The 57,671-nt window shown below is 34.0% G+C and carries 48 protein-coding genes and 1 pseudogene (1 of these 49 running past the window's edge); 27 read left to right on the top strand and 22 right to left on the bottom strand.

The features are described 5' to 3' along the window. Positions 1-44: the beginning of an aminotransferase class V-fold PLP-dependent enzyme gene (locus ACJAZK_RS05105; protein ID WP_415222931.1), read on the bottom strand. Its footprint begins 1,171 nt before the window's first position; only the first 44 of its 1,215 coding nucleotides appear in the window; its start codon is at positions 42-44; its stop codon lies off the left edge, out of view. Between the two features lie 108 nt (positions 45-152). On the opposite strand from ACJAZK_RS05105, the gene ACJAZK_RS05100 reads away from it, so the two are divergent. The 3 genes from ACJAZK_RS05100 (at position 153) to ACJAZK_RS05090 (ending at position 2,752) form a co-directional block, all read left to right on the top strand. Further along, positions 153-491 carry a PadR family transcriptional regulator gene (locus ACJAZK_RS05100; RefSeq protein WP_415222930.1) on the top strand — a complete coding sequence of 113 codons (339 nt, stop codon included), beginning with the start codon at positions 153-155 and terminating at the stop codon, positions 489-491. Beyond that, a complete protein-coding gene (locus ACJAZK_RS05095; RefSeq protein WP_415222929.1) occupies positions 488-916 on the top strand; it encodes a hypothetical protein in 429 nt (142 codons plus the stop codon). Before ACJAZK_RS05100 ends, ACJAZK_RS05095 begins: the two co-directional genes overlap by 4 nt. 177 nt (positions 917-1,093) lie before the next feature. Further along, positions 1,094-2,752, top strand: a complete 1,659-nt coding sequence (locus tag ACJAZK_RS05090; protein ID WP_415222928.1) for a serine hydrolase domain-containing protein — start codon at positions 1,094-1,096, stop codon at positions 2,750-2,752. Here ACJAZK_RS05090 and sufD read toward each other — a convergent pair. The 5 genes from sufD to ACJAZK_RS05065 all read right to left on the bottom strand — a co-directional run bounded on the left by sufD (position 2,730) and on the right by ACJAZK_RS05065 (position 7,203). Next, on the bottom strand, positions 2,730-4,043 hold the full coding sequence (sufD, locus tag ACJAZK_RS05085) for a Fe-S cluster assembly protein SufD (RefSeq protein ID WP_415222927.1): 1,314 nt from the start codon (positions 4,041-4,043) through the stop codon (positions 2,730-2,732). The two genes, ACJAZK_RS05090 and sufD, sit on opposite strands and share 23 nt — an antisense overlap. Before the next feature lie 90 nt (positions 4,044-4,133). Next, positions 4,134-4,886, bottom strand: a complete 753-nt coding sequence (sufC, locus tag ACJAZK_RS05080) for a Fe-S cluster assembly ATPase SufC (protein ID WP_415222926.1) — start codon at positions 4,884-4,886, stop codon at positions 4,134-4,136. Between the two features lies 1 nt (position 4,887). Then, a complete protein-coding gene (locus ACJAZK_RS05075) occupies positions 4,888-5,319 on the bottom strand; it encodes a hypothetical protein (RefSeq protein WP_415222925.1) in 432 nt (143 codons plus the stop codon). Positions 5,320-5,403: 84 nt separating this feature from the next. Further along, positions 5,404-6,852, bottom strand: a complete 1,449-nt coding sequence (gene sufB / locus ACJAZK_RS05070; protein ID WP_415222924.1) for a Fe-S cluster assembly protein SufB — start codon at positions 6,850-6,852, stop codon at positions 5,404-5,406. A gap of 21 nt (positions 6,853-6,873) precedes the next feature. Further along, the gene (locus ACJAZK_RS05065; RefSeq protein WP_028871910.1) at positions 6,874-7,203 is read right to left on the bottom strand and encodes a HesB/IscA family protein; all 330 of its coding nucleotides are present in this window, start codon (positions 7,201-7,203) and stop codon (positions 6,874-6,876) included. Positions 7,204-7,763: 560 nt separating this feature from the next. Between ACJAZK_RS05065 and thiL the strand changes: the two genes are divergently transcribed. Continuing rightward, entirely contained in the window at positions 7,764-8,816 is a 1,053-nt protein-coding gene (gene thiL, locus ACJAZK_RS05060; RefSeq protein ID WP_415222923.1) for a thiamine-phosphate kinase, read from the top strand. A gap of 336 nt (positions 8,817-9,152) precedes the next feature. On the opposite strand, the gene ACJAZK_RS05055 is transcribed toward thiL, so the two are convergent. The 3 genes from ACJAZK_RS05055 to ACJAZK_RS05045 form a co-directional block, all read right to left on the bottom strand. Further along, positions 9,153-9,422 (bottom strand): hypothetical protein, encoded by a 270-nt coding sequence (locus ACJAZK_RS05055; RefSeq protein ID WP_415222922.1) that lies wholly within the window; start codon positions 9,420-9,422, stop codon positions 9,153-9,155. A 76-nt stretch (positions 9,423-9,498) separates the two neighbouring features. Beyond that, positions 9,499-9,765, bottom strand: coding sequence for a hypothetical protein (locus tag ACJAZK_RS05050; RefSeq protein ID WP_415222921.1), 267 nt, complete (start codon positions 9,763-9,765; stop codon positions 9,499-9,501). 52 nt (positions 9,766-9,817) lie between these two features. Then, a complete protein-coding gene (locus ACJAZK_RS05045) occupies positions 9,818-10,603 on the bottom strand; it encodes an alpha/beta fold hydrolase (protein WP_415222920.1) in 786 nt (261 codons plus the stop codon). An 80-nt stretch (positions 10,604-10,683) separates the two neighbouring features. Between ACJAZK_RS05045 and ACJAZK_RS05040 the strand changes: the two genes are divergently transcribed. After that, on the top strand, positions 10,684-12,234 hold the full coding sequence (locus tag ACJAZK_RS05040) for a serine hydrolase (protein ID WP_415222919.1): 1,551 nt from the start codon (positions 10,684-10,686) through the stop codon (positions 12,232-12,234). Further along, positions 12,235-13,542 (top strand): branched-chain amino acid transport system II carrier protein, encoded by a 1,308-nt coding sequence (brnQ, locus tag ACJAZK_RS05035; RefSeq protein ID WP_415222918.1) that lies wholly within the window; start codon positions 12,235-12,237, stop codon positions 13,540-13,542. Positions 13,543-13,600: 58 nt separating this feature from the next. Here the strand turns inward: brnQ and ACJAZK_RS05030 are convergent, their stop codons facing one another. Beyond that, complete coding sequence (locus tag ACJAZK_RS05030; protein WP_415222917.1) at positions 13,601-14,893, bottom strand: aminopeptidase P family protein; 1,293 nt, start codon at positions 14,891-14,893, stop codon at positions 13,601-13,603. Between the two features lie 114 nt (positions 14,894-15,007). On the opposite strand from ACJAZK_RS05030, the gene ACJAZK_RS05025 reads away from it, so the two are divergent. The 7 genes from ACJAZK_RS05025 to ACJAZK_RS04995 all read left to right on the top strand — a co-directional run bounded on the left by ACJAZK_RS05025 (position 15,008) and on the right by ACJAZK_RS04995 (position 26,660). Further along, on the top strand, positions 15,008-16,813 hold the full coding sequence (locus ACJAZK_RS05025) for a T9SS type A sorting domain-containing protein (RefSeq protein WP_415222916.1): 1,806 nt from the start codon (positions 15,008-15,010) through the stop codon (positions 16,811-16,813). A gap of 124 nt (positions 16,814-16,937) precedes the next feature. After that, positions 16,938-19,778, top strand: a complete 2,841-nt coding sequence (locus ACJAZK_RS05020) for a VPS10 domain-containing protein (RefSeq protein WP_415222915.1) — start codon at positions 16,938-16,940, stop codon at positions 19,776-19,778. A 239-nt stretch (positions 19,779-20,017) separates the two neighbouring features. Then, positions 20,018-21,253 carry a hypothetical protein gene (locus ACJAZK_RS05015; RefSeq protein WP_415222914.1) on the top strand — a complete coding sequence of 412 codons (1,236 nt, stop codon included), beginning with the start codon at positions 20,018-20,020 and terminating at the stop codon, positions 21,251-21,253. Between the two features lie 96 nt (positions 21,254-21,349). After that, positions 21,350-22,036 carry a succinate dehydrogenase cytochrome b subunit gene (locus ACJAZK_RS05010; RefSeq protein ID WP_415222913.1) on the top strand — a complete coding sequence of 229 codons (687 nt, stop codon included), beginning with the start codon at positions 21,350-21,352 and terminating at the stop codon, positions 22,034-22,036. 15 nt (positions 22,037-22,051) lie between these two features. Beyond that, positions 22,052-24,049 (top strand): fumarate reductase/succinate dehydrogenase flavoprotein subunit, encoded by a 1,998-nt coding sequence (locus ACJAZK_RS05005; RefSeq protein WP_415222912.1) that lies wholly within the window; start codon positions 22,052-22,054, stop codon positions 24,047-24,049. Positions 24,050-24,058: 9 nt separating this feature from the next. After that, positions 24,059-24,805 (top strand): succinate dehydrogenase/fumarate reductase iron-sulfur subunit, encoded by a 747-nt coding sequence (locus ACJAZK_RS05000; protein WP_415222911.1) that lies wholly within the window; start codon positions 24,059-24,061, stop codon positions 24,803-24,805. An 82-nt stretch (positions 24,806-24,887) separates the two neighbouring features. Continuing rightward, positions 24,888-26,660 (top strand): MutS-related protein, encoded by a 1,773-nt coding sequence (locus ACJAZK_RS04995; protein WP_415222910.1) that lies wholly within the window; start codon positions 24,888-24,890, stop codon positions 26,658-26,660. Between the two features lie 110 nt (positions 26,661-26,770). On the opposite strand, the gene rpmA is transcribed toward ACJAZK_RS04995, so the two are convergent. Continuing rightward, complete coding sequence (gene rpmA / locus ACJAZK_RS04990) at positions 26,771-27,031, bottom strand: 50S ribosomal protein L27 (RefSeq protein ID WP_415222909.1); 261 nt, start codon at positions 27,029-27,031, stop codon at positions 26,771-26,773. 26 nt (positions 27,032-27,057) lie between these two features. Next, the gene (gene rplU / locus ACJAZK_RS04985) at positions 27,058-27,582 is read right to left on the bottom strand and encodes a 50S ribosomal protein L21 (protein ID WP_415222908.1); all 525 of its coding nucleotides are present in this window, start codon (positions 27,580-27,582) and stop codon (positions 27,058-27,060) included. Between the two features lie 350 nt (positions 27,583-27,932). Between rplU and ACJAZK_RS04980 the strand changes: the two genes are divergently transcribed. Then, complete coding sequence (locus ACJAZK_RS04980) at positions 27,933-29,267, top strand: M16 family metallopeptidase (protein WP_415222907.1); 1,335 nt, start codon at positions 27,933-27,935, stop codon at positions 29,265-29,267. A 105-nt stretch (positions 29,268-29,372) separates the two neighbouring features. Next, positions 29,373-31,448, top strand: coding sequence for a M16 family metallopeptidase (locus ACJAZK_RS04975; RefSeq protein WP_415222906.1), 2,076 nt, complete (start codon positions 29,373-29,375; stop codon positions 31,446-31,448). Positions 31,449-31,485: 37 nt separating this feature from the next. Here the strand turns inward: ACJAZK_RS04975 and ACJAZK_RS04970 are convergent, their stop codons facing one another. Then, positions 31,486-32,382: a DMT family transporter gene (locus ACJAZK_RS04970; protein WP_415222905.1), complete on the bottom strand. Its 897-nt coding sequence runs from the start codon at positions 32,380-32,382 to the stop codon at positions 31,486-31,488. A gap of 93 nt (positions 32,383-32,475) precedes the next feature. Here ACJAZK_RS04970 and ACJAZK_RS04965 point away from each other — a divergent pair, with 93 nt between their 5' ends. Further along, positions 32,476-32,988, top strand: coding sequence for a heavy-metal-associated domain-containing protein (locus ACJAZK_RS04965; RefSeq protein WP_415222904.1), 513 nt, complete (start codon positions 32,476-32,478; stop codon positions 32,986-32,988). Between the two features lie 71 nt (positions 32,989-33,059). On the opposite strand, the gene ACJAZK_RS04960 is transcribed toward ACJAZK_RS04965, so the two are convergent. After that, a complete protein-coding gene (locus ACJAZK_RS04960) occupies positions 33,060-33,530 on the bottom strand; it encodes a CYTH domain-containing protein (RefSeq protein WP_415222903.1) in 471 nt (156 codons plus the stop codon). 31 nt (positions 33,531-33,561) lie between these two features. After that, a complete protein-coding gene (locus tag ACJAZK_RS04955) occupies positions 33,562-34,167 on the bottom strand; it encodes a DUF2238 domain-containing protein (protein WP_415222902.1) in 606 nt (201 codons plus the stop codon). A gap of 43 nt (positions 34,168-34,210) precedes the next feature. Here ACJAZK_RS04955 and dinB point away from each other — a divergent pair, with 43 nt between their 5' ends. Beyond that, the gene (dinB, locus tag ACJAZK_RS04950; RefSeq protein ID WP_415222901.1) at positions 34,211-35,320 is read left to right on the top strand and encodes a DNA polymerase IV; all 1,110 of its coding nucleotides are present in this window, start codon (positions 34,211-34,213) and stop codon (positions 35,318-35,320) included. Positions 35,321-35,330: 10 nt separating this feature from the next. Here dinB and ACJAZK_RS04945 read toward each other — a convergent pair whose 3' ends face one another. Beyond that, complete coding sequence (locus ACJAZK_RS04945; protein ID WP_415222900.1) at positions 35,331-36,806, bottom strand: helix-turn-helix domain-containing protein; 1,476 nt, start codon at positions 36,804-36,806, stop codon at positions 35,331-35,333. 119 nt (positions 36,807-36,925) lie between these two features. Between ACJAZK_RS04945 and aceB the strand changes: the two genes are divergently transcribed. Both aceB and ACJAZK_RS04935 read left to right on the top strand, forming a co-directional pair. Beyond that, the gene (aceB, locus tag ACJAZK_RS04940) at positions 36,926-38,524 is read left to right on the top strand and encodes a malate synthase A (RefSeq protein WP_415222899.1); all 1,599 of its coding nucleotides are present in this window, start codon (positions 36,926-36,928) and stop codon (positions 38,522-38,524) included. 84 nt (positions 38,525-38,608) lie between these two features. Further along, complete coding sequence (locus ACJAZK_RS04935) at positions 38,609-40,240, top strand: isocitrate lyase (protein ID WP_415222898.1); 1,632 nt, start codon at positions 38,609-38,611, stop codon at positions 40,238-40,240. A gap of 92 nt (positions 40,241-40,332) precedes the next feature. On the opposite strand, the gene pyk is transcribed toward ACJAZK_RS04935, so the two are convergent. From pyk to ACJAZK_RS04910, 5 genes are all read right to left on the bottom strand, one after another. Next, positions 40,333-41,775: a pyruvate kinase gene (gene pyk / locus ACJAZK_RS04930; RefSeq protein WP_415222897.1), complete on the bottom strand. Its 1,443-nt coding sequence runs from the start codon at positions 41,773-41,775 to the stop codon at positions 40,333-40,335. After that, entirely contained in the window at positions 41,775-42,257 is a 483-nt protein-coding gene (locus ACJAZK_RS04925; RefSeq protein WP_415222896.1) for an IPExxxVDY family protein, read from the bottom strand. Before ACJAZK_RS04925 ends, pyk begins: the two co-directional genes overlap by 1 nt. Before the next feature lie 132 nt (positions 42,258-42,389). Then, positions 42,390-43,133 carry a ribonuclease III gene (rnc, locus tag ACJAZK_RS04920; RefSeq protein WP_415222895.1) on the bottom strand — a complete coding sequence of 248 codons (744 nt, stop codon included), beginning with the start codon at positions 43,131-43,133 and terminating at the stop codon, positions 42,390-42,392. 7 nt (positions 43,134-43,140) lie between these two features. Continuing rightward, on the bottom strand, positions 43,141-44,391 hold the full coding sequence (gene fabF / locus ACJAZK_RS04915; RefSeq protein ID WP_415222894.1) for a beta-ketoacyl-ACP synthase II: 1,251 nt from the start codon (positions 44,389-44,391) through the stop codon (positions 43,141-43,143). A gap of 14 nt (positions 44,392-44,405) precedes the next feature. Further along, positions 44,406-44,639, bottom strand: coding sequence for an acyl carrier protein (locus ACJAZK_RS04910; protein ID WP_013869581.1), 234 nt, complete (start codon positions 44,637-44,639; stop codon positions 44,406-44,408). Between the two features lie 273 nt (positions 44,640-44,912). On the opposite strand from ACJAZK_RS04910, the gene ACJAZK_RS04905 reads away from it, so the two are divergent. The 4 genes from ACJAZK_RS04905 (at position 44,913) to ACJAZK_RS04890 (ending at position 49,316) form a co-directional block, all read left to right on the top strand. Continuing rightward, positions 44,913-45,479: a phosphoribosylglycinamide formyltransferase gene (locus tag ACJAZK_RS04905; protein WP_415222949.1), complete on the top strand. Its 567-nt coding sequence runs from the start codon at positions 44,913-44,915 to the stop codon at positions 45,477-45,479. A 223-nt stretch (positions 45,480-45,702) separates the two neighbouring features. Further along, entirely contained in the window at positions 45,703-46,344 is a 642-nt protein-coding gene (locus ACJAZK_RS04900) for a viroplasmin family protein (RefSeq protein ID WP_415222893.1), read from the top strand. Between the two features lie 55 nt (positions 46,345-46,399). Then, on the top strand, positions 46,400-47,326 hold the full coding sequence (locus tag ACJAZK_RS04895; RefSeq protein ID WP_415222892.1) for a PfkB family carbohydrate kinase: 927 nt from the start codon (positions 46,400-46,402) through the stop codon (positions 47,324-47,326). A 91-nt stretch (positions 47,327-47,417) separates the two neighbouring features. Beyond that, the gene (locus ACJAZK_RS04890) at positions 47,418-49,316 is read left to right on the top strand and encodes an amidophosphoribosyltransferase (protein WP_415222891.1); all 1,899 of its coding nucleotides are present in this window, start codon (positions 47,418-47,420) and stop codon (positions 49,314-49,316) included. A gap of 573 nt (positions 49,317-49,889) precedes the next feature. Here the strand turns inward: ACJAZK_RS04890 and ACJAZK_RS04885 are convergent. Next, the gene (locus ACJAZK_RS04885) at positions 49,890-50,498 is read right to left on the bottom strand and encodes a superoxide dismutase (protein ID WP_415222890.1); all 609 of its coding nucleotides are present in this window, start codon (positions 50,496-50,498) and stop codon (positions 49,890-49,892) included. A 211-nt stretch (positions 50,499-50,709) separates the two neighbouring features. Here ACJAZK_RS04885 and ACJAZK_RS04880 point away from each other — a divergent pair, with 211 nt between their 5' ends. From ACJAZK_RS04880 to ACJAZK_RS04865, 4 genes and pseudogenes are all read left to right on the top strand, one after another. Further along, positions 50,710-53,871 (top strand): UvrD-helicase domain-containing protein, encoded by a 3,162-nt coding sequence (locus ACJAZK_RS04880; RefSeq protein ID WP_415222889.1) that lies wholly within the window; start codon positions 50,710-50,712, stop codon positions 53,869-53,871. 23 nt (positions 53,872-53,894) lie between these two features. Then, on the top strand, positions 53,895-55,088 hold the full coding sequence (kbl, locus tag ACJAZK_RS04875) for a glycine C-acetyltransferase (RefSeq protein WP_415222888.1): 1,194 nt from the start codon (positions 53,895-53,897) through the stop codon (positions 55,086-55,088). A 124-nt stretch (positions 55,089-55,212) separates the two neighbouring features. Further along, complete coding sequence (locus ACJAZK_RS04870; RefSeq protein ID WP_415222887.1) at positions 55,213-56,574, top strand: OmpA family protein; 1,362 nt, start codon at positions 55,213-55,215, stop codon at positions 56,572-56,574. A gap of 70 nt (positions 56,575-56,644) precedes the next feature. Then, positions 56,645-57,671, top strand: a pseudogene (locus tag ACJAZK_RS04865) (PD-(D/E)XK nuclease family protein); the annotation flags it as partial.

Below are 57,671 nucleotides of genomic sequence, written 5' to 3'. Positions count from 1 at the left end.
TTTAGAATTGGAAAATCTTCTCTTATTTTATCAATATTTATCATAGTTGTAAAGTTACGAGATGTTTAATTAAAATGATATTCTAAAAACAAAACTTATACATTTTTTAATAATTTATTAATATGCATTTAAATAAAATGTATATTTGTAAAATGTATAGTAAAGAACTCACAAAAGGAACATTACAACCCATAATTTTAAAACTGATTGACAGTAGGGATAAAATGTATGGTTACGAAATAACACAAGAAGTAAAAAAATTAACCTTTGGAAAAATTGATATATCTGAAGGCGCTTTATATCCTATTCTTCACAAACTAGAAGCTAAAGGTATTTTAGAGACAGAAAAAGTATTTATAGGAAAACGCGTTAGGAAGTATTATAAAGTCACAAAGGATGGCAAATTGATGGTGACAGAAGTCACAAAAGAAATAAATGACTTTATGGACACCTTACATCTTATTTTTAATTCTGAAACTTTAAAATCATGATACTAACTGATCAACATATTAAATTTATTGAAAATAACTTAAAGCTTTATGGTGTAAAATCTAAAGACTTAAGAGAGGACTTACTCGATCATATTTGTACTTATTTAGAAACAATTGATTCTCAAGATTTTGAGGGTTTATATCAGGAGGCACTTCAAAAATTTGGAGGTTATGCTAGTTTTCAAAATCTGCAATTAGAGACAAATTTACAGAAATTCGCACTGCATGCTATACGATTAAAGCGTGTACTTCATTTGGTATCAACAATTGCTGTTCTGTTAATTATGACAGGATTACTTTTTAAAATGATGCATTGGCCTTATGCCACAATACTTTTGTTTTCAGGATGTATAGTTTTCATTTTAGTTGTGATTCCAACATATTTCTATGATCGCTACAAATCATCAATCCACAAATTTTCATAATTCATTTACTATGACAAAATCATTTTATGTTCTTGGCTTTATCACTTTTTTCATCTTAGGTATTGGAGCCATGTTTGAATTTCTAACATGGCCCTACAGAGGAATTATCGTTTTTATAGGCTTCTTATTTCTAAATTTGGGATTAATCCCTAGTTACTTTTATCAAAAATATAAGCAATGCCCAAATTGAAATATCTATGCCTAGCTATATTCGTCTTTTATACTTTAACTACGAATTCTCAAAACCAGTTATCACATAAAATTGATAGCATTTTAAATATATACGATACAAATAACAAGCCGGGGTTAGCGATTAGCATTATCCAAAATAAAGATATTTTATATTCTAAAGGCTTTGGACTTGCAAATTTAGATTATACAATACAAAACACAGACTCTACCATTTTTAGCTTGGCGTCCATAAGCAAACAATTTACATCTGCGGCGATATGGTCTTTAATCAAAGAAGGTAAATTAAATTTAGAAGATAATATTCATCAGTTTTTTCCTGACTTTCCAAACTATGCTAATGACATAAAAATCAAACATCTATTAAACCACACCAGTGGATTCCGTAATTATCACACCTTAATGTATTTGTCAGGCTTTAATTATGATAGAGATTATTACGACAACCAAACAGTTCTAAACCTAATTAAACGACAAAAAAATCTGGATAATATCCTTGGAGAAAAAGTTGTTTACTCGAATACAAATTATAATCTTTTAGCCTTAATTATTGAAAAGTTATCTAATCAGAATTTAGATGATTATTTAAAAGACAAAATACTCTTGCCCTTAGGAATGAAGCGTACTTTTGTAAGAGTATCTCACGGAAAAATAATTAAAAATAAAGCTGTTGGCTATCAAAAGAAAAATAATCAATTTACATACAACACTACAAGCCAATTAAGTTATGGTGCGGGGAGTATGGGAAGTCATCTCAAGGATATGATCAAATGGATGAACATGCTAAATGGACAAACGCCTCAATTTAAATCACTTGCCGCTTTCCTAAAAACTCAAGATACCCTAATCAATGGAGAAACTGCTAATTATGCAAGAGGCATAATGATAGATGACTATAAAGGTTATGAGGTAGCCAGTCATAGCGGCTTTAGTTATGGAGGTCAATCACAGTTAATAACTGTTCCTGAAGAAAAAATTGGTGTGATTATCATGACCAATTTACAATCAATAAACCCAGTTCCACTCTCCTATCAAATTTTAGATATGTTGCTCGTTTCAAAAGAAAATAAATCAAAAAAAAGACCTAAGCCAATTGTCTTTCAGCCTCAAGACCTCACTCAATTTATTGGTGATTACATAGAATTAAATAGTGATATGTCTATGCGTATTGCGAAAGCAAATGACACTTTAAAAGTAAAGGGCTCGATGGGAAAAACACCTATACCATTACTGCAAAGTGATAAAAATCTATTTGTTAGGCTTAATGCACAACATATAAAGTATGATTTTACAAAAACAGATAAACATGATCTGATCGTGTCCTTTGGAGGAACACCCTTTTATTTTAAACGTACCCACCTAATTACAAAACCGGCTTCTGATTTAAACGAGTACGTGGGTAACTATTTTTCCGAAGAATTAAAAACTACCTATACTTTTTCATTAGAAAATAAAGCACTAAAATTATCTTATAATAACAACTTAGATATAACCCTTCACCCTGTTGAAATTAACAAATTTGGGAACCACGACAGAACATTATATCATTTTACAACCAACAAGAGTGGCAAAATAATAGGCCTGTTGTTGTCTTGTGACGGACAAGTAAAAAACATTGAATTTCTTAAAGATCAAACCCAAGATTAACACCTAATTTGTTAGCAATAATCTTAGTAATACGTTGCTTGATTTCAGGTATTTTAACTGTACTTAAAACGTTATTACTAAACGCAAACATTAATAAGGCTTTAGCTTCTTTTTCTGGAATTCCTCGAGAACGCATGTAAAACATAGCACTTTCGTCTAATTGACCAATCGTACAACCGTGAGAACATTTTACGTCATCTGCAAAAATCTCTAGTTGAGGCTTGCTATTAATTGACGCCTTATCACTCAATAATATGTTATTATTAGATTGAAACGCATTTGTCTTTTGAGCTTCTTTATTTACAACGACTTTCCCATTGAAGACACCTGTAGACTGATCTCCAAAAATACCTTTATAATCTTGGTGGCTTTCACAGTTAGGTTCTATATGATGAACCAACGTATTATGATCTACGTGTTGCTTATCTCCAATAATAGTAACACCATTTAATGTGGAGTCTATACGCTCTCCATTCTGGTAGAATTTAAGATTGTTACGTGTAAGCTTACCACCAAAAGAAAACGTGTGAACTAAAGCGTGGCTCTCACTTTTTTGATTGATAAAGGTATTATCAATCAACGACGCACTTTGTTTATCATTTTGGATTTTATAATAGTCAACAATCGCTCTTTTATTAGCAAATATCTCTGTAACACTATTGGTCAAAACTGGATTTTCTGTCAAACTTTGGTGACGTTCTATAATTTGAACATGAGAGTTTTCGTCAACAACAATTAAATTACGTGGTTGTAACATTAACGCTGATTCATTTCCAGTAGAAAAATGTATGATCTGAATTGGCTTTTCTACCAATTTATTCTTCGGGATATGAATATAAGCACCCTCTTTAGAAAAGGCTGTGTTTAATGAAGATAAACCGTCTTTTGTAGCAGCTTTATTAAAATAGTTTTCAATAATTAGTTGATACTTTGGTTTTGATAGAGCAGACGACATCAAGCATATATCTATTCCGTCATGAGTCGTTTGTGACAAATGAGAAGAGTATTTACCATCTATAAAGATGATTTTATAACTATCGATATCGTGTATAAAGTATTTTTTTACATCATTATATTCTATGGCGTTCTCTTGTTTAGGAAACACAATATAATCATGCTTCAAAATGCTATTTAGTGACGTATATTTCCAATCTTCTTCGCGCTTAGAAGGAAAGCCTTTATCTTCAAAAATCTTTATGGCTTCGTCACGAACATCATGGACAGAAGAATTAACATCTACTGTGTCTTCAAATGCCATATATGACGATACTAATTTATCTTTTAATTCCATTATTTCAGTCTTGAGCTTTCAGTCTTAAGTCTTCAATAGTAACTCGTTTATTAAAACTACTTACTGAATACTTGCTTACTGCCAACTAGTTTATGCTTCAACTTCTTCTTTAATCCAATCGTAACCTTTTTCTTCTAGCTCATGAGCTAACTCTTTAGTTCCGGTCTTTACAATACGTCCATTATATAAAACATGTACAAAATCTGGAACGATATGGTCTAATAACCTTTGATAGTGTGTAATAACGATTACCGCATTATCTTTACTTTTCAATTTATTAACCCCATTAGCCACAATACGTAAAGCATCAATATCTAAACCAGAATCTGTTTCATCAAGAATTGCTAGTTTTGGTTCAAGCATTGCCATTTGAAAAATCTCATTCCGCTTTTTCTCACCTCCAGAAAATCCTTCGTTTAAAGATCTTGATAAAAACTTTCTATCAATTTCTAAAAGCTCAGATTTTTCACGAATCATTTTCAGCATATCTTTTGCTGGCATGTCTCCTAGTCCTTTTGCTTTTCTATTTGCGTTAATCGCTGTTTTTATGAAATTAGTGACACTAACTCCAGGAATCTCGATTGGGTATTGAAAAGATAAAAACACCCCTTTGTGAGCACGTTCTTCGGCAGATAATTCTTCAATGTCTTGACCGTCTAAAAGAATTTGCCCTTTTTCAACATCGTATTCATCTTTACCCGCAATTACCGAAGCCAATGTGCTTTTACCGGAACCATTTGGTCCCATAATAGCATGTATTTCTCCTGCTTTTACTTCTAAATTGATTCCTTTTAAAATACCTTTACCTTCTACACTTGCGTGCAAATTTTTTATTTCTAACATACTATTTGTTTCCAATTTTTATAACATCGTTTGCCTCAGGATTAGGAGGCGAAACTTTCAAAATTTCTTTAATCTCAATTTTATCTTCCCAACCTTCTTCGTTTGGATTTTTTTTAAACATGCGACCTCTAATAGTCACAGGAACCATATCTGTATCTTCTTTTTTAAAAGCTTTTACTTGGCCTTGCAATTCGTGCATTTTCTCGTTGAGAATTACACCGTACATTTTTGTTGACGTTTTTAAAACGGCTGCCTCTTCGTAATAAATAAAATCCCCTTGAATTGCAACTAACCCATCGCTTTGCTTTATTGTTTTACCATCCTCAGCCACGATTGTTTGATTGTCAGTAGTCGCCTCAGCATCTGACTTCTTCTCACCTTTACAGCTTAACGTTACTGCAAAGACTATAAGTATTAAAAATGCTTTTTTCATAGTCATCTTCCATTAAAATGGAAGTCTTATTAATTAAACTTCAACCTAAGTTTTAAAGAGTCCCATTGTCAAGGGAATAGGTGTCTAGCCTACAGATCCCTCTAAACTTATTTCTAATAATTTCTGAGCTTCAACAGCAAATTCCATTGGTAAGTTATTAAGCACCTCTTTACTAAATCCATTAACGATTAAAGCAATCGCTTTTTCAGTATCTATACCTCTTTGGTTACAATAGAAAATTTGATCTTCACCAATTTTACTAGTCGTAGCTTCATGCTCTATTTGAGCAGATTTATTTTTTACTTCTATATAAGGAAACGTATGAGCGCCACACTCATTACCCATTAATAAACTATCACATTGAGAGAAATTACGAGCATTTTCTGCCCTTGAGCTTATTTGCACTAATCCTCTATATGAGTTTTGCGATTTCCCAGCGGAAATCCCTTTAGAAATAATCGTAGATTTTGTATTTTTCCCTAAGTGAATCATCTTTGTACCCGTATCGGCTTGTTGATAATTATTAGTCACCGCAATAGAGTAAAACTCTCCTACAGAATTATCCCCTTTTAATATACAAGATGGATATTTCCAAGTTACCGCACTTCCCGTTTCTACTTGCGTCCATGAAATTTTTGCGTTTGTCTCACAGATACCTCTTTTAGTTACAAAGTTATAAACACCACCTTTACCTTCAGCATTTCCTGGATACCAGTTCTGTACTGTAGAGTATTTAATTTCGGCATCGTCTAAGGCAATCAATTCTACAACTGCTGCGTGCAACTGGTTCTCGTCACGACTAGGTGCTGTACAACCTTCTAGGTATGACACATAACTACCTTCATCTGCAATTAGCAGTGTTCTTTCAAACTGACCAGTTCCTGCTTGATTGATTCTAAAATACGTAGAGAGTTCCATTGGGCAACGAACGCCTTTTGGTATGTAACAAAAACTTCCATCACTAAAAACGGCGCTATTTAAAGCGGCATAGAAATTATCTTTCTGAGGGACAACAGTTCCTAAATATTTTCTCACTAATTCAGGATGCTCCTTGATAGCATCAGAAATACTCATAAAAATGATTCCTTTCTCTCCTAAAGTCTTTTTAAATGTTGTTGCCACAGAAACTGAATCTACAACAATATCCATTGCTACATTATTCATTTTCTTTTGCTCATCAACCGAAATACCCAATTTTTTATACATTGCTAGTAAATCTGGATCTACATCATCCAATGTTTTATTTGGGTCCATTTTTGTTGGCGCAGAATAGTAGGCAATCGCTTGAAAATCTGGCTTTTTATAATGGACATTAGCCCATTCTGGCTCTGTCATTTCTTTCCAAATTCTAAAAGCTTCTAATCGCCATTCTGTCATCCATTCTGGCTCTTCCTTCTTTTTTGAGATTGCTATTACGACATCTTCATTTAAACCTATTGGGAATGTTTCAGATTCTATATCTGTATAAAAACCATATTCATATTCTTTGGTTTTTAATTCTTCTCTTAAATCATCCTCTGTATATTTAATCATGCTTAGAGTTTATTATTAAAATTAAAGTGAAAATGATTCTCCACAACCACAAGTTCTATTGGCATTGGGATTGTTAAATACAAATCCAGCACCATTTAAACCTCCCGAATATTCTAAAGTAGTCCCTATTAAATATAGAAAACTCTTCTTGTCGACGATTATTTTTACATCATTATCTTCAAAGACTTTATCATCTTCCTTTTGCTCATTATCAAACTTTAAATCGTACGATAAGCCAGAGCATCCTCCACTTTTTACACCAACGCGTACATAGTCTGAGATAGCGTTAAAACCTTCGTCCGTCATTAGTTCAATGACTTTCTTTTTAGCTGTTTCTGATACTTTTATCATTTGTTATATAGATATTGTCTAAATAGAATACAAACATACGACATAAGTCTATTTTTACCATACGTCCTAACATAATATTAGTAAATGACTGCATAAGAAATTCTAATGCATAAGAATCAATCTGGCATCGGTTAAAAGGGATAAAATAATATTGATTTTCTACACGGAAATGTGCCTTCGAGAATACTGACTTTGTAAAATAAAAAGTTCCTGTAAAGCGGTTCTAATTTCTTTATTTTTAAAAGGATACATATTTAAATTATCAAGATCGCAGTCGTCTTGTTTAGACTGGCAAGTGACACAAGCTAATACATGTGCTTTTTTTGTTTTTCTTGAGGTGTACCTTAGGTTATGTCCAAAAACGGAACATAACAACCGATTAGTAGTAGTTCTTTGCATAGTAGGTTAATAAGATTTGGGAACACTAAAGTAATTCTTTTTTTTAAAATACCGATTAAATACATTTTTTTTCGTTGAAATACATGTTTTAAAATTTCAATAGGACTTAAAAATACCTTAAATCTATATCTTACTCCAAAAAAGCTGCCTATTTTTGCAACATGATAGAAGATAAAAATCAACAACGTACGGCATTAGAAAAACTTGGAGAATTTGGACTAATAGATCATCTGACCAAAAACTTTGAAATCAACCAAAAATCTACAATTAAAAGTATTGGAGATGATGCTGCAGTTTTAGATTTTAAAACTAAACAACTAGTGGTCACTACAGACTTGTTAGTAGAACATGTGCATTTTGATTTAAGTTATGTACCCCTTAAACATTTAGGCTACAAGGCTGTGATGGTGAATTTAAGTGATGTATATGCCATGAATGCTAGCGCTACTCAGATTACAGTCTCTATTGCTGTATCTAATAGATTTCCTCTAGAAGCTTTAGAAGAGCTATATGCTGGAATTGAAACTGCAGCAAAAATTTATGACATAGACGTTGTTGGTGGGGATACAACCTCATCAACTACTGGTCTCATTATTTCTATTACTGCCATTGGTGAGATTGATGCAAAAGACGTGATATATCGAAGTGGTGCAAAACCAAATGATTTGGTTGTTGTTTCTGGAGATATTGGTGCGGCCTATATGGGCTTACAAGTTTTGGAGCGCGAGAAAGAAGTATTTAAAGTAAACCCAAAAAATCAACCAGATTTAGACCACTACGCGTATATTATTGAGCGACAATTAAAACCTGAAGCAAGAAGAGATATTATAGATCTTCTTAAAAAATTAGAGGTTAAACCAACGTCAATGATTGATATTAGCGACGGTCTTTCGTCTGAAATCATGCACATCTGCAAACAAAGCGAGGTTGGTGTAGAAATTTATGAAAATAAAATCCCTTTAGATCCACAAGTTATTTCGGCATGTGAAGAATTTAATATTGACAGTACTACAATCGCCTTAAATGGTGGTGAGGATTATGAGTTATTAATGACGATTTCTCAGGAAGACTTTCCAAAAATAAAAGGCAACCCTAACCTAACTGTAATAGGTTATATAACAGAGAAAGCTCGTGGTATGAATTTAATCACTCGAGGAGAACAATCAGTTCCAATTATAGCTAAAGGATGGAACTCTTTAGAAAATCAAGAATAAGATTTTTTAAATTTTAAGCGCTTTTTATAAAGATGCCTTAGGGTTCTGTTAATTTCCTTACGCCTGATAGTTAGAGGGATTGTCTTTCCTGTATCACTCGTGGTAAATTCTTTATGACAACGAATACAGTTATATTCTTTGACAATCTGAGTTACGTTTTCCTTAACGACTAGTTCGTGATTAAAAAACTTACAAAATAAATGTTTCAAAATTTAAGAGTTTTAGGTATTTTTAATAATACTCAAGACGACTAAAAATTAAAAATTTATCGCGTTAAACTATTACTAAGTATGTACTGTTGCTAATATTACAATAGATAATTATACAAATGAGATGCTATGAAAAATGAGGCGTGAAATTTAAAATCACATCTTCATGTGTTTTTGAGTTTACGTTTTGTTTTATTCTAGCGACTCTTCTATTGTGAATTCTGGATAAGACAGAATTAATTTCTTTATATTTTGGAGTTAGAATTGTTAAATGACCATTTCCACTTGTTGTAACTTGAGTATTACAATGAGAGCATTTGTATTCTTTTACGTGATAGGTAACATTTTTTGAGACTTCATATTGATGTCCAAAAAATGAGCAGTAGAGACTTTTCATCTTACGTTGATATTAGATATTAATTTTAGAGGATTCCTAAATATAGGAAAACTAAATACTAACGTAAAGTTTTACCTTAATAAATCGATGAACTGAATGCTTCTTGCTTTAAACGTGACATCCTTCGTGTATAAATGTCTGCTAAAGTGGTATTAATCTCTTCATATTTTGGCGTAAGCTCTGTGAGCTTACCATTACTATTTGTAGTTAGCTGACGCTTACAACATTTGCAGGTATATTCTTTAACATGAGAGGTTACTTTTTTAGTCATCTCGTAGTTATGACCAAAAATATCGCAATAAATTCTTAATGGGCTCGTAGTCTTTGTAATAGCTTTTTTCATGGCAGTTTAGTTTGAGAACGATGAATTTATAAAAAAAAGCAACTTAAAACGTTTATAAGTACTTAAATTCGATAAAACGCTTAATTAAGTAAGATAATTCTGATTTATTTTCAATATAACTCATATGACCATATGATAATTCTTTATATTGAATATCTGTGTCTTCAATTTCACTTATAATGAGTTCTCCGTCAATAACAGGATCTTTTTTTCCAATAATGATAAGTTTATGAGCGTCTAAATTCTTAAAAAACTCAAACTTATCTTTTCTTAAAAGCATCCCTTCTTGACCTGCGATATAGCCTTGTGGCACCGTTTTTAAAGCCATCTCTATGGCCTTGTCAATCTCTTTTCTATGAGTTACTCTACTTTCCGAAGAAAACAAATTTGCTACAGACATCCTTACCATACTTTCAAAATTAGTCTGAATCATTATATTCGCTCTCTTACGCAATGCCTTGCGCTCTTCCTCATCTGCATGATAAGTAGAGTTCATAAGACATACACCTAAAATAGCCTTTGGGTTTTTCTCCGCAATAGCTAAAGCCACATATCCACCCATGGAGTGTCCAATTAAAGTATATGTTTTAAGTTTTAAATGATCCAATACCGCTAGTACAGCAGCTGCCATGTCTGTCATCGCATGACTATAGCCCAAACATTCTGTTTGACCATGTCCTAACAAATCAATACAAATAACTCTTTTGTTTTTAACAAATAGAGTCTTGATATCCTTCCACATTGACGAGTTAGCCAAAAAACCATGCAATAAAATGATAGCGTCACCTTGACCTTCATCCTCATAATAAACAGGAACCCCTTTATACTGTAAAGCCATAGTGACAAAGATAAGATTTGAATAGAATTTGAGTCTAAGTATTTAGTATATTTGACCACAACTATTACTTAGTAAACCTTATGCTTTTAAAAAAATGTCTTGCCATTATTGTGCTCTTTTCGTGCTTTAACACTTATGCTCAAATTGAAGAACAACAGTTAGATGACCTTATAAAAAAAACATTGACCACGTTTGATGTTCCTGGGATCTCTGTTGGTATTTTAAAAAACGGAGAAATAATCTATGCCAAAGGCCATGGTGTACGCTCACTTACAAATAAAAAAGACATGAATGAAAACACCTTAGTTGGTGTGGCTTCAAATAGTAAAGGGTTTACCTGCTTTGCACTGGCGATGATGGTCGACGAAGGCAAACTTAATTGGGATGATAAAGTCCGTAAACACATCCCAGAATTCCAATTATATGAGGCTTGGGTAACTGAAGCGTTTACAGTAAGAGATTTAGTGACACATCGCAGCGGAATGGCCCTAGGCGCCGGAGATTTAATGTTTTTTCCTGAAGGAAACGACTTTGACGTCAATGATGTGATTTCAAATGTAAAATATTTAGAGCCTGAGAGTTCTTTTCGTAGTGAATTTGCCTATAATAACAACATGTTTATCATCGCTGGTGAAGTCCTAAAACGCGTTAGCGGTTTATCTTGGGAAGAATTTATCGAGTCTAAAATAATGAAACCTGTTGGCATGTCCAATAGTAAGGCGTCTTATAATCGTGTAATAGATCGATCTAATATTATTGATGCACACACCAGAACAGATAGTGAAGTTGTTCAAATTCCTCATGACTGGAGTGCAACTGCAAACCCAGCTGGAGGAATTATAAGTAACGTTCCAGATATGTTAACTTGGGCAAAATTTTTAATGAATGACGGAGTCACTTCCGAAGAAAAAAGACTCCTAAGCACTGAGCAGTTACATGAACTTTGGCAATTGCAAACGCCTTTAAGCGTGGACAAAAATAACTCTTATGATTCTAATTTTAAAGGTTATGGTTTAGGTTGGTTTTTGACAGATGTAAAAGGTGGTCACAAGCAGGTTTATCATACTGGTGGATTACTTGGTACTGTAACGCAGTTTACGATGATTCCAGATTTAAATCTAGCCATCGTGGTACTTACTAATCAAATGGTAGGCGCAGCTTTTAATACGATTACAAACACCGTAAAAGACAGCTATTTGGGCTACGACGATAGAGATTGGCTCAAAAATTATGGTGATAGAAACACCAATTACATCACGTATAATGATAGTATTAAAAAAGCAGTGTACGCTAAAGTAGCTCTAGCAGCTAAGGACAAAAATTCACCAAAACCCTTTCAAATTACTGGCACTTATAGAGATGATTGGTTTGGCACTATTACCATCTCTCACAACGAAAAAAGCTACACTATAACCTGTGAGCGTTCCCCTAATTTGCAAGGCGAGTTATTGCCTTTTAATGCCACAACTTTTGTCGCTAAATGGAATAATAGAAGTTATGATGCAGATGTTTTTGTACATTTTACGTTTGACGAAACAGGAAACGCAACTGGCGCAACCATGAGTTATATTGCGCCAATTACAGATTTCAGTTTTGATTTTCATGATCTCAATCTTAAAAAGACTAACTAATTGAATTCTAGAAAAGAACTTCTCATTACCAGTTTTGGATTATTCTCTCTATTTTTTGGAGCAGGAAATCTATTATTACCACCACTTTTAGGCTACAATGCTGGAGAAAATTGGTTTTGGGTTGCTATAGGTTTTATGGTCACTGCTGTAGTAATCCCCATTATTGGTATTCTAGCTCATGCACGATTGCAGGGTACTTTATATGACTTCGGAAAAAAGGTGTCTCCTCAATTTAGTCTTATCTATTGCACTCTTATTTACGTGATTGCCGTTGCAATTCCATCACCTAGAACTGCAGCAGCAACTCATGAAGTTGCTATATTCCCCATATTTGGTTCAGATCCACTATGGACGAGCACTATTTATTTTACTTTAGTATTGGTATTTGTACTTAATCGTTCAAAAATATTAGGATTCATCGGTAAATTTCTAACACCTTTAATTGTGATTATGTTGCTCTTGGTGATCGGCATCGGACTTTTCTCTTCGGAAATGTTAACCTCTGCATCCCAATTTGATACACCTATCGCTAAAGGGATTTTAGAGGGCTACCAAACCTTTGACGCCATTGGCGCTGTCGTTGTTGGCGCAGTCATCATTATATCTATTAACTTTAGAAATAAAGGCAGTTTTGAAGAGAAAAAAACACTCATTGCAAAGTCAGGTTGGATTGCAGGTTTTGGACTATTTATCATTTATGCTGGACTCATTTCGGTTGGTGCGTACTACGGATCAGAAATAAATATCAATGAAGAATTATCTAGCGATATGCAACGCGCAAATTTACTTAGGAAAATTAGTATCGCCTCTCTAGGTGGCTTTGGAAATACCGTTTTAAGCATTTTAATTTCTCTAGCTTGTTTTACTACCGCAGTAGGAATCATTGCTGGTACAGCAGATTATTTTAAAGGCTTACTTGGGAATTCACAATTGGTTTACATCGTTACAGCAATTATTGCTAGTGTATTTGGAGTCATTGTTGGACAGTTAGATTTCAATTCTATCATCATTGTTGCAGTACCAGTGCTTCTATTTATTTATCCAATCACGATCGTTTTAATTTTACTCAATGTGCTTCCCCAACGATTTTCAACACCTCTGGTATTTAGAGCAGTTGTTATTGTTACCTTTATCTTTAGTATTCCAGATGTAGTTGGTTTTATTTCTCCTTCGGAAGGATTGAAACGTATCACAGAATATATTCCTTTAGCCCAGTTTAGCTTGGGATGGGTCTTTCCTGCTTTAGGGGCTTGTTTGTGTATTGGATTATTAAATCCAAAGACGAATAACCAACTTTACGAAGATTAGTAACGACAAAAAGCCTAAATCAAATATTTAGGCTTTCAAATTTTTATCAAAAACTAATTTAAGAATTCATAATATCTTCAATCTCATCAGCTTCAATTGGGATATTGCGCATCAAATTAAAAGGTTCTCCTTCGTCTTGAATTACTAAATCATCTTCTAAACGAATCCCAAAACCTTCCGCAGGAATATAAATCCCAGGCTCTACGGTAAATACATTGTTGGCTTGCATTGGTTCTGTTAGCATACCGTAATCATGTGTATCTAACCCTATATGATGTGAAGTTCCATGCATAAAGTATTTTTTGTAAGCTGGCCAATCTTTATCTTCGTTTTGCACATCAGCTTTATCTAATAGCCCAAGTCCTAATAATTCTGAAGTCATTAAATGTCCAACCTCAATATGATACTCCGCCCAAAGTGTTCCTGGTGTGAGCATTTTTGTTGCGTCGTTCTTAACACGATTAACGGCATTATACACGTCTTTTTGACGTTTAGTAAAACGACCTGAAACGGGTATCGTTCTTGTCATATCACTAGCAAAATTAGCATATTCGGCACCTGCATCAATAAGTATAAGTTCACCAGCCTTGCACTGTTGATTATTTTCTATATAATGAAGCACATTTGCGTTTTTACCCGATGCAATAATTGGTGTGTAAGAAAACCCTTTAGAGCGGTTATTTAAAAACTCATGCATAAATTCTGCCTCGATATTGTATTCCCAAACATCTGGTTTCACGAAATTCAATACGCGACGAAAGCCTTTTTCTGTAATATCACATGCTTTTTGCATCAAATCAATTTCAACCTGAGCTTTTACAGAGCGTAAACGTTGTAAAATAGGGTTGCTTTTTGCGACACTATGCGCAGGGTATTTATCTTTTAGCCATTTGGTAAAACGGTCTTCGCGAGTTTCGGTTTCTACAGAGGCTCTATAATGTTCATTTGTATTTATATAAACGGTATCGCATTGTGTCATAAGCTCAAACATGATTTTCTCCATGTCTTTGAGCCAATACACGGTCTTAATACCGCTAGTGTCTAATGCGGCTTCTTTGGTCAGTTTTTCACCTTCCCAAACTGCAATATGCTCATTCGTTTCTTTTAAGAATAGAACCTCTCTGTGATTTTCTTTTGGACAATCGGGAAACAAAACCAAGACACTTTCTTCTTGATCAACACCACTTAAATAAAAAATATCGCGATGCTGTGCAAAAGGCATGGTACTGTCTGCACTTATTGGATAAATGTCATTAGAATTAAAAACCGCTAGACTATCGGGTTTCATTTTAGAGATAAAGTTATGACGATTGTTGATAAAGAGACTACTATCTATTTTGTGATATTTCATGGGTGTAATTTTATAATGTAAAGGTAATTAGATTAAGCAATTTTATCGAATTATCGGTAAATTGTTATATTTGAGAGGAAAGACACCATTTTAAAAATAATTCAATTCTATACCATGAATAAAACTACATGCTCTACACTGTTATTAGCGCTATTCTTATCTATAGCCTTGACAGTCAAATCATTTGCTCAAGAACTTATGGTGGAAGTTCCATTAAGGACCCAAGTACAATCATCTTCACAAATTATTGAAGGTAAGGTCCTTTCAAAATCATCATTTTGGGATAACAATCAGCACAATATTTATACAGTAAATACCATTGAGGTTTACAAGGTATTTAAAGGCCAGATACTTACCGAAACTATAGAAGTAGTTACTCCTGGAGGAGCAGTAGACAATGACTCTGAAGTTGTCACTCCTAGCTTATCAGTTAAAGTAGGAGACATTGGTGTATTTATGCTTCATAGCAATAACGTTGCAATTAGCAATGGGACCTCTCAAACTAAATTTAGACCTTTTGCCTCTTCCCAAGGGTTTTATAAATATGATTTATCTACAAATACTGTTTATAATCCTTTTATGAGTAAACAAGGGATTACCACAACCTTCTATAATGACATTAGATCATTAACAAATAATATATCTGTAATAGAAATGTCGAGCTTTGATGCTCAAGATAATTATAATAATAACATTATCAATCGCAATGTTGCTGGATCAGCACAAATCACAAATTTTTCTCCGACGACCTTAAATGGTGGTGTAAGGGATTTGTTAACCATAAATGGCGTGGGTTTTGGAAACACACAAGGAACGGTTAATTTTAGAGACGCTAATTTTGGAGGTAGTCAATACTTTACAGCCTTAGACTCGCAAGTGATAAGCTGGAATGATACTCAAATAGTGATTGAAGTTCCTTCTAGGGCAGGTACTGGAGATTTACAAGTTGTCACATCAACTTCAATTACACTTACATCTAGCGGTACACTTACTGTTTTTTACGCTCAGATTAACCCAGGAAATACTGCCAGTGATTTCCAATCACAACATTTTAATCTTAACGGAAATGGAGGATATACTTGGCAAATGCATACAGAATTTAATGCTAATACAGCTGCTAATGCGTCATTTCTAAGAGCGTTTGATTCTTGGGTTTGCACTACAGGAATCAATTGGGAAATTGGAGCGGTAACAGCTGTAGATATTATTGCCGATGATGATCTTAATGTCATTCGTTTTGATAATGGTGCTGAATTACCCAATGGTGTTTTAGGTCGAACAACAACTCGATTTACTGCTTGTAGCAACCCTTCTTCTCCAGGAGGACTAGATGTTTTAGTGAACGAATTAGACATGGTGTTTAACGACGCATTTGTAGGTGACTTTTCAGCATTATCTTGGGAGTTTGGTCCTGGAACAGCTACTGGACTTGAAATTGATTTTGAAAGTGTAGCTGTTCATGAGTTAGGTCATGCACATCTATTGGCACATATTATCAATCCAGGTGAGGTTATGCATTTTGCAATTGCCAATTCTCAAAATAGTCGAGATCTTGGTGCTAGCGATTTAGCTGGAGCAGCTGATGTTATGGATAGAAATATGAATAGTACCGCTTGTGGCACGGGAGCAATGATCGCCTCAGAATGTTCGTCACTTGGAGTAGATGATGTTTCTCTATTAGAGAACATTGCCATGTATCCAAATCCTGCAAAAAATAGCTTGAATATTTCTATAGCGCCATCATTAACATTAGAGCAAATATCTATTTATGATGCACAAGGAAGACAAGTAATTACTAAAATGCTACAAGATTCTAATAGACTAAATACTTTTGATGTAAGTCCTCTTAATACAGGATTATACTTTGTTATGATGACTGTGAATTCACAAACTATCAGCAAAAAATTAGTTGTAGAATAATCGCTTTATATAAACATTATTAAAAAAGGTATTCAATTATGTGTTGGATACCTTTTTCTTTTCTTCAGAGGAATCATAACTCATATTTAGTATCTTTAGTCCCATAATTCTAACCCTATTAACCATGCAAAAAAATTTACTATTTAGTTTTCTGATTTTATGTTCACTATCGCTAAATTCTCAACAACAGTATTCTAAAGCAGCAGAAATTGAAGAAGCGCTCCAACAAAAACAAGAGTTATCAAAACAATCAGTTGTAAAAAATGTGGCGTTTAAAAACATAGGGCCAACAGTAATGAGTGGTCGTGTTGTTGATTTAGCAGTTAACCCAGAAAACCCAACAGAATTCTATGTTGGCTATGCCTCTGGTGGTGTCTGGCACACTATTAATAATGGGACAACGTTTACACCTATTCTTGATGCGTCTCAAACCCAAAATGTTGGAGATCTCGCTGTAGATTGGAAAAACAAAACTATTTGGGTCGGTACAGGAGAAAATAACGCATCACGCTCTAGCTACGCAGGAATTGGGATTTTAAAATCCACAGATAACGGTAAGAATTGGAAAAACATGGGACTCAAAGATTCTCATCATATTGGTCGCATTCTCATCAATCCTAATAACCCTGATGAAGTTGTTATTGGTGTGACTGGTCATTTGTACTCTGCAAACCAAGAACGAGGTATCTATAAAACAACCGATGGCGGAATAACCTGGTCGCAAAAATTATTTGTTGACGATATGAGCGGAATTATAGATGTCCAAACCAACCCAAACGACTACAATATAATGTTTGCATCGTCTTGGACCAAAAGCCGAAAAGCATGGAATTTTGACGGGAGTGGGAATAACTCTGCCATCTATAAGAGCACAGATGCAGGGACTACTTGGACTAAAGTTTCTACTGAAAAAAGTGGTTTTCCAACGGGTCAAGGTGTTGGTAGAATTGGATTAGCAGTATATGATAACAACATTGTTTATGCAGTTCATGATAGTCAGTTTCGCAGACCTTCAGAAGAAAAAGAGGAAAGCTCAAACGTGTTGTCAAAAGATGATTTCAAAACGATGACAACTGATACTTTTCTAAAGTTAGAAGACAAAAAATTAAATGAATACTTGAAAATGAATGGGTTTCAAGAAAAATACAAAGCAGAAAACGTAAAACAAATGGTTAGAAGTGGCAACGTTGAGCCAATTGATCTCTCCAAATATCTTGAAGACGCTAATTTTATGTTATTTGATTCGCCTGTTATTGGAACCGAAGTTTATAAAAGCACAGATGGTGGTCTCTCTTGGAAAAAAACGCATGACGATTATTTAGATGATATTTATTACAGTTACGGTTATTATTTTGGACATATTTATGTCGCTCCTAACAATGCAGACAATATTTATATTTATGGTGTACCAATAGTTAAATCTAAAGATGGTGGTAAAACATACACGTCGATTAGTGCAGAAAATGTGCATGCAGATCATCACGCACTTTGGATCAATCCTAAAAACCCTAATCACCTCATCAATGGTAATGATGGTGGTGTAAATATCACCTATGATGATGGTGACAATTGGATTAAAAACAACTCCCCTTCGGTTGGACAATTTTATGCTATTAATGTAGACAATGAAAAACCTTATAATGTTTATGGAGGTTTACAAGATAATGGTGTCTGGAAAGGTGCTTTTGGTGCTCCCGAAGATAAAAGCTGGCATCAAACTGGGCAATATCCTTGGAAAAGCATTATGGGTGGAGACGGTATGCAAATTCAAATTGATAGTAGAGACCATAACGTCGTTTATACGGGTTACCAATTTGGAAACTATTACAGACTTAATCTAAAAACTGAAGAGCAAACTTATATCCAACCAAAGCATAAATTAGGAGAAACACCGTATCGCTTTAATTGGCAAACACCTATTTTACTCTCTCCTCACAATCAAGATATTTTATATCTAGGTGGAAATAAATTGATGCGTTCCATGAATCAAGGAACAGATTTTACAGCTATTTCTGGTGATCTCACTAATGGAGGTAGAAAAGGAAATGTGGCTTATGGTACGTTAACTTCAATTAGTGAATCTCCTTTTCAATTCGGGTTAATTTATACGGGCAGTGATGATGGACTAATATACATTACAAATGATGCTGGTGGCAATTGGAGAAACATCTCAAAAACACTACCAGAAGATCTCTGGGTAAGTCGCGTTATAGCTTCAAAGCACAAAAAAGAAAGGGTTTATGCAACACTTAACGGTTACCGTTTTGATGATTTTAAGGTCTACGCTTATATGAGTGATGACTATGGGGAAACTTGGACAAACATTAGCTCTAATATTCCTTCATCGCCAGTTAATGTGATACGAGAAGATTCTGAAAATGAAAACATTTTATATTTAGGAACCGATAATGGAGCCTATATCTCCTTCAATAATGGAAACAATTGGGAAGCATTTAGCAACGGACTTCCAAATGTTGCAGTCCATGATATTGTGATTCAACCAGAAGCAAAGCACTTATTAATTGGAACACATGGCCGAAGCATATACCAAACAGACATTACCCCATTGCAACAAATGAATGCTGAAATGCAGTCTAAAAACACAACCCTATTTAAGAGTAGTGACACCAGGTTTTCTTCTCGTTGGGGAAGTGCGTGGAGTAAGTGGTTTGATGCTTACGAACCAGAAATAGACGTCACTTTTTATTCTAATGTTTCCGAAGAAAAAACAATGAAAATTTATTCTGAAAAAGGAGCACTATTGAACGACTTAACAGTTAAAGCAGACGAAGGCTATAATTACACAACATACGATTTGACTATTACTGAAAAAGGCCGAAAGTCATTGCTCAAAGAAAACTCTAGTATTGATATTAATAAGGCTAAAAATGACAAGTATTACGTACCAAAAGGCAAGTATACGATTCAAGTTGGCGATGAAAAAACAACATTCGAAGTAAAATAAATGTATACTTTTTAACCCTAAAGACCTTTTAAGTTTTAAATAATCTAAGAGGTCTTTTTTTATTTCATTTTTTTCTTAAAGAAATACTCTTTACAAGATTTCACACTTCTTTTACATTTAATTGACATTTCGTATTACCGCTTTCACCTACCATTGCATTAAAGTCTTGTTAAAAGGACTAAAACACTTTGTTTTGCGTTAGATAACTAGATATTTGTCACTATAAACTATCATAAGTTATGTTAAAGTCCGCCCTACTGCTTCTAGCATTATTTTCCGCTTCTTTTGTATTTTCTCAAGGGGATGTAAATAATAAACTCAAAATTTTTCTCGATTGCAACGTCTGTGATAATACATACATGAGACAAAATCTTGGGAATGTTCAATTTGTAAGAGATCAAGGAATTAGTGATGTTCACTTGTTTTTTATCACTCAACGCAATGGTAGTGGAGGCCGTTTGTACGATATTGAGTTTATTGGCAAAAATGAGTTTGAAAACATCAATTACAAGCTTTCTTTTTCTACAGACTCTAATATGACGAGAGATGACGAAAGACAACGAACTCTGGAATACATTAAACTTGGACTTGTCAGGTTTTGGATTTCTAAAGGCACTTTAACAAATATTTCTGTATCTGTTCCAATCCCAGAAAATGAAACTGACGAAAAAGATGAAGTAGATCCTTGGAATTATTGGGTGTTTCAAGTTGGCGCAAATGGTTTTTTAAATGGGCAAGAAACTAATAGCTCAAGCAATTTAAATATTAATGTTTCAGCACGACGGGTTACTGAAAAAAATAAATTTTCGTTTAGAGCACGTTTTGGTGAAAACAGATCAACTTTCACTTTTGATGGTGACGATATTGTTGCAATAAACAACAGCAAATCTATAAATATTAGCGATGTTATAAGTATAAATGATCATTGGTCCTATGGTTTCTTCGGAAACATAGGAACATCCACATTTAGTAATTATGATTTATTTTGGAGATTAAGACCCGCTATAGAATATAATTTTTTTGAATATCAAAAATCGGCTAAGAAGCAATTAATTATATCTTATCGCAATGGAATGGTATTTAACAATTATATCCAGCGCTCTGTATTTGGAGAGGATAAAGAACTCCTGTTTCAACACTCCGTTCAATTGGGAGGAAGTATCCGTCAAGAATGGGGGAATCTTAATGGTGAAGCATCATTCAATCAGTATTTACACGATACTAAATTAAATAATTTAGGCTTTTTTGTAGGGGCTAATATTCGGGTTTTTAAAGGCTTTAATTTTAATGTCAGCGGAAATTACAGAATAACTAGAGACCAAATAAACCTTCCAGCAGGCGACGTATCCTTAGAAGAACTGCTGCTTCAACAGCAACAATTACAATCAGGATATAACTATTTTGTGAGTGTCGGTTTTAGTTATCAATTTGGTTCCATTTACAATTCTATTGTAAACCCGAGATTCAACTTTTAATTATACCCATTCTAAATAAATAAAATAGAAAGTAAAATTTGCTGTACAAGCCTATGAGCCCTATCTTTGTAGTACAAATAATTAACTACAATTATAATGAGCGGAATTTTAAATTCATCGATTGGAAGAAAATTTGCTATGGCACTTTCAGCACTCTTCCTAATGATTTTTTTACTTCAACATTTTGCAATTAATATCCTATCGGTTTTTAGTGCAGATACTTTTAACGAGGCGTCTCACTTTATGGGAACATTTTGGGCAGTGCAATTTATTGCGCAACCCATTTTAATTTTTGGTGTTGTCTTCCATTTTGTAATGGGATTTGTTTTAGAAATTAAAAACAATAGTGCAAGACAGATTAGTTATGCTAAAAATAATGGTGGCGCAAATTCTACTTGGATGAGTAGAAACATGATTTGGAGTGGCTTAGCTATTTTAGGATTTATGGGGCTTCATTTTTATGACTTTTGGTTTCCAGAAATAAACATTAAATTTATAGAAGGCGATATGTCTGGTCTTATAGATCCAAACAATACAGAAAGTGGTTATAGATATATGGAACATTTACAACATAAGTTTGTAGATGTTTGGAGAGTTGCACTTTATGTCATTTCTTTCATATTTCTATCACTACATTTATTACATGGTTTCAACTCCGCATTCCAATCGGTTGGAGCAAATAATAAATATACCAAAGCATTAGTAGGGTTTAGTAAAGTGTACGCTATTGGTATTCCTTTAGGATTCATTTTTATTGCACTGTTTCATTACTTTAATCATTAATACACAGAGAGATTTATGGCTTTAGATTCAAAAATACCTCAAGGTCCAATTGCAGACAAATGGACCAATTATAAAAATCACATCGATTTAGTCAATCCAGCAAACAAACGTAACATAGATGTTATCGTTGTTGGTACTGGTTTAGCTGGCGGATCTGCCGCTGCTACATTAGCCGAACTTGGTTATAATGTTAAAGCGTTTTGCTTTCAAGATTCTCCAAGACGTGCGCACTCAATTGCAGCACAAGGTGGAATAAACGCAGCAAAAAACTATCAAGGTGATGGAGATTCAACATACAGATTATTTTATGACACTGTAAAAGGAGGCGACTACCGTTCTCGTGAAGCTAATGTATACCGTTTAGCTGAAGTGTCTACAAATATTATTGACCAATGCGTTGCTCAAGGTGTTCCTTTTGCTCGTGAATATGGTGGATTATTAGATAATCGTTCATTTGGAGGCGTACTTGTTTCTAGAACATTTTATGCAGCTGGCCAAACTGGACAACAATTATTATTGGGAGCTTATTCTGCCATGAACCGTCAAATAGGTCGTGGTAAAATCAAAATGTACAACCGTCACGAAATGTTAGACGTTGTAAAAGTTGATGGAAAAGCTAGAGGAATTATTACAAGAAACCTAATTACAGGTGAAATAGAAAGACATTCAGCTCATGCCGTAGTTTTAGGAACTGGAGGATATGGAAACGTCTTTTTCTTATCTACTAATGCTATGGGATCTAATGTAACCGCAGCTTGGAAAGCACACAAACGTGGTGCAAACTTCGCAAATCCTTGTTACACACAAATTCACCCAACCTGTATTCCTGTTTCTGGAGATCATCAGTCTAAATTAACATTAATGTCTGAGTCTTTGCGTAATGATGGACGTATTTGGGTTCCAAAACATTTAAAAGATGTTGAAGCTATAAAAAATAAAAAATTAAAACCAACGCAGCTCGCAGAAGAAGATCGCGATTACTATTTGGAACGCCGTTATCCTGCATTTGGTAATTTAGTCCCTCGCGATGTGGCCTCTCGTGCAGCCAAGGAACGTAGTGATGCTGGTTTTGGAGTCAATGCTACTGGTGAAGCTGTCTATCTAGATTTTGCTTCTGCCTTTATGCGTTTCGGAAAAGAGCAAGCCCATGTTAAGGGTTTAGATGAAAATGATGATGCTCTCGTTAAAAAATTAGGACAAGACATTATTAAGACCAAATATGGGAATTTATTCCAGATGTATGAGAAAATTGTTGATGAAAATCCCTATGAAACGCCAATGATGATTTATCCTGCAGTACATTATACAATGGGTGGACTTTGGGTAGATTACAACCTCATGACTAATGTTCCAGGATTATATGCCATTGGAGAAGCTAATTTCTCAGATCATGGTGCTAACAGACTTGGTGCATCGGCATTAATGCAAGGTTTAGCAGATGGTTATTTTGTGTTACCGTATACCATAGGAGATTATTTATCTGATGATATTCGAACAGGTCCAATTTCTATAGACACAATAGAGTTTGAAGAGGCCGAAGCTGAAGTAAGAAAAAACATTAACCATTTAATTAACAATAACGGGACGCACTCTGTAGATTATTTCCATAGACGTTTAGGCAAAATTATGTGGGATAAATGTGGAATGGCAAGGAACGCAGAAGATTTAAAATCTGCAATTACTGAAATTTCCGAACTCAGAGCAGAATTTTGGAAAGATGTTCGTGTCCCAGGAACAGAGAATGAATTCAACGAAGAATTAGCGAAAGCTGGACGTGTCGCAGATTTCCTTGAATTAGGAGAATTATTCGCTAAAGATGCTTTGGAACGCGAAGAATCTGCTGGTGGACACTTTAGAGATGAATACCAAACTCCAGAAGGAGAGGCTGTTCGTAGAAAAGAATTTCAATATGTCTCTGCCTGGGAATATAAAGGAGAGCCAAAAGATGCAGTCCTTCATAAAGAAGAACTGACTTACGAGAATATTAAAGTGAAAGAAAGAAGTTATAAATAAAGAAAAGCTATGAATTTAACGTTAAAAATATGGCGTCAAAAAAACGCAAACGATAAAGGAAAAATGGTTGCTTACCAGATCAGCGATATCTCTCCAGATATGTCTTTTCTTGAAATGTTAGACGTCTTAAATAATGAGTTAATAGAGAAAGGGGACTTACCTGTTTCATTTGATCATGATTGTCGTGAAGGAATTTGCGGTTCATGCTCACTCTATATAAATGGAGAAGCACATGGACCAGACCGTTTAATAACCACATGTCAATTGCACATGCGTACGTTTAAAGATGGAGAGACTATAGTTATTGAGCCTTGGAGAGCTAAGGCTTTTCCGGTGATTAAAGATTTAGTAGTTGATAGGACAGCTTTTGACCGTATTCAACAGGCAGGTGGATTTATATCTGTAAATACATCAGGAAACACTATTGATGCGAATACTATCCCTATTAATAAGGAGGATGCAGATAACGCGTTCTCTGCCGCAACTTGTATTGGTTGTGGTGCGTGCGTAGCAAGTTGTAAAAACTCAAGTGCTATGCTATTTGTAGCTGCAAAAGTATCGCAATTCGCTTTATTACCTCAAGGTCAAGTAGAGGCTACAGACCGTGTTTTAAATATGGTAAAACAAATGGATGAAGAGGGATTTGGTAACTGTACAAATACCGGAGCATGTGAAGTGGAATGTCCTAAAGGTATTTCTTTAGAAAATATAGCACGTTTAAACCGTGAATATTTATCAGCATCATTGAAAGGGTAGTAAAACCGCTATAATATAAATATATTTAAACCCAAGTTGTCACGACTTGGGTTTTTCGTTTCTTTATGACTTAAATACACTTATGGACCACTCAATAACATTTTATAAAAACCAATTAAAAAAGCATATAATCGCAGTTAGTACACTTAAAAAGCAACTCCTAACATATAGCTTGTTGCGCTTAATAACCTTTCTAGTTACAGGATTTTCAATTTATATAGTGCTACCCAATTGGCAAGCGGCTATAGCTACAGGTGTTTTAGGAATAGCAATTTTTATTTTTCTATTGTCAAAATACACCAATAAAAAGGCGAAACGAGAACTCCACAAATCCTTAGTGACTATTAATGAAGAAGAATTAAAAATAGCTTCTGGTGATTTTCATCATAGACCTTCCGGCGAGCAATTTCAAGATCCACTGCATTTTTATAGTTTGGATATTGATCTCTTCGGAAAAGGTTCCTTTTTTCAGTATATCAACAGAACTAGTTCTTCGGAAAGTGAATCGCAACTTGCAAACGCACTAAAAGCAAATAAGGTTTCTGATATTGAAAACAGACAAGACGCTATCAAAGAATTATCACACAAAACAGAATGGACTCAACTTTACACCGCAACTAAAAGCCTCATAAAAACAGAAACTCCGGCACACACAATAATAAATTGGCTCAAGACTCACAAAACGTTTATTCCAAAATATATGCTTTTCGCGACTTGGTTATTTGCATCCATATCTGGAATTTTACTAGGCTTGGCAATCTTGAAAGTCTTAGGAATTAGCTATTTTGGATACTGGATTTTCGCCGGTTTAGGTATCACAGGAATCTACTTTAAAAAAGTTAATATATTAGCTCTAAATGCAGATAAAACGAAAGAGACTTTTAGACAGTACGCCTCCTTATTATTACAAATAGAAAACGCGACATTTACATCAAAGGTTTTACAAGGCAAGCAGCAACAAATTAATTCTGAGCACAAAAAAGCTTCACAAATTTTCGCCGATTTTTCCAAATGCTTAGATGCCCTAGATAACAGAAATAATCTATTTGGTGCCATATTGGGCAACGGCTATTTACTACTTGACGTCAGAAACGCATATAGAGTAGAACAATGGATTTCAACCTATGCCAATAAAGTAGAAGATTGGTTCGAAGTCGTTTCCTTTTTTGACGCCTATAACAGTTTAGGAAACTACGGGTTTAACCATCAAGATCAAATCTATCCTAAAATTTCTAGAGAGCATGCTATCATAGATGCTAAAGATTTGGGGCATCCCTTACTCTATAAAACCAAACGCATTACAAGTAATGTGTCTATAAATAATAAAGAATTTTTCATTGTGACTGGAGCCAACATGGCAGGTAAAAGCACCTTTTTACGTACAATATCATTACATATTGTTATGGCAAATGTAGGACTACCCGTGTGTGCCTCATCAAGCAACTATTATCCAGTAAAACTAATTACAAGTATGAGAACGAGTGATTCATTGGCAGATAATAGTAGTTATTTCTTTTCAGAATTAACACGCTTAAAATTCATCGTTGATGCTATAGTCAAAGAACCTTATTTCATTATACTCGATGAAATACTAAAAGGAACAAATAGTACAGATAAAGCTATTGGTTCAAGAAAATTCGTAGAGAAATTAGTAGCCGGGAAGGCTACAGGTATTATTGCGACGCACGATTTGAGTCTTTGTAAAATTTCCCAAGAACTCCAAGAAGTCAAAAACTATTATTTTGATGCCGAAATCGTCAACGATGAGCTCTATTTTGATTACAAATTCAAAAAAGGAATTTGTCAAAATATGAATGCAAGCTTTCTATTGAAGAAAATGGAAATTGTAGATTAATTAACCTTATAAACCCTTAACCACGGGCTTCATTGCAGATAAAAGTAGAAACAACAAAAAACCCATTCTAAAATTAGAATGGGTTTTTAATATTATGAGATAAAATTCAATTAAGCCTCAAAAGGCACAATAGAAATATACGACTTATTGTCTCTCTTCCTTGTGAATTTCACTAAACCATCTACTTTAGCATGTAAAGTGTGATCTTTTCCGCCATACACATTCTCACCTGGATGATGCGTATTACCTCTTTGTCTAACGATAATGTTACCAGCTATTGCAGCTTGCCCACCAAATATCTTAACACCTAAACGTTTTGATTCTGATTCTCTACCATTTTTAGAACTACCTACTCCTTTTTTATGAGCCATTGTCTTAAGGGTTTATTTGTTAATATTTAGCTTAAAGCAGCAATTAAATCAGCTTTCTTCATAGAAGAAAGACCTTCGATTCCTTTCGCTTTTGCCATTTCTTTTAACTCAGCAACAGTCATTTGACTTAAGTCTCGAGTATCCTCTTCAACTTTCGCGGCTGGCTTAGCTTCTGCTTTTTTAGTTTCTTTTTTTGGAGCTGCTTTCTCAGCTTTGGCTGGACTAGCTTTTTTAGCTCCTGAAGCAACAATGCTTTCAATTACGATTTCAGATAAAGATTGTCTGTGACCGTTTTTAACACGGTAACCTTTTCTTCTCTTCTTTTTGAAAACGATTACTTTGTCACCTTTAAGGTGCCTTAAGACTTTTACACCTACTAGTGCTCCGTCTATAGCTGGGGCGCCTAAAGTAATATTGTCACCATCACCAATTAAAAGAACGTTATCGAAATCTACTTTCTTACCTTCTTCTGTTGCTAAACGGTTAACAAAAACTTTTTGGTCTTTTTCAACTTTAAATTGATGCCCTGCTATCTCTACAATTGCGTACATAGCGTTTTTATTAATTATATTTTGTTAAAAATGTATGCTTTCTACTCAGAAAGCGGGTGCAAATATACATTCTAATTCGTTAATTCACAAACGATATATAAATTTTCAAGGAGATAATACGTTTTAACCTTGCTTTAATAATTTTGAAATCCAAAAAATAGTCTTCTAGCTTTCATTTTCAAGCCTTTCCGTTGTAATTTTATGATATATTTTGCATTAAAAACAATAAAATAAATCTTGCTATTTACTATTTTTGTAAGAATCGTGTAACATTTTAACGAAATGAAACACTTGTATTCCATATTGAAAAAATTAACACAAAACCACAATTAACTTAAAACAAACTCACAATGAAAAACTACCTATTAATTTTAGCCTCTTTGATGCTAGTTGGCTTGTCTGCCAAGGCTCAACAGGTTGAATTTGAAGAATTTGACTTAGATAACGGACTTCACGTTATTTTACACCAAGATAACACTGCTCCTGTAGTGACTGTTGGTGTAATGTATAATGTTGGAGGAAAAGATTTAGGAGGAACAGCTGTTGCTCCTCGCACAGGTTTTGCTCACTTTTTTGAACACCTCTTATTTGAAGGAACTAAAAATATAGACCGTGGAGAATGGTTTAAGATTGTATCTTCAAATGGCGGTAGTAATAATGCGAATACATCTCTTGATAGAACCTATTATTACGAAGTATTTCCATCTAATAATTTAGAGTTAGGGCTCTGGATGGAATCTGAACGCATGCTTCACCCTGTTATTGACCAAGTTGGTGTGGATACTCAAAACGAGGTTGTAAAAGAAGAAAAGCGCTCGAGCTACGACAACCAGCCTTATCGTCAGTTTTTATTTGCAATAAGTGAGAACTTATTTAAAGTTCATCCTTATAAAAATAAGAATATAGGTGAAATGGCAGATTTAGATGCCTCTACTCTAGAAGAATTCAAACAATACTTTAAAGACTGGTATGGACCTAATAATGCAGCCCTCGTTGTTGCTGGAGATATTGACAAAAAAGAAGCTAAAAAATTAGTTGAAAAATATTTTAAAGATGTTGAGAGTAGACCAACACCAAGTAGAAATTTCTCAAAAGAAGAACCAATTGAAGAAACTATTAAAGCTACGTTTTATGACCCGAATATTCAAATACCAGCAATTATGGCTGGATATAGAACACCAGGGTTTAAAGAACGTGACTCTTATATTTTAAATATGGTTTCTGCTTATCTAAGTGATGGTAAAACATCTAAATTATTTAAGGAGTTAGTTGATGACAAGAAATTAGCACTTCAAACTGGAACACTATACGTAGAGCAAATGGATGGTGGTATGTATATTCTTTATGGCCTTCCATTAGGTGAAACAACTTTAGAAACCTTACTTGCTGAAATTGATGAGGAAATCGTAAAAATGCAAAATGACTTAATTTCTGAAAATGATTTTCAAAAACTTCAGAATAAATTTGAAAACAGATACGTGAATTCCAATTCAAGTATTCAAGGTATCGCTGGATCTTTAGTAACAAATTACATGTTATACGATGATATTAATCTTATCAATACTGAAATTGAGATCTATAGATCAATCACTAGACAAGAAATTCAAGATGTGGTAAAGAAATACTTGAATCCAAACCAACGTGTTGAATTAGAATACTTACCAAAAGAAAACACTGACAACTAAAGAATAAATCAAAATGAAACATCCCTTTTAACTAATTAAATCTCACAAGGAAATAATTATATGGATGTAATATGTGACCATAAAAAACAAATTAAAAATATACACATGAAATTAAAAATATCAATAATAATAGTAGCCTTTTTAATGTCGGTTGGTGCGTTTGCACAAGTTGATCGCACTAAAATGCCAGAACCAGGACCTGCTCCAAAAATTTCATTCGAGAAACCTGAAGAATTTACGCTAAAAAACGGATTAACTGTTTTAGTTGTAGAAAATCATAAATTACCTAGAGTATCTTTCTCGCTAACTATAGACAATAAGCCAATGACTACTGGTGATAAAGCAGGAGTTGAGAGCTTAATTGGAAGTATGATGGGTAATGGGACTAAAAACATTTCTAAAGATGAGTTCAATGAAGAAGTGGATTTCTTAGGAGCGAATATCAACTTTAGTGCTCGTGGTGCTTCTGCTAGCTCATTATCAAAATACTCAGATCGTATTTTAGAGTTAATGGCAGGTGCTGCAATCAACCCATTATTAATTGAAGAAGAGTTTGATAAAGAAAAAGCACAACTTATTGACGGTTTAAAGTCTAATGAAAAAAGCATAGATGCTATTGCTGGTCGAGTCGGTAACGCTTTATCTTATGGAAAAAAGCATCCTTATGGCGAATTCACAACTGAAGAAACCGTAAAAAACGTGATGTTTGGTGACGCGGTAGCTTTTTATGAGACCTACTTTAATCCAAACGAAGCGTACTTAGTTGTTGTTGGCGATGTCAAGTTTAAAGATGTTAAAAAGCAAATAGAAAAATATTTTTCTAAATGGGAAAAATCTGTCGGCGTAGAATATACTGTACCAAATGAAGCTCCCAATGCACAATACACTCAAATTAACTTTGTAGATATGCCTAATGCCGTACAATCTAATATTTCAATAACGAACAATGTAGATTTACAAACAAAAGACGAAGACTATCATGCGGTATTAATTGCAAATAGAATTTTTGGAGGAGATTTTAGTAGTTACTTAAACATGAATCTTCGTGAAGCGAATGGGTATACTTATGGCGCACGTTCTAATGTAGGGACTGATAAATACGCCGCTCGATTTACAGCTGGAGCATCTGTTAGAAATATGGTTACAGATAGCGCTGTGGTTCAAACCTTAAAAGAAATGAATCGTATTAGAACAGAACCTGTAGAACAAGAAACACTTAAAAATGTAAAAGCTGCATACGTTGGTCAATTTGTAATGGCGCTAGAAAGCCCTCAAACAATTGCCCGCTTCGCACTAAACATAAAGTTAAATGATCTTCCAGATGATTTCTACAAAACGTTTTTACAAAAAATTAATGCCGTAACCGCAGATGATGTAACACGCGTAGCTAATAAATACATGAAATCTGAAAATGCTAGAATCGTAATTGTTGGTAAAGGTAGTGATGTCTTAGATAACCTTGAAAAAACAGGAATTCCAATAATGTATTTTGACACGTATGCAAATTCAGTTGATAAACCCGTTTTTTCAAAACCAATCCCTTCAGGAGTAACAGCACAAACAGTAATTGATACCTACATCACAGCTATAGGAGGAAAAAGTAATTTAGAAAAAGTAAACTCGGTATTATCTAATGCAGATGTTACAATTGAAGGAGCTCCTTTCAAACCAAAAGCAATTATAAAAGTCATGGCTCCAAATAAAACGTCTATGGAAATGATGATTGAAGGTATGGGTACTGTAATGAAACAAAAGTTTGATGGTGCTGCAGGATACAGTGAACAACAAGGAATGAAAATTCCAATGACTGAAAAAGAGCTTTCTAGCAAACAATCTGAAAAGGGATTGTTTCCGGAAATTTATATGGAGGTGACCTCGCTAGAGTTAGAAGCTATAGTTCCTTTAAGTGGTGTCGATGCTTACAAAATCAAAGTGACTAAAGGTGGCGAAGTTTCAAATAGATTCTACAATGTAGAAACTGGTTTACTAATGCGATCAGAATCCACCACAGAAGCGCAAGGTCAAAGTGTAACGACTATTGAAGATGTATCAAACTATAAAGAAGTAGATGGTGTGATGATGCCTTTTACTCAAAAAATTACTGCTGGTCCACAAATTATTATATTAAATTCTACTGATATTAAATTTAATGAGGGTGTAACAGAAGCAGATTTTAAGTAAGCTTACTACATATTTTATTTAAAAAAACCTGGAGTAATTAATACTTCGGGTTTTTTTTATACCTTCCTTTATTAGCCAAATAAACACCCAACAGGATAATCACACTAGCAACAATCTGCAAAGGCCCAAATGTTTCGCCATCCAATAAACCCCAAGCCAAAGCAACAACTGGCATCAAATAGGTTACCGAAGAGGCAAATACTGGTGTAGATATTTGAACCAGTGTATTAAATAAAACCTTGGCAAGCGCTGTTCCAAATAAAGACAAAACAATAACATATACCATTGACATTTGAAAATCTTTATGTGTAAATGTACTTTCAGAAAAGAAATCTGTAAACAGTAATACTACAATGGCAGGAATCATAATTGCAACATAATTACCTGTCGCAATACTCAAAGGTTTTACATTTTGAAGATACTTCTTTATAATGTTCACATTAAGGGCATACATAACTGTTGAAATAATTACGAAGCCTGCATATAAATAATTTTGATCTGGATTTAAATCTGCGCCTTGAAAAATCAATATACTTGTACCAATAAACCCAATAATAACGCCAAACAATTGGCGTCTTGAGAAACCAATTTTAAAAATTGTAAACCCTAGTAAAATAGCATTCAATGGGACCAATGAATTTAAAATTGAAGTAATCGCACTATCAATTTCGGTTTCTGCAATTGCAAATAAGAAGGCAGGTATAAATGAACCTATAAAACCTGAAATCACAACCCATTTCCATTCGTTTTTTTTAATGACTTTCAAGCTCTTTAACCCAACTGAAAACAAAAACAAACCAGAAATAATAGTTCGCAATGCACCTAATTGATAAGGTGTTAAACCCAATAAGGATTTTTTTATCAAAATAAACGAGCTTCCCCAAATTAGTGCTAATACAAACAGGAAAACCCATTTTTTGGTAGTTTCTCTCATAAGATTTATTAAGTAATTCACAAATTTCGTTAATTTATATGCAAGGAACATCAATATTTATTATGTTTGTTTGAACACTTATTAAAAACTCTTATGAATACCTTGAAAAACATATTGGCTATTGCATTAACTCCAATATCACTAGTTGCCTGTAAAAGTGATAAAGAACCAGAAGTGAAAACTGTTGAAATCACTTCTGAAGTCAATACAAAGGCAGCTAAAAAATTAAATCCCAATGCCACGTATGCCAAGGCAGAATTTGGTATTGAAGGTATGACTTGTGCAATGGGTTGCGCTAAGACTATTGAAAAGAAAATTGCTAAAATGGATGGTGTGAAATCTGCAAAAGTAGATTTTGAGAAAGAATTAGCAATGGTAGAGTACGACGAAGCTATGGTAACTCCAAATACATTGGAGGAAGCTGTTGCAAAAGCAGGGGACACTTACAAAGTAAGAAACATGCATACCGTAAAAGATTTTTCATCGGAAAAACATGAATGCGAAGCAGATTGTTCGAAAGCCTGCTGTGCAGATAAAGCAAAAGACGCAAAAAAAGGGGCTTGTGCAGACGATTGTAAAAAAGACTGTTGCGCTAAGAAAATCTAGTAAGTCTTCAAAGTAATTAAAAACTACTCTTTGTACGTTACGCTAGTCGAAATGATAAATAGAGTGGTTTTTTATACCCAATTTTTGAAAGGGTGCCGACTTAATTGCGAATTATAGTAGCGTTTGTCACCTGTGACTTCTTGTCCGAGCCAATTTGGTTTCTCAAAAGTTTCTTCTTCGTGATTTAATTCAACTTCAGCAATTATTAAACCTTGATTTTCTTCAGAAAATACATCCACTTCAAACACATGTTGTCTAATTTTAATCTCGTATCTGATTTTATCAATAAGACCTTTTTCACATAATTTAAAAAGCCCTTCAGCATCTAATTTAGAGATTTCTTTTTCCCACTCAAAACGAGATAAACCATCGTTAGTTGATTTTCCTTTAACAGTTAGATACCCTTTATCTCCTTTCAATCTCACTCTAACTGTTCGTTCAGGATTCGTATTTAAAAAGCCTTGAATAATTCGTGTGTGTTTATGAGATTCTGTTTTAAAATCTTCTGATTTGACTAAAAATTTACGTTCTATTTCTATCATCTTTAGTTCCCCTAAAAACGGGAATCTTTAATTAATTTAAATCGTGTTTGTTTATTTGTCTGATATGATATTTTCCGAAGAAAATCAAAGCTAAAATTGCACCAATCGTTGCATAAAACATATCAGATTGCGTATCCCAAATATACCCTTGAGTTCCTAAAAAAGAATCTCCCCCTTCACCTGTTAAAAGCGACACTCCCCATTCTATAAACTCATAGGTCACACTTATTGCCATGGCAATACATACGACAACGAAATTGAGCCAACTATTAGACTGCACAACTTTTTTGCGAAATAATAAGTCCCTTGTAATCATTGCCGGCACAAAACCTTGCGCAAAGTGACCTATCTTATCATAATTATTTCTGGATTGATTAAAAGCCTCTTGAATCCAATCAAATAATGGGACTTCTGCATAAGTATAGTGTCCACCTATAATAAGAATTGTACAATGGACAAAAATAAGTACATATACAAAATTTGTAAATCTAAATTTTTTAAAGGTAATGACAAGAACCAAGACACCTATTATAGCTGGTAAAACCTCTAAAAACCATGTAAAATAGTCGTAAGGATTTATAGCAGACCATACTAATAATAAAAAAGTAAATCCTAAAAGTGTTTGTATAAGTTTCATAAATGAAGCGTCAATTAAATCAAAGATATTATAAATTTGCTTTATGCTAAATGATTTACCAATTAGAAAGATTATTCATGTAGATATGGACGCGTTTTACGCCTCTGTAGCGCAGCTTGATAATCCAGAACTTAGAGGTAAGGCCATTGCAGTTGGTGGCGGTGGTGCAAGGGGTGTCATTAGCGCTGCAAGTTATGAAGCACGAAAATTTGGTATAAAAAGCGCAATGTCTGGACGATTAGCGATAAAGCTATGTCCAGAACTCATATTTGTAAAGACAAATTTTGATCGCTATAATGAGATTTCTAAAAAAGTACGACACATATTTCATGACTACACAGATCTTGTTGAACCCTTATCCCTTGACGAAGCTTATCTTGATGTTACTGCGAATAAAAAAGGCAACCCAAGTGCTTCATTATTAGCTCAAGAGATTAGAAACCGGATTTTTACTGAGGTAGGCTTAACAGCCTCTGCAGGAATTTCTATCAACAAGTTTATTGCTAAAGTAGCTAGCGATTATAACAAACCCAACGGACAAAAAACAGTTAATCCAGAAGAAGTACTTCAGTTCTTAGAAGATTTAGACATCAGGAAATTTTATGGTGTTGGTAAAGTGACTGCCGAAAAAATGTACCAAAAAGGAATTTTTACTGGTCAAGATTTAAAAGGAAAATCATTAGATTATCTAGATGACCACTTCGGAAAGTCAGGTAGCTACTATTATCATGTTGTAAGAGGTATCCACAATAGTGACGTGAAACCCAACCGAATTAGAAAATCTCTTGCTGCCGAACGAACGTTTAGTGAGAATTTATCTTCGGAAATTTTCATGCTAGAAAAGCTAGATCATATTACAGAAGAAGTTGCCAAGAGGCTTAAAAAGAGTAAAGTTTCAGGAAAAACAATCACTTTAAAAATCAAGTATAGCGATTTCACGTTGCAAACTCGAAGCAAGACGTTACCCTATTTTGTTAGTGAAAAAAGTATCATTTTCGAAACTGCGAAAGATTTATTATTTCAGGAAAAGATGAGTAACTCGGTGCGATTATTAGGGATTTCGTTATCTAATTTAAATACGGAGACATCTAAAATTAAAGTTTTAGAAGCCAAAGAAAAATCTGTTAGTGTACAGTTGAAGTTTGAATTTTAAAACTTATTTATTACTCGAATTGTTGATTTAACACTTCGACAATCTTTTCAATTTTTTTGTTTTTAGTAAGTTGATTTAAAACTAATGCTGGTGCTTGCCTCACCTCACACTCTTTTATAGAACAACGCTCACAGGTTACACCTACGTCTTGTCTTCTAATTGTTTTATCTTTTAAGAATTTTAGTTTGCGTTCTAATTGTTTATTAATCAACAACCCAATACTTATACTTCTATATTGATTGTCTTTAAAGGGATCTTTAGTGGCAGATGATAGTACTAAATACGTTGTATTCTCACCTTCGTAATTAGATATTTGAATATCAAATTCGTGAGTCTTTTTATTTTTGCTAATATCATTCAAAACATTTACAGATACCCAACGTCTGCAATAATGCTCGTTGGCTTCATTAGCACGAGGTGAATGCTGGTGTGATAAATGAAGCTCCTTTTTTAAATCAAATTTTTCACTATCTGCCTTGTGTGTAAACCTTAAAAAGAATAAATTTTGAATATTATACGCTTTAGGAAGAATATTGGTTAAGCGTTGATAGAATGATTCTGGTGACGCATTGAAAGCTTCCAACGTTTTAATAAATAAGGCTTCGTCAAAAGATTCTTTTTGAAAAATAGTCTCTAGTTGCACTGTCAATTCATCTTTAGGAATCATTAAAGCTCCAGCAAAATATGAGGCATAAAAATTATTAAGTACTTGATCAAAATTCTTAAATTTTATCCAAGGAAAAGTATATAATCGATCCTTAATATCTAAAAAATTATAAGCAATCTCTTTAGCATAAATGAAAGAACGTTGTGCTTCGTCTATCCCGTCAGCAAGTAATAGTGTTTTGGATTTAGGAACAAAAACAGAACGCAAACTCTCTAAAGATTCATATTTAATTAATTCAGAATTGTTAATACTATACCCATACTCTTCAATTAAAATCTCTTCCAAGTAATTTGAGGAAATATGTGTAGTTAAATCAACATGATAGGCTTTTGAGAACATTAAAACTTGCTGTTCTAAATCATCAAAATAATTATTATTTGCTTCTTGAAAAGAGCGTACCGAAGCTAAGAAAAAACTTTCTCTACTAAAGTTATAGTGCTGTGCAATTTCAATTATAGTACTAATAAATGCATTCACTTTTGCAGGCGCACTGGCTACAATATCTATTAAATTGGTCTCTTTAATACCAAACAAATCTAAAGGAATTTCCTTTAAAATTTTTGACTGTAATAGTGCTCCTATTGGCGCTAAATTTTTATCTAACTTTAAAGATACCATTTGATCATAAGGAACGTCAAGCTTATCCGAAAGCATTGCGATTTTATCAGGTTTTGGATATTTCTTCCCTTTTTCAATTTCGTTTAAATATGATTTTGATAAACCAGAAAGTTTTGACAAACCAAATAAAGATAACTTCTTTTCAGTCCTTATCTGCTTTAACTTTAACCCAAATATAAGTTTAATATACTCTTCTTCCATATTAGCAAATATAGGATATTTTGCGAAAACACCCTTTTAGCGAATATATATTTTTAGCGAACGTTCGCTAGGTTTTTTAAAATGTTTGTTTTATCATTGTAGAGTAAAATGATAATCCTATGGAAAACACACTATTAAAACTACCGAAAACACAATTCTCTAAAGAAGTTAAAAATTACTACCCAGAAATATTAACAGACAGCGCTTTAGCCTTTATAACTGCATTGCATGAAACGTTTAATTCAAAAAGGCTACAGTTAATTGATAGACGAGAACAAGAACAATTAGTTTTCGATGCTGGAAAATTCCCTGAATTCCCAAAAGAAACAAAACATATTAGAGATGGTAATTGGACCGCAGGAGACATTCCAAAAGACCTCCAAGATAGACGTGTAGAAATCACTGGACCTGTTAATAGAAAAATGATTATCAACGCTCTAAATTCTGGAGCTAAAACCTTTATGGCCGATTTAGAAGATAGTAATGCACCAACTTGGTCAAACATTATAGATGGTCAACAAAATCTATTAGATGCTAACAAGCAAACTATTTCATTATACGATTCTAAAAAAGATAAGTCGTATAAATTAAATACTAAAACAGCAGTTTTATTAGTGAGACCAAGAGGTTTGCATTTAAATGAAAAGCATATTATTATTAATAATGAAGACGCTTCGGGAAGTCTAGTAGATTTTGGTTTATATGTGTTTCATAATACCAAAACTATGATAGCACAAGGTACAGCTCCGTATTTTTATCTTCCAAAGTTAGAACATTACCTAGAGGCTCGCTGGTGGAACGCCGTTTTTACCTTTGCGCAAGACTATTTAAACGTGCCACAAGGAACTTTTAAAGCCACCGTTCTAATAGAAACCATTACTGCAAGCTTTCAATTAGACGAAATAATTTATGAGCTCAAAAATCATATTACTGGTTTGAACTGTGGACGTTGGGATTATATTTTCTCTTACATTAAAAAGTTTAGAAACCATCCAAACTTTGTAGTTCCTAATCGTGATCAAGTAACGATGACAACTCCTTTTATGGATGCCTACTCTAAGTTAGTTATTCAACGTTGCCACAAAAGAGGTATTCTAGCCATTGGTGGTATGGCTGCTCAAATTCCTATTAAAAATAACAATGCAGCAAATGCAATTGCATTAGAAAAAGTTCGAAAAGACAAAGAGCGAGAAGTAAAAAACGGTCATGATGGTACTTGGGTTGCACATCCAGATTTAGTAGCAGTTGCTATGAACGAATTTGACAAACACATGCCTACATCAAACCAATTACATGTCTTACGAAAAGATGTAAAAATAACAGAACAGGACTTAGTTGAAAGACCTTTAGGTACAGTAACAGAAGCTGGGATTAGAAAAAATATTAATGTTGGCGTTTTATATACCGAAGCGTGGTTAAGAGGTCATGGAGCTGTAGCGCTTTATAATTTAATGGAAGATGCTGCCACTGCCGAAATTTCAAGAACACAAGTCTGGCAATGGTTAAAAAATGAAGTCAAGCTGGAAGATGGTAGACTATTTACACAAGGTTTGTTTAATGAAATTTTTGATAATGAAGTTGAAAAAATCATTACAGAAGTTGGTCAAGACCACATTGTAAATACCAAATTTAAATTAGCAATAGAATTGTTTAATAAACTAGTAACTGCAGAGGATTTTGAAGAATTTTTAACGCTTCCAGCATACCAATATATATAAAAAAAATGTCTCGCAACTACTGGAATAGTTTGCGAGACTAACATATCAAAATCTCGAAAAATCTTAATAAGTAAACACAAAATTATGAAAAATATAGCACAAAGCAATTATAGTTCTGCTTTAGAAACAGTAAGAAATCTTAAAGCAAAGTATGGACACACTTGGAATACAATACAACCAGAGAGTGCGGCCAGAATGATTACTCAAAATCGTTTTAAAACAGGTTTAGATATCGCCAAATATACAGCTGCCATTATGAGAGAGGATATGGTAGCTTACGATGCAGACTCGTCAAACTATACCCAATCACTAGGTTGCTGGCATGGATTTGTGGCACAACAAAAAATGATTGCTGTAAAAAAACATCATAAAACGACAAATAAAAGATACTTATATCTTTCGGGTTGGATGGTTGCAGCATTACGCTCAGAATTTGGACCATTACCCGATCAATCTATGCACGAAAAAACGGCAGTACCCAATCTTATAGCAGAAATCTATGCCTTTTTACGTCAAGCAGATGCCGTAGAACTGAATGATTTATTCAAAAGATTAGAAAATGGCGAAGATATACAAGATCAGATTGATAATTATGAAACACACATTGTTCCTATTATAGCAGATATTGATGCCGGCTTTGGTAATGAAGAAGCGACCTATTTACTTACTAAAAAAATGATAGAAGCTGGCGCTTGCGCAATCCAAATTGAAAATCAAGTCTCTGATGCGAAGCAATGTGGACATCAAGACGGAAAAGTAACAGTTCCACATGAAGATTTTATAGCAAAACTAAATGCTATTCGATATGCATTTTTAGAATTAGGAATAGATGATGGAATTATAGTTGCTAGAACAGATTCTGAAGGTGCAGGTTTAACACAAAAATTACCTGTTAGTATAGAGCCTGGAGATTTAGCATCTCAATATTTAGCTTTTGTCGAAGCAGAGGAAATTGCTATTTGTGATGCTAGGGAAGACGATGTGCTTCTAAAAAGAGACGGAAGATTAGTTCGTCCTGTAAGATTACCAAACGGTTTATATAAGTTTAAAGAAGGTTCAAACATAGATCGTGTGGTGTTAGATTGTATTACTAGTCTTCAAAATGGTGCAGATTTATTATGGATCGAAACACCAACACCAAATGTGAAACAAATTGCACACATGGTAAATAGAGTAAGAGAAGTGGAGCCAAAAGCCAAATTAGTTTATAATAATTCACCCTCTTTTAATTGGACATTAAACTTTAGAAATCAAGTATTTGAAGACATGCTTGCAGAAGGAAAAAACATGACAGCCTATGACAAAAATAATTTAATGGATGCCCGATATGATGGTTCAGAACTATGCCTTCGCGCCGACGACAAAATTAGAACATTTCAAAAAGATGGCGCCAAAGAAGCTGGAATTTTTCATCACTTAATTACGTTGCCAACCTATCATACATCAGCTCTTCACATGGATGATTTGACTAAAGGTTATTTTGGAGAAGACGGCATGTTGGCTTATGTAAAAGATGTGCAAAGACAAGAAATACGAAAAAACGTTTCCTGTGTAAAACACCAAAGAATGGCTGGTTCAGATCTTGGTGATGATCATAAAACATTTTTTGCAGGAGAAAAAGCTTTAAAAGCTGGAGGGCAGAATAATACAAGTAATCAATTTGAAGCTAAGTTAAATAGGGTTGAAACTAAAAAGACATTAAGTATTGTTGCCTAGATCATGTAAACTAAAAAGTCATAAAAAAATGCGTTACACAAAATAGCTAACGCATTTTTTATTTCTATTACGATATCGAATAACTTAAGATATTAAAAACTACAACTCGTAATCTCTGTAACTCTTAGCGTATTTACCATTCCTTTTTCTTGAATAGGCATTGCTGCTAAACTAATTAACATATCACCTACTTCTAGGTAGCCTTTTTTACAGGCAATGGCATTTACATCTTCTAAAGTTTCGTCTGTACTTACAAATTTATCATAGTAAAAAGCTTCAACACCCCAAAGCAAACTCAACTGTGTTAAGATTCGCTTATTAGAGGTAAACACTAAGATATGAGCGCTTGGTCTCCAAGCCGATATTTGAAAGGCTGTATATCCTGAGTTTGTTAATGTAGAAATTGCTTTTGCCTTAATATCATTAGCCATATGTGCTGCGTGATAACAAATAGACTTTGTGATGTAACGCTTAGTTTTAATATGCGGTGGTGATTGTGGTACCTTAATCAAATCTGAGTCTTCAACACTTCTAATAATATTAGCCATTTGTGTGATCACTTGTACTGGATAGTTTCCAACTGATGTTTCTCCTGACAACATTACTGCATCTGCTCCATCCATTACCGAGTTAGCAACATCATTCACCTCTGCACGCGTTGGTGTCAAACTTGTAATCATTGTTTCCATCATTTGGGTTGCAATAATCACAGGAATTCTAGCCCGCTTAGCACGTAATACTAATTGCTTTTGCACTAAAGGCACTTCTTCTGCTGGAATCTCAACTCCTAAATCACCACGAGCAACCATTAATCCATCGCAGTAAGCAACAATCTTATCAATATTGGCTACCGCTTCTGGCTTTTCAATTTTTGCTATGATTGGGATTTTATGATCACTATGTTTTTTAATCAATTCTTCTAATTGCATTAAATCTTCTGCATGACGAACGAATGATAATGCCATCCAATCTACTTTAAGGCTACATGCAAAAATGGCATCTTCAATATCTTTCTCTGTTAATGCTGGTTGCGAGATATTCGTATTTGGAAGGTTGACTCCTTTTTTAGAACGTAGCGGTCCACCTTGAATAACGCGTGTTTTAACCTCAGATATGCCATCTGTAGAAACCACTTCAAAAATTAATTTACCGTCATCTAGAAGGACACGTTCTCCAGGATTTGCATCTTGTGGAAATTTATCATACGTCATATAGACACGATCCTTCGTGCCTTCAAAACGTTCTCCTGTAGCGAATATAATTTCATCACCTTCATTAACGATAACTTCACCTTTCATGACACCAACTCTCAATTTTGGCCCTTGAAGATCTGCAAGTATAGACGCATTGAAACCAAACTCTTCGTTTAATTCTCTAATCATTTTTACACGCTCTTCTACATCTTTATAATCTGCATGAGAAAAGTTAATTCTAAATACATTTACACCTTCTTCCAGCATCGCTTTAAGTACTTTTTTAGTACTCGTTGCTGGTCCTAGTGTAGCTACTATTTTTGTTTTTTTTCTTCTTTGCATTAGTCAAAAATTAAGTGTTCCTTAGATTTTAATTTCTCAATATCAACGCTGTATGTCGTTATGACTTGAGGTATTATTTGTATTTTATTTAAAATGAGTTTCTCATTAAAATGACGATCCTCAGTGGATACTTTTATGAGATAATCTACTGTTTTTAATTCTGGTAGTAAATTAACAGTTCTTGTTACTGTAGTTTGGTTATCAAATAAAAAGCCTGAGCTTTGTAATGCTGCTTCTTCTTTCTTGCATACGTTTGACACGAGATTCCAGACACTATCTATTTTTTCATTTTCCCACTCGAAAATCGAAAAAGAAGCATCAAAATAATTATAGTCTAAATCGTGCGCTTTACGTCGCAAATTAAGTCCTAAATACTTATTAAGAAGATAAGCTAAACGATAATCTTCAAGCTTGCAATGAATTGCTATAAGCGAGAAGGACGCATCATAAAAATCGTCAACGAGTAACTTGTGTAATGCCATAATGAATCATCTACAGGCCGTAAATATAGTATATTATAGGTATTAAAACATGAAGTTTTGGTTAATCTTAACGACGGGACATAGCGAAAACGTTGTAGTTGTAAAGAATTAGTTAAAGCGCCAACAGGTCATTTAAAACACTTTAGTTATTTGATTCTGAAATGCGAAAAAAGCACGCTTTGAGGCCTTTTCTTCCGCTTTCTTTTTGGAAGTTGCTCTAGCTTTTGCAACGACTTTATCATCTATTGAGAGCTTTACAGAGAAATGCTTTAATTCATCATTTCCTGTATCTTCATAAACATTGTAGTCAAAAGTTTTCTTTTCTTTTTGACACCATTCTATCAATAAACTCTTATAACTGATAACACGACCTTCTAAGGTTTCAATATCCACATGCGGTTTAATAACACGCTTATGAATAAATTTTTCACAAAAATGATAGCCTTTATCTAAATAAATGGCACCAACTAAAGACTCAAATAGATTTCCATGAATATTATTACCAAAATTAGATTTAGGAATTTTACTTTCTACCAAATCAATAAGTTTTAAATCCTTCCCTAATTCATTAAGATGTTCTCTGCTCACCACTTTAGATCTCATTTTGGTTAAATACCCTTCATCACCATGTGGTACTTCCTCAAATAAGTAAGCAGCAATTACAGCACTTAACATAGCGTCACCAACAAACTCTAACCGCTCATAATTTAATGCATTCCCTTTTTCGTCTCTTATATTCATAGAACGATGAGTAAAGGCCTTAAAGTACAGTGATTTGTTTTTGACCTTATAACCGAGAATATCGTTGAGTAATAAAAAAAAATTCCCGTCTTTAATAGAACGGGAATTTTTAAATATGTTACGAATGAAGCTCATTCGGGATTTAGTCTAATTTTTTGAATAATACACAGGCGTTGTGACCGCCAAATCCAAACGTATTACTCATAGCAACTTTAACGTCTCTTTTTTGTGCTTTATTTAATGTTAAATTAAGTTTAGGATCAATATTCTCGTCAACTACTTCGTGATTTATTGTTGGAGGCACTAAGCTATGTTCCATTGCTAAAATTGACGCAATAGCTTCTATAGCTCCAGCTGCTCCTAATAAATGTCCAGTCATAGACTTAGTAGAATTGATGTTAATATTTTTAGCATGGTCTCCAAACACTTCAGAAATCGCTTTAAGTTCAGCAACATCTCCAAGAGGTGTTGATGTTCCATGCGTGTTGATATGATCAACTTCTTCAGGTTTTATACCCGCATTTTCTAAACAATTTTTCATTACCGCAATAACACCTATACCATCAGGATGCGGCGCTGTCATGTGATATGCATCAGACGATAATCCGCCTCCTAACAATTCAGCATAAATTTTAGCTCCTCTTGCTTTTGCGTGCTCGTACTCTTCAAGAATAATAGCTCCAGCGCCTTCGCCTAAAACAAAACCATCTCTGGTCGCATCAAAAGGCCTAGAGGCTGTTTCTGGACTTTCATTTCTTGTAGATAGCGCATGCATAGCATTAAAACCACCCATCCCTGCAATAGTTACTGCTGCCTCACTCCCACCTGTTACAATCACATCGCAATGACCCAAACGAATCATATTTAATGAATCAAACATGGCGTTTGCCGAAGAGGCACATGCAGATACTGTTGTGTAATTAGGTCCCATGAATCCATGTTTTATAGATATGTTTCCTGGTGCAATGTCTGCAATCATTTTGGGAATAAAGAACGGATTAAATCTTGGTGTACCATCTCCAGCTGAAAAATTTAAAACTTCTTGCTGAAATGTTTCCAAGCCTCCAATTCCTGCTCCCCAAATAACACCTACTCGTAATTTGTCTATTTTATCTAGATTTAGCTTAGAATCTACAATAGCTTCATCTGAAGCTACCATGGCATACTGTGCGAATCTATCCATTTTACGAGCCTCTTTTCTATCAAAAAAGTCGGTAGCATTAAAGTTTTTTAATTCGCAAGCGAATTTTGTTTTGAACTTTTCAGTATCAAAATATGTTATAGGTGCAGCACCACTTTTACCACTTACAAGCGCATCCCAAAATTCATCTTTGGTATTACCAATGGGTGTAAGTGCTCCTAAACCAGTAACTACAACTCGCTTTAATTCCATAAATATTTATTGAATTATTTTGCTGCTTCTATGTAAGAGACCGCTTGACCAACTGTTGCAATATTTTCAGCTTGGTCGTCTGGGATTTGAATATCAAATTCTTTTTCAAATTCCATGATTAACTCGACAGTGTCTAATGAATCTGCTCCTAAATCGTTTGTGAAGCTCGCTTCAGTTACAACTTCGTTTTCATCAACTCCCAATTTGTCTACGATAATCGCTTTTACTCTTGATGCAATGTCTGACATAATTTTTTAATTTTAAATTTTAATTAGTTCGCAAAAATAAAAAAACTTTATTTCAATACACACCTTTAATTTAAAAATGTGATGGTAATTTAGTAAAATTACTTTGAAGAATTTATGTTTTACGTTCTATTTGTTAATTATTATTCTTTTTTTTGTTTTGAAAAACACTAACTACTTGTTTAAAATGAAATGAGCTTGAGATATTTTGCTTAACATTTAATAAATTCAATTAGCGAATTTCACCTGATAACCCTAAAAAATATAAACGTGCAGATAAAACGTATTGTCATTTTTGCGTCCGGAAGTGGAACTAATGCTGAAAATTTAATTACCTTTTTTCACAACAGAGAAAATGCTTCTGTTATTCTAGTGCTCAGTAACAATCCTCATGCCCAAGTACTAAAGCGTGCTAAAAAACTTAAAGTTAGTGCGCTATCATTCAATAAAATAGGATTTACAGGAACAGATGACGTTCTAAATATTTTAAAATCTGCACAACCAGATTTAATTGTACTCGCTGGTTTTTTATGGATGTTTCCGAAGAGAATTTTAAATGAATTCCCAAATAAAGTTATTAATGTACATCCTGCACTATTACCAAAATACGGAGGAAAAGGCATGTATGGCATGACTGTTCACGAAACTGTAGTTGCTAACAAAGAAACCGAAACTGGAATCACTATTCATTATGTGAACGAACATTATGATGAAGGTGCTATAATCTTTCAGTCGAAATGTGCAGTACTCAAAACCGATTCTGCTCAAGATGTTGCAGATAAAATTCATAATTTGGAAATGGAGCATTTTCCAAAGGTTGTTGACAAGCTTTTAAATAAGTAAGCGGTATCATTCAGAAGGAAGTGGGACTGAAGAATCTATTTACTTGACTAAGATAAAGGTTCTTCACTATCACTCTGAATGACAGAAATCTACTGCTTAGTATGATAAAGGGTTAAGCAGTACACCAAAAGAAAATTAGTACAACTGTCGCATAGAGCAGAGTCGAGATACCACAAGCTCCAAGACTAAAACAAACAGATATCTACCTTCGTGGGCACTAAGAATGAGTAAAAAGAAAAAAAAATACTACACCGTTTGGAAAGGACATCACGCAGGTGTTTTTGAATCCTGGAATGATTGTAAAGCACAAATCAAAAATTTTGAAGGTGCTCAATACAAATCTTTTGAAACGTTTGATGCTGCAAAAGAAGCCTTAAAAGGTAATTATTTTGATTACATAGGCAAAAACAAGTCCTTTGCTAGTGAGCTCACTAAAGAGCAACTCAAAAAGATTGGGAAACCTAATTTTAATTCTATTGCTGTTGATGCAGCATCTTCAGGTAATCCCGGTATTATGGAGTATCGTGGTGTGGATACTAAAACAAAAAAACAGCTTTTTATCCAAGGCCCTTTTACTCAAGGCACAAATAATTTAGGAGAATTTCTGGCATTAGTTCACGGATTAGGTTTTCTAAAAAAACACAGCAGCGACCGCATCTTATATACAGATTCAAGAACAGCCATGAGTTGGGTGCGAAAAAAATACTGTAACTCTAAGTTAGAACGCAGTGCAAAAAACAAACCCGTTTATGACCTCGTAGACCGTGCAGTACAATGGTTAAAAGAGAATGAGTACAAGACGACTATAGTAAAATGGGAAACAAAGGCTTGGGGAGAAATTCCTGCAGATTTTGGACGAAAATAAATTCGCCTTTTAGTTCTTAAAAACTGTATATTTGCAGCAAATTTTAAAACGCTTTATGAGCAAATTAGTTATAGTTGGTACAGTCGCTTTTGACGCTATTGAAACCCCATTTGGAAAAACAGACAAAATTCTCGGAGGAGCAGCAACCTATATCGGTTTATCTGCTTCAAACTTCGATGTTGACTCAGCAGTAGTATCTGTCGTTGGTGGCGATTTTCCGAAGGAATATTTAGACCTTTTATCCAACAAAAACGTCAATATAGACGGTATTGAAATTGTAGAAGATGGTAAAACATTTTTTTGGAGTGGTAAATATCATAACGATATGAATTCTCGTGATACCTTAGTAACAGAGTTAAATGTTTTAGAACATTTTAATCCTGTTGTACCTGACGTTTATAAAGAGGCAGATGTTGTAATGCTTGGAAATTTACATCCAATGGTACAACAAGGTGTATTAGACCAGATGAATAAAAAGCCAAAGTTGGCTATTTTAGATACTATGAATTTTTGGATGGATATCGCTTTAGACGATTTACATGCAGTCATAAAAAATGTCGATGTCATTACTATTAATGACGAAGAGGCTAGACAATTAACTGGAGAATACTCATTGGTTGTTGCTGCAAGAAAGATTCATGAAATGGGTCCTAAATATGTGGTCATTAAAAAAGGAGAACATGGTGCGTTATTATTTAATGATGGGCATATGTTTTATGCACCTGCTTTACCACTAGAGGAAGTTTTTGATCCTACGGGAGCAGGAGATACATTTGCTGGAGGATTTGCTGGTTATTTAGCAAAAACAGAAGATTACAGTTTTGAGAATATGAAAAACGCTGTCATCTATGGTTCTACTTTAGCATCGTTTTGTGTCGAAAAATTTGGTACAGAACGAATGCAGAGTTTAAGCAAAGGTGACATTGAGCATCGATTAAAAGACTTTAAAAAGCTAACACAATTCAATATTGAATTATCATAAACTAACGCGCTCAAAATTGAGTGCGTTTTTTTTATGCTAAATTTAGTTCATAATCTTTAATTTTAAAATACTTTAAAACAACAACACACCAATGAGCGATGCTTTAAAACATGAATGCGGAATTGCACTCATAAGACTCAAAAAACCATTAGAATTCTACAAAGAAAAATATGGAAGTGCATTTTACGGAGTAAACAAAATGTACCTCTTAATGGAAAAGCAGCATAATCGTGGACAAGATGGTGCTGGTTTTGCAAGTATTAAATTAGACACAAAACCCGGAGATCGTTATATTAGTCGTGTACGCTCAATCGCTCAACAACCTATTCAAGATATTTTTGCTCAAATCAATGAGCGTATTAATGAAGAGCTCACAGAGCATCCAGAATATCAAGACGATGTTGCGCTACAAAAACAACACATCCCCTATATTGGCGAACTTTTTTTAGGTCATGTTCGGTATGGCACTTTCGGTAAAAATAGTGTAGAAAGTGTTCATCCGTTTTTAAGACAAAATAATTGGATGCACAGAAACCTCATCGTTGCAGGTAACTTTAATATGACTAATGTTAATCACTTATTTGATGGTTTAGTAAAGTTGGGTCAGCATCCAAAAGAAAAGGCAGACACCGTTACTATTATGGAGAAGATTGGTCATTTCTTGGATGATGCCGTATCTAAAATTTATAAGAAATTAAAGAAAGAAGGTTATAACAAAAATGAATGTTCTCCACTAATTGCAGAGCGTTTGAATGTTGCTAAGATTTTAAAAAAAGCTGCTAAAAATTGGGATGGCGGTTATGCTATGGCTGGCTTATTAGGTCACGGTGATTCTTTTGTTTTACGTGATCCATCTGGTATCCGTCCAGCTTACTATTATGAAGATGATGAAGTTGTTGTGGTTGCCTCAGAACGCCCTGTAATACAGACTGTTTTTAATGTTGATTTTGAAGATGTTAAGGAGTTAGCTCCAGGTCACGCTATAATTACAAAAAAATCTGGTGAGGTTTCTATAGAACAAATATTGGAGCCACTAGAGCGTAAAGCATGTTCTTTTGAGCGCATTTATTTTTCCCGTGGAAGTGATGCTGAAATCTATCAGGAGCGAAAAACATTAGGGAAATTGTTAATGCCTAAAGTTCTGGAAGCCATTGATGGTGATACAAAAAACTCCGTGTTTTCATATATTCCGAATACTGCGGAAACGTCTTTCTTCGGAATGATTGAAACTGTAGAACAACATCTTAATGAGCGCAAAACGAGAACTATCTTGGATGGTGGCGGAAAACTTTCCGCAGAAACAGTTACAGAGATCCTATCTGAAAGACCTCGAATTGAAAAAATCGCAATTAAAGATGTTAAACTTAGAACCTTTATTACAGAAGATAGTAGTCGGGATGATTTAGTTGCTCACGTTTATGACGTGACTTATGGTGTCATTAAACCAACAGATAATCTTGTCATTATTGATGACAGTATTGTGAGAGGTACAACACTCAAAATGAGTATTATTAAGATGATGGATCGTTTGAATCCAAAGCAAATTGTGGTCGTATCCTCTGCTCCTCAAATTCGGTATCCAGATTGTTATGGTATTGATATGGCAAATCTAGAAAGTTTAATTGCGTTTAGAGCAATGTTGGCATTATTAAAAGAGACTAACAATTATTATTTAATTGAGGAAGTGTATCACAAATGTAAAGCGCAATTAACTCTAAAAGATAAAGAAGTAAAAAATTATGTAAAGGACTTATATCGTCAATTTACAGCAGATGAAATATCAGCTAAGATTGCTGAGTTAATTTCAGATCCATCAATAAAGGCAAAAGTAAAAACTATTTTTCAACCTATTGAAAATTTACATAAGGCGTGTCCAAAAAATCTAGGGGATTGGTATTTTACCGGTAATTATCCCACTCCTGGTGGTAACCGTGTGGTTAACAGAGCTTTTATTAATTTTTATGAAGGAAATAAAGAGAGAGCTTACTAGATAAAAAACATAAAATTGTCACTTTATCTAGGATATTATCATTTTTGTCCGATAAAAATGCATTTCGTCTAATATTTAGCAACGAATCTCAAAATAACACATACATTGGTCTCACCATAACATAAGTAGGTTAAGTTCATGGTAGATTTGGGGCAAAAAAAGGTGAACATCTGTTCACCTTTTTTTATGGATATATACGAACAACTCACGAGCCTCAATTTTTTCTGCAAAACCTTTTTAGATTATTCTACGTAACAGACAATTCACAAATAGTCATAACGGTATCAATGTATATTCTTATAACGCATATTACCCAAAGAAAACGCTCATTTTCTCGTTTAAGCCAATTTATTCGTCGTTGGTCTAAAAAATTAAACTATTCATTAAAAGTCCACTTATATTTGTTGAACCATAACATAAGTAGGTTAAGTTTATGGTAGATTTGGGGCAAAAAAGGTGAACTCTCGTTCACCTTTTTTCATTTTTAATTCACTCCTAATTCTTCTCTATTTCCGAAGCATAAAAAAAGCAAACCCAAATGAGTTTGCTTTCTTAATGTTTATGTTATTGCGACTATTTAGCTTCTGCGTAACGTCTTTCAATTTCATTCCAATTGATTACCTTAAAGAACGCTTCAATATAATCTGGTCGTCTATTTTGATAGTTTAAGTAGTAAGCATGCTCCCAAACATCTAATCCTAAAATTGGTGTTCCTCCGCATGTTACTCCTGGCATTAATGGATTATCTTGATTTGGTGTTGAACACACCTCAACTTTTCCTCCTTTATGAACACATAACCAAGCCCATCCAGACCCAAATTGTGTTGCTGCAGCTTTACTAAAAGCCTCCATAAAAGCTTCTTTAGAACCAAAAGCGGCATCAATTGCATCTTTTAAATCACCAGAAAGATAGCCTCTATCCTCTGGATTCATTACGTCCCAGAATAAAGAATGATTATAAAAACCACCTCCATTATTTCTAACTGCCTTATTGTCCATATCAAGATTATCTAAGATATTCTCAATACTCTTCCCTTCATGAGCCGTTCCTTCGATAGCGTCATTTAGCTTATTTGTATAACCTTGGTGATGTTTGGTATGATGTATTTCCATTGTACGAGCATCGATGTTTGGTTCTAACGCGTCGTATGCATATTTTAATTTCGGTAATTCGAAAGCCATAATAGTATAGATTTTTAATTTAATTGTTCATTCTCTCAAACTTAAGCAAAAAACACCGAATTCTAAAATTATAAAGCTTACATAAACCATTACTTATGAAAATTTTAACGTTATTAAAAGACTGTTTTGGTTCTGATAATTACTTCTTAAATACTATCGAGAAAATGACGGTAAAAGAAATGGGTTTTTTATCTTGTATAAAATTTTAGCTGTGAGTCAACTTTCAAGTTTTACAATTTACAATGCGTCCGCAGGAAGCGGGAAAACCTATGCACTTGTAAAAGATTATCTCCGCCTTTTATTTCAATCTAAAAGTAAATTAACATTCAGAAATATTTTAGCACTAACGTTCACCAACAAGGCTGTTGGCGAAATGAAAGAGCGTATTATTGATATGCTTAAAACGTTTTCCGAAGAAAAAATAATTGATAATCCAAACGACATGTTTAGAGATTTAGCAAAGGAACTCGCTATCTCTCCAAAAGATCTTCATTATAAATCAAAAAAATTACTCGAAACTATTGTGCATAATTACGCAGCTTTTGATATTTCTACAATAGATAAGTTTAATCATAAACTCATTAGGACTTTTGCTTTTGATCTTAAGCTACCCGTAAATTTTGAGGTTGAATTAGATACCTCTTCAATTTTAAGCAAAGCAGTTGATAAACTTATTGACAAAGCTGGCAGTGATGACGAGCTTACCAAAGTGTTGGTCGATTTTGCTATTGAAAAAACTGATGACGATAAAAGCTGGGATATTTCTTATGATTTTAATGCCATAGCGCAGCTCTTGGTTAAAGAAAATGATCTTAAATATCTAAATGATCTTAAGGATAAGTCTTTAAGTGATTTTAAAGGTTTAAAAAGCATTCTACAAAAGCAAAATAAGGATATTGAAAGTCAAATTGTAAGTCTAGCAGAAACTTCATTGTCTTTAATAGATACCAATGGATTAGAGGCTGAAGATTTTAGTAGAAAAACTCTGCCTAACCACTTCATAAAAGCCAGTAGCTTAAATTTATCTGGGCTTTATGACAATAAATTACAAGAAAATTTAGCGAATAACACTTCTATTTATAACAAAACCCTAGATGCTAATAAAGCACTAATAATAGATGGTCTGTTACCAGAAATTGAAACTAACTACCTCACGATTAAAAGATTCGTTTTCACCTCTAAATTTTTAAATAATGCTTTAAAAAATATAACGCCTTTATCTGTTCTAAGCGCTATAAGTAGAACTCTTCAAGACATAAAAGATGAGGATGATATTTTACTAATATCTGAGTTTAATGCCATTATCAATACTGAAATAAAAGAGCAGCCTGCACCTTACATATACGAACGTATTGGAGAAAAATTTAAACATTATTTTATTGATGAGTTTCAGGATACCTCTGAATTGCAGTGGGAGAACCTAATTCCGTTAATAAATAATGTGGTTTCTGGAGAAAATCTAAAAGGCGAAACTGGCACTGCGATGTTGGTTGGTGATGCAAAACAGGCAATTTACAGATGGCGAGGTGGACGTGCAGAGCAGTTTATAAATCTCTATAATGAAGACACAAAGCCACTTGCGATAGAACAAGTTATTAAAAACCTTCCTGATAATTATCGAAGTCATAAAACCATTGTGGAATTTAACAACAGCTTTTTCAATCATATTGCTGATGTATCATTTACAAACCCAAAGCATCAGCATATATTTAAGAATGCATCACAAAATGTAATCATTGATAAAACAGGCTATGTAGAATTATCCTTTTTAAACGCCCAAGATGAAGATAAAAACGATTTACAATGTGAAGCTGTTTTAAAAACCATAAAAAAAGCAGAAAGTACAGGTTTTAAAAGAAAAGACATTTGCATTATTGTTAGAAAAAAGAAAGAAGGCTTTGCAATTGCAGAGTTTTTAAGTGATTTGAATATTGATATTATTTCTTCGGAAAGTTTACTCATAAAGAATTCTCCAGAAGTACAATTTATAAGTCAGCTTATCACATTGAGTTTGCAACCTCAAAACGATGCTATAAAAGCTGACCTTTTAAATTATATAACCGAAAATAAATTGCAACTTGAAGATACACACACCTTTTATGAAGGTCTTGTGCATTTAAACACTAATTCCTTTTTTGAAAAACTAAATGGTTTTGGATTTGATTTTAACTACCACGAGTTTTTACAACTCCCCATTTATGAAGCCACAGAAAGTATTATTAGAGGATTTGAATTAAATAAAATATCCAACGCATATTTACAGTTCTATTTAGACGAAGTTTTTGATTACTCCCAAAAATACAATGCTAGTTTTCAAGGATTGTTGGACTATTGGGAACGTAAAAAAAACCAATTGAGTATTGTGTCGCCTTCTGGAAAAAATGCCATACAGATTATGACCATCCATAAATCTAAGGGGTTGGAGTTCCCCGTAGTTATCTTCCCATATGCTAATCAAGATATCTACTTTGATATGAATCCTAAAATATGGTTTCCTGTAGATAAGGAAAAATTTAATGGGTTCTCTAACTTATATATCAACATGAATAAGGATCTGGAGTCCTTTAATGACTTGGGAGCTGAAATGTACAGCAATTATCGCTCGCAATTAGAACTAGATAGTTTAAACCTTCTATATGTTGTTCTGACAAGAGCTGCTGAGCAATTATATATCATTTCAGAGTATGATCTAGACAAAAAAACTAACGGTGAAAAACTAACGCACTACTCAGGACTATTCATTAATTACCTCAAAGCCATTGGCAAGTGGAGTGATAGCGAATTGGAATATAGCTTTGGTGAAAACAGAAAAACTTCCGAAGAAAAAGTAAAAGAAGAACAGCGTATTATAATCGAACAAGGCCAATTGATTTCAACTAGAAAAGAAGATCATAACCTGAATATTATTACAAATTCTGCCTACTTATGGGACACAGCTCAAGAAAAAGCAATTGAGCGTGGAGATCTTGTACATCATATTATGGCTCTTATTAAAACACCACTTGATGTGGTATTTGCACTAGAGCATTTTCTAAGTTCAGGGGTTATTAATTCGGCTCAATATGACGAGCTTCAAGATATTATAAATCGTATTGTAAACCACAAACAACTGGAGTCTTACTTTGATGATCATAATAGTATATATAATGAACAGGATATCATCTCTAAAAACGGAAAACTATTCAGACCTGACCGAGTTGTCGTTAATGCTAAAAATCAAGCGACAATAATAGATTACAAAACAGGGTTACAAGATTCAAAACATAAAGAGCAACTATTTGATTATCAATATATATTAGAAGAAATGAATTTTGAAGTTATAAATAAAGTCCTTATTTACATTAACGACGATATTGTGATAAAAGAATTTTAAATTTGTAAAAAATTAAATTAACTATGTACGGAAAAATCCAACAGCACCTAGAAAACGAGATAGAATCTATAAAAAATGACGGTCTATTTAAGGAAGAGCGAATAATTACGTCTCCCCAAGGTGCAGAGATAAGTTTGTCTACAGGACAAACAGTTTTAAACTTTTGCTCAAACAATTACCTGGGCTTGTCTTCTCACCCAGAGGTTATTCAAGCAGCCAAAGATGCTATGGATACGCATGGGTTTGGAATGTCATCTGTTCGTTTTATCTGCGGAACACAAGATATCCATAAAGAACTAGAACAAAAAATTGCAGATTTCTACGGAACAGAAGACACCATATTATATGCCGCAGCTTTTGATGCCAATGGAGGCGTTTTTGAACCTTTATTAGGAAAGGAAGATGCCATAATCTCAGATTCTTTAAATCATGCGTCAATTATTGATGGTGTGCGCTTGTGTAAAGCAGCTCGTTATCGCTATGCTAATAATAACATGCCAGATTTAGAGCAGCAACTTATAGCTGCTAATGACAATGGTGCAAGATTTAAGATTATTGTAACCGATGGTGTGTTTTCTATGGATGGCTCAGTTGCGCCATTAGACGACATCTGTGACTTAGCCGATAAGTACGATGCACTCGTGATGATAGATGAATGTCACGCTACAGGTTTTATAGGAAAGACAGGTCGAGGTACCCTTGAAGAAAAAGGTGTTTTAGGTCGTATTGATATCATTACAGGTACTCTTGGTAAAGCGATGGGTGGCGCAATGGGCGGCTACACAACTGCTAAAAAAGAAGTTATTGAAATATTACGCCAAAGATCTAGACCTTATTTGTTTTCAAATTCGTTAGCTCCTGCCCTTGTAGGTGCTTCAATAAAAGTTTTTGAAATGCTGGCTAATGATACCTCCCTGAGAGATACTTTAGAAAGCAACACAAGCTATTTCAAAAAAGGAATGATGGCTGCTGGTTTTGATATTATAGACGGTGATTCTGCTATTGTACCTGTTATGTTATATGATGCAAAACTGTCTCAAACTATGGCTAAAATGTTGTTGGCAGAAGGGATATATGTTATTGGTTTCTTTTTTCCTGTTGTACCGAGAGATAAAGCAAGAATAAGAGTACAGCTATCTGCTGCGCATACAAAATCTCATTTAGACAAGGCAATTACTGCATTTATCAAAGTAGGGAAATCATTAAAGGTTATTTAAAATTATTCCAAACTCCCTATTTTTAGTGCAAACAATCAATATTTTTATATATTTGTCTTTGTTAATAAAATTTAACAACTTACTTTTGTGATTAATTAACACTTAAAATTAAATTATTTTGAATATGAAAAATCTTAGCAGATTATTTTTTGTTTTGTTGCTAGTACTTAGCTTCAATGCAAATGCACAAGATAGTAACAATCCTTGGAAGTTTACTCTTGGCGCTAATGCAATTGATCTTTATCCTGTCGGAGAAGATGCTCCTCGTGGTGAGTTATTTGATGAATTCTTCAATGCTACAGATCACTGGAATATGTTACCTTCATTGTCATCTCTTTCTGTATCGAGATACATAGAAAGCGGGTTTACATTTACTGCAGCAGGATCTATAAACGAAATTAGCAAGATTGGAGATTCTAGTGCTGATGATTTATCTTACTACGCCTTAGATGGTGCTGTTTCTTACAGTTTCCAAGATGCTATCAAGAAAAATGGCTGGCTAGATCCTTATTTAGGAGTTGGTGGTGGTTACACTTGGGTTGATGATATTGGTGCTGGTACTTTGAATGGTACATTCGGTATTAATTTTTGGTTTTCTGAAAACATAGGCCTTACGGCTCAAACGTCATACAAACATGCTTTTGAAGATTACCTTCCTACGCACTGGCAACACACTCTTGGTCTAGCTATCAAATTTGGTGGTAAAGATACAGATGGCGACGGTGTATACGACAAAGATGATGCTTGTCCAGATGTTCCTGGTTTAGAGGCTTTCAACGGTTGTCCTGATTCTGATAACGATGGTATCGAAGATTCTAAAGATGATTGTCCTAACCAAGCTGGTTTAGCTGAGTTCAACGGTTGTCCTGATGGAGATAGTGATGGTATTGCTGATAAAGATGATGCTTGTCCTACTGTAGCTGGTTTAAAAGCTTTAGCTGGATGTCCTGATGCTGATGCTGATGGAGTAGCTGATAAAGATGATTCATGTCCTAACGAAAAAGGTCCTTCTGCTAACAAAGGATGTCCTTGGCCTGATACAGATGGTGATGGAATTTTAGACAAAGATGATAAATGTCCTAACGAAGCTGGTACTGTTGCTAACAATGGTTGTCCAGAAGTTATGCCTACTCCAGAAGTAGTAAAGGCATTAAATACATATGCAAGATCTATCTTGTTTGAAACTGGTAAAGCTTCTTTCCAAAAAGAAACTGATAACATTTTACAAGCAATGGTTGTAATCTTTAAAGAATATCCTCAAGCAGATTTCGCAATAGAAGGTCATACTGACAGCGTAGGTTCTAAGTCTACTAATGAAGCTTTATCTGGTAGAAGAGCAAACGCAGTTAGAGATTACTTAATCACTAAAGGAATTAATGCAGATAGATTAACTGCAAATGGTTTTGGTGAAGAATTCCCAATCGCTTCTAACAAAACTAGAAACGGTAGAAAGGAAAACAGACGTGTTGAAGTAAAGCTTAAATAAGTTTCACATTCACAACATAAATAAATAAATAAAACGCTCCGATATTCGGAGCGTTTTTTATTTTTATACTATGAGAACATTCATAGATGACGTAATTACAGATTTAATAGAAAGAGAACATGATCTATCTCAATTAACATTTGTATTGCCTAGCAAACGTGCAGGCACATTTTTAAAGGAGGCCATCTCCAAGCATATTAAAAAGACTATATTTTCTCCTAAAATAGTCTCTATTGAAGAATTTGTTGAGACGCTTTCAGGTTATCAATATGCGACCAATGCTGAGTTGCTTTTTGAATTCTACGATGTTTATAGTAAATGCACTCCTAAAGAACATATAGAATCTTTCGATAAGTTTTCTAAATGGGCACAAATACTACTCCAAGACTTCAATGAATTAGATCGTTATTTAATTGAATCCAATAAAGTATTTGATTATTTGACAGCCATCAAAGAAATTGAAAATCACCATTGGTCGCTGGAAGAGCAGCCTACGCAATACATAAAAAATTATCTTCAGTTCTGGAATCGCTTAAAAAACTACTACGCTAATTTTCAAAAACAACTTCGCGATAAGAGAAAAGGATATCAAGGTTTAATATATAAGGAAGCCGTTAATAATATTAAACACTACATCACATTAAATAAGAATGAAACATTTGTTTTTGTTGGTTTTAATGCACTCAATAAAGCAGAAGAGATTATCATACAGGCCTTATTAGAAGAAGATCTCGCGCTTATATATTGGGATATAGATGAAACCTTTATTGAAAACCCCATTCATGACGCAGGCTTGTTTACAAGAGCTCATAAAAAGGACTGGTCTTATTTTAATACCCACGAATTTAATTGGATCACAACACATTATTCCAAAGAAAAAAACATTAAAATTATTGGTGCTCCCAAAAATATAAGTCAAATCAAATATGTAGGAGAGCTTTTAGAAAAGATTCATGATGAAAAACAAAACCTCCAAGATACCGCAGTTATACTAGGGGATGAAACCCTACTTATACCGTTACTTAACTCTATTCCTAAATCTATAAAAACAATTAATATTACAATGGGGTTGCCGCTAAAAGTAATTCCGTTAGCCT

Origin of the sequence: Psychroserpens sp. (assembly GCF_047633235.1) — a bacterium.
Classification (GTDB): Bacteria; Bacteroidota; Bacteroidia; order Flavobacteriales; family Flavobacteriaceae; genus Psychroserpens.
This window is presented reverse-complemented; position numbering and strand designations above follow the sequence as displayed.

Bases quoted from the DNA above. Each gene is read 5' to 3' on its own strand.
- ACJAZK_RS05100 (WP_415222930.1), top strand. From the start codon at position 153: ATGTATAGTAAAGAACTCACAAAAGGAACATTACAACCCATAATTTTA.
- ACJAZK_RS05095 (WP_415222929.1), top strand. From the start codon at position 488: ATGATACTAACTGATCAACATATTAAATTTATTGAAAATAACTTAAAG.
- ACJAZK_RS05090 (WP_415222928.1), top strand. From the start codon at position 1,094: ATGCCCAAATTGAAATATCTATGCCTAGCTATATTCGTCTTTTATACT.
- sufD (WP_415222927.1), bottom strand. From the start codon at position 4,043: ATGGAATTAAAAGATAAATTAGTATCGTCATATATGGCATTTGAAGAC.
- sufC (WP_415222926.1), bottom strand. From the start codon at position 4,886: ATGTTAGAAATAAAAAATTTGCACGCAAGTGTAGAAGGTAAAGGTATT.
- ACJAZK_RS05075 (WP_415222925.1), bottom strand. From the start codon at position 5,319: ATGAAAAAAGCATTTTTAATACTTATAGTCTTTGCAGTAACGTTAAGC.
- sufB (WP_415222924.1), bottom strand. From the start codon at position 6,852: ATGATTAAATATACAGAGGATGATTTAAGAGAAGAATTAAAAACCAAA.
- ACJAZK_RS05065 (WP_028871910.1), bottom strand. From the start codon at position 7,203: ATGATAAAAGTATCAGAAACAGCTAAAAAGAAAGTCATTGAACTAATG.
- thiL (WP_415222923.1), top strand. From the start codon at position 7,764: ATGATAGAAGATAAAAATCAACAACGTACGGCATTAGAAAAACTTGGA.
- ACJAZK_RS05055 (WP_415222922.1), bottom strand. From the start codon at position 9,422: ATGAAAAGTCTCTACTGCTCATTTTTTGGACATCAATATGAAGTCTCA.
- ACJAZK_RS05050 (WP_415222921.1), bottom strand. From the start codon at position 9,765: ATGAAAAAAGCTATTACAAAGACTACGAGCCCATTAAGAATTTATTGC.
- ACJAZK_RS05045 (WP_415222920.1), bottom strand. From the start codon at position 10,603: ATGGCTTTACAGTATAAAGGGGTTCCTGTTTATTATGAGGATGAAGGT.
- ACJAZK_RS05040 (WP_415222919.1), top strand. From the start codon at position 10,684: ATGCTTTTAAAAAAATGTCTTGCCATTATTGTGCTCTTTTCGTGCTTT.
- ACJAZK_RS05030 (WP_415222917.1), bottom strand. From the start codon at position 14,893: ATGAAATATCACAAAATAGATAGTAGTCTCTTTATCAACAATCGTCAT.
- ACJAZK_RS05025 (WP_415222916.1), top strand. From the start codon at position 15,008: ATGAATAAAACTACATGCTCTACACTGTTATTAGCGCTATTCTTATCT.
- ACJAZK_RS05020 (WP_415222915.1), top strand. From the start codon at position 16,938: ATGCAAAAAAATTTACTATTTAGTTTTCTGATTTTATGTTCACTATCG.
- ACJAZK_RS05015 (WP_415222914.1), top strand. From the start codon at position 20,018: ATGTTAAAGTCCGCCCTACTGCTTCTAGCATTATTTTCCGCTTCTTTT.
- ACJAZK_RS05010 (WP_415222913.1), top strand. From the start codon at position 21,350: ATGAGCGGAATTTTAAATTCATCGATTGGAAGAAAATTTGCTATGGCA.
- ACJAZK_RS05005 (WP_415222912.1), top strand. From the start codon at position 22,052: ATGGCTTTAGATTCAAAAATACCTCAAGGTCCAATTGCAGACAAATGG.
- ACJAZK_RS05000 (WP_415222911.1), top strand. From the start codon at position 24,059: ATGAATTTAACGTTAAAAATATGGCGTCAAAAAAACGCAAACGATAAA.
- ACJAZK_RS04995 (WP_415222910.1), top strand. From the start codon at position 24,888: ATGGACCACTCAATAACATTTTATAAAAACCAATTAAAAAAGCATATA.
- rpmA (WP_415222909.1), bottom strand. From the start codon at position 27,031: ATGGCTCATAAAAAAGGAGTAGGTAGTTCTAAAAATGGTAGAGAATCA.
- rplU (WP_415222908.1), bottom strand. From the start codon at position 27,582: ATGTACGCAATTGTAGAGATAGCAGGGCATCAATTTAAAGTTGAAAAA.
- ACJAZK_RS04980 (WP_415222907.1), top strand. From the start codon at position 27,933: ATGAAAAACTACCTATTAATTTTAGCCTCTTTGATGCTAGTTGGCTTG.
- ACJAZK_RS04975 (WP_415222906.1), top strand. From the start codon at position 29,373: ATGAAATTAAAAATATCAATAATAATAGTAGCCTTTTTAATGTCGGTT.
- ACJAZK_RS04970 (WP_415222905.1), bottom strand. From the start codon at position 32,382: ATGAGAGAAACTACCAAAAAATGGGTTTTCCTGTTTGTATTAGCACTA.
- ACJAZK_RS04965 (WP_415222904.1), top strand. From the start codon at position 32,476: ATGAATACCTTGAAAAACATATTGGCTATTGCATTAACTCCAATATCA.
- ACJAZK_RS04960 (WP_415222903.1), bottom strand. From the start codon at position 33,530: ATGATAGAAATAGAACGTAAATTTTTAGTCAAATCAGAAGATTTTAAA.
- ACJAZK_RS04955 (WP_415222902.1), bottom strand. From the start codon at position 34,167: ATGAAACTTATACAAACACTTTTAGGATTTACTTTTTTATTATTAGTA.
- dinB (WP_415222901.1), top strand. From the start codon at position 34,211: ATGCTAAATGATTTACCAATTAGAAAGATTATTCATGTAGATATGGAC.
- ACJAZK_RS04945 (WP_415222900.1), bottom strand. From the start codon at position 36,806: ATGGAAGAAGAGTATATTAAACTTATATTTGGGTTAAAGTTAAAGCAG.
- aceB (WP_415222899.1), top strand. From the start codon at position 36,926: ATGGAAAACACACTATTAAAACTACCGAAAACACAATTCTCTAAAGAA.
- ACJAZK_RS04935 (WP_415222898.1), top strand. From the start codon at position 38,609: ATGAAAAATATAGCACAAAGCAATTATAGTTCTGCTTTAGAAACAGTA.
- pyk (WP_415222897.1), bottom strand. From the start codon at position 41,775: ATGCAAAGAAGAAAAAAAACAAAAATAGTAGCTACACTAGGACCAGCA.
- ACJAZK_RS04925 (WP_415222896.1), bottom strand. From the start codon at position 42,257: ATGGCATTACACAAGTTACTCGTTGACGATTTTTATGATGCGTCCTTC.
- rnc (WP_415222895.1), bottom strand. From the start codon at position 43,133: ATGAGCTTCATTCGTAACATATTTAAAAATTCCCGTTCTATTAAAGAC.
- fabF (WP_415222894.1), bottom strand. From the start codon at position 44,391: ATGGAATTAAAGCGAGTTGTAGTTACTGGTTTAGGAGCACTTACACCC.
- ACJAZK_RS04910 (WP_013869581.1), bottom strand. From the start codon at position 44,639: ATGTCAGACATTGCATCAAGAGTAAAAGCGATTATCGTAGACAAATTG.
- ACJAZK_RS04900 (WP_415222893.1), top strand. From the start codon at position 45,703: ATGAGTAAAAAGAAAAAAAAATACTACACCGTTTGGAAAGGACATCAC.
- ACJAZK_RS04895 (WP_415222892.1), top strand. From the start codon at position 46,400: ATGAGCAAATTAGTTATAGTTGGTACAGTCGCTTTTGACGCTATTGAA.
- ACJAZK_RS04890 (WP_415222891.1), top strand. From the start codon at position 47,418: ATGAGCGATGCTTTAAAACATGAATGCGGAATTGCACTCATAAGACTC.
- ACJAZK_RS04885 (WP_415222890.1), bottom strand. From the start codon at position 50,498: ATGGCTTTCGAATTACCGAAATTAAAATATGCATACGACGCGTTAGAA.
- kbl (WP_415222888.1), top strand. From the start codon at position 53,895: ATGTACGGAAAAATCCAACAGCACCTAGAAAACGAGATAGAATCTATA.
- ACJAZK_RS04870 (WP_415222887.1), top strand. From the start codon at position 55,213: ATGAAAAATCTTAGCAGATTATTTTTTGTTTTGTTGCTAGTACTTAGC.